45 protein-coding genes and 1 pseudogene (1 of these 46 running past the window's edge) are annotated in these 57,671 nt (G+C 50.5%); 16 read left to right on the plus strand and 30 right to left on the minus strand.

Annotation, left to right across the window (positions count from 1 at the left end):
* The 4 genes and pseudogenes from AAF564_00740 to AAF564_00755 form a co-directional block, all read right to left on the minus strand.
* Positions 1 to 201: hypothetical protein (locus AAF564_00740; GenBank protein MEM8484036.1), on the minus strand; the 201-nt coding region annotated here is incomplete at its 3' end.
* Positions 202 to 478: 277 nt separating this feature from the next.
* The gene (locus AAF564_00745) at positions 479 to 1,480 is read right to left on the minus strand and encodes a transaldolase (protein MEM8484037.1); all 1,002 of its coding nucleotides are present in this window, start codon (positions 1,478 to 1,480) and stop codon (positions 479 to 481) included.
* Between the two features lie 12 nt (positions 1,481 to 1,492).
* Positions 1,493 to 3,130: pseudogene (gene pgi, locus AAF564_00750) on the minus strand (glucose-6-phosphate isomerase).
* Positions 3,131 to 3,511: 381 nt separating this feature from the next.
* Positions 3,512 to 4,051: a hypothetical protein gene (locus tag AAF564_00755; protein MEM8484038.1), complete on the minus strand. Its 540-nt coding sequence runs from the start codon at positions 4,049 to 4,051 to the stop codon at positions 3,512 to 3,514.
* Positions 4,052 to 4,125: 74 nt separating this feature from the next.
* Here AAF564_00755 and AAF564_00760 point away from each other — a divergent pair, with 74 nt between their 5' ends.
* Complete coding sequence (locus AAF564_00760; protein MEM8484039.1) at positions 4,126 to 4,527, plus strand: hypothetical protein; 402 nt, start codon at positions 4,126 to 4,128, stop codon at positions 4,525 to 4,527.
* A 59-nt stretch (positions 4,528 to 4,586) separates the two neighbouring features.
* Here AAF564_00760 and AAF564_00765 read toward each other — a convergent pair whose 3' ends face one another.
* Both AAF564_00765 and AAF564_00770 read right to left on the minus strand, forming a co-directional pair.
* On the minus strand, positions 4,587 to 4,808 hold the full coding sequence (locus AAF564_00765; GenBank protein ID MEM8484040.1) for a hypothetical protein: 222 nt from the start codon (positions 4,806 to 4,808) through the stop codon (positions 4,587 to 4,589).
* 64 nt (positions 4,809 to 4,872) lie between these two features.
* Positions 4,873 to 7,524 (minus strand): M14 family metallopeptidase, encoded by a 2,652-nt coding sequence (locus AAF564_00770; protein ID MEM8484041.1) that lies wholly within the window; start codon positions 7,522 to 7,524, stop codon positions 4,873 to 4,875.
* Between the two features lie 269 nt (positions 7,525 to 7,793).
* On the opposite strand from AAF564_00770, the gene AAF564_00775 reads away from it, so the two are divergent.
* Positions 7,794 to 8,735 carry a CsgG/HfaB family protein gene (locus AAF564_00775; protein ID MEM8484042.1) on the plus strand — a complete coding sequence of 314 codons (942 nt, stop codon included), beginning with the start codon at positions 7,794 to 7,796 and terminating at the stop codon, positions 8,733 to 8,735.
* Positions 8,736 to 8,753: 18 nt separating this feature from the next.
* Here AAF564_00775 and AAF564_00780 read toward each other — a convergent pair whose 3' ends face one another.
* The 3 genes from AAF564_00780 to AAF564_00790 form a co-directional block, all read right to left on the minus strand.
* Positions 8,754 to 9,341 (minus strand): hypothetical protein, encoded by a 588-nt coding sequence (locus AAF564_00780; protein MEM8484043.1) that lies wholly within the window; start codon positions 9,339 to 9,341, stop codon positions 8,754 to 8,756.
* A gap of 92 nt (positions 9,342 to 9,433) precedes the next feature.
* On the minus strand, positions 9,434 to 10,162 hold the full coding sequence (locus AAF564_00785) for a hypothetical protein (protein ID MEM8484044.1): 729 nt from the start codon (positions 10,160 to 10,162) through the stop codon (positions 9,434 to 9,436).
* Positions 10,163 to 10,428: 266 nt separating this feature from the next.
* A complete protein-coding gene (locus AAF564_00790) occupies positions 10,429 to 13,131 on the minus strand; it encodes a T9SS type A sorting domain-containing protein (protein MEM8484045.1) in 2,703 nt (900 codons plus the stop codon).
* Between the two features lie 610 nt (positions 13,132 to 13,741).
* On the opposite strand from AAF564_00790, the gene AAF564_00795 reads away from it, so the two are divergent.
* From AAF564_00795 to AAF564_00805, 3 genes are all read left to right on the plus strand, one after another.
* Entirely contained in the window at positions 13,742 to 14,482 is a 741-nt protein-coding gene (locus tag AAF564_00795; protein MEM8484046.1) for a hypothetical protein, read from the plus strand.
* An 825-nt stretch (positions 14,483 to 15,307) separates the two neighbouring features.
* Positions 15,308 to 16,018 (plus strand): hypothetical protein, encoded by a 711-nt coding sequence (locus AAF564_00800; GenBank protein ID MEM8484047.1) that lies wholly within the window; start codon positions 15,308 to 15,310, stop codon positions 16,016 to 16,018.
* 176 nt (positions 16,019 to 16,194) lie between these two features.
* Entirely contained in the window at positions 16,195 to 17,031 is an 837-nt protein-coding gene (locus AAF564_00805) for a neutral zinc metallopeptidase (protein ID MEM8484048.1), read from the plus strand.
* A gap of 125 nt (positions 17,032 to 17,156) precedes the next feature.
* Here AAF564_00805 and AAF564_00810 read toward each other — a convergent pair whose 3' ends face one another.
* From AAF564_00810 to AAF564_00820, 3 genes are read right to left on the minus strand one after another with little or no spacing between them, the layout of a single operon-like run.
* A complete protein-coding gene (locus AAF564_00810; protein ID MEM8484049.1) occupies positions 17,157 to 18,230 on the minus strand; it encodes a hypothetical protein in 1,074 nt (357 codons plus the stop codon).
* 31 nt (positions 18,231 to 18,261) lie between these two features.
* Complete coding sequence (locus AAF564_00815; protein ID MEM8484050.1) at positions 18,262 to 18,915, minus strand: DNA-3-methyladenine glycosylase 2 family protein; 654 nt, start codon at positions 18,913 to 18,915, stop codon at positions 18,262 to 18,264.
* Positions 18,905 to 19,345, minus strand: coding sequence for a hypothetical protein (locus AAF564_00820; GenBank protein ID MEM8484051.1), 441 nt, complete (start codon positions 19,343 to 19,345; stop codon positions 18,905 to 18,907). The genes AAF564_00815 and AAF564_00820 overlap by 11 nt, the downstream gene beginning before the upstream one ends.
* A gap of 138 nt (positions 19,346 to 19,483) precedes the next feature.
* On the opposite strand from AAF564_00820, the gene AAF564_00825 reads away from it, so the two are divergent.
* The 3 genes from AAF564_00825 (at position 19,484) to AAF564_00835 (ending at position 20,976) form a co-directional block, all read left to right on the plus strand.
* Positions 19,484 to 19,837, plus strand: a complete 354-nt coding sequence (locus AAF564_00825; GenBank protein ID MEM8484052.1) for a hypothetical protein — start codon at positions 19,484 to 19,486, stop codon at positions 19,835 to 19,837.
* Between the two features lie 76 nt (positions 19,838 to 19,913).
* Positions 19,914 to 20,570, plus strand: coding sequence for a hypothetical protein (locus AAF564_00830; protein ID MEM8484053.1), 657 nt, complete (start codon positions 19,914 to 19,916; stop codon positions 20,568 to 20,570).
* A 154-nt stretch (positions 20,571 to 20,724) separates the two neighbouring features.
* Positions 20,725 to 20,976, plus strand: a complete 252-nt coding sequence (locus AAF564_00835; protein MEM8484054.1) for a hypothetical protein — start codon at positions 20,725 to 20,727, stop codon at positions 20,974 to 20,976.
* Positions 20,977 to 20,999: 23 nt separating this feature from the next.
* Here AAF564_00835 and AAF564_00840 read toward each other — a convergent pair whose 3' ends face one another.
* Positions 21,000 to 21,863, minus strand: coding sequence for a hypothetical protein (locus tag AAF564_00840; protein ID MEM8484055.1), 864 nt, complete (start codon positions 21,861 to 21,863; stop codon positions 21,000 to 21,002).
* Between the two features lie 379 nt (positions 21,864 to 22,242).
* Here AAF564_00840 and AAF564_00845 point away from each other — a divergent pair, with 379 nt between their 5' ends.
* The gene (locus AAF564_00845; protein ID MEM8484056.1) at positions 22,243 to 24,198 is read left to right on the plus strand and encodes a T9SS type A sorting domain-containing protein; all 1,956 of its coding nucleotides are present in this window, start codon (positions 22,243 to 22,245) and stop codon (positions 24,196 to 24,198) included.
* Here the strand turns inward: AAF564_00845 and AAF564_00850 are convergent.
* A complete protein-coding gene (locus AAF564_00850; GenBank protein MEM8484057.1) occupies positions 24,195 to 25,439 on the minus strand; it encodes an acetylxylan esterase in 1,245 nt (414 codons plus the stop codon). The genes AAF564_00845 and AAF564_00850 overlap by 4 nt on opposite strands.
* 302 nt (positions 25,440 to 25,741) lie before the next feature.
* Between AAF564_00850 and AAF564_00855 the strand changes: the two genes are divergently transcribed.
* Positions 25,742 to 26,521: a T9SS type A sorting domain-containing protein gene (locus AAF564_00855; GenBank protein ID MEM8484058.1), complete on the plus strand. Its 780-nt coding sequence runs from the start codon at positions 25,742 to 25,744 to the stop codon at positions 26,519 to 26,521.
* A gap of 2 nt (positions 26,522 to 26,523) precedes the next feature.
* Positions 26,524 to 26,955, plus strand: a complete 432-nt coding sequence (locus AAF564_00860) for a hypothetical protein (GenBank protein MEM8484059.1) — start codon at positions 26,524 to 26,526, stop codon at positions 26,953 to 26,955.
* 511 nt (positions 26,956 to 27,466) lie between these two features.
* On the opposite strand, the gene AAF564_00865 is transcribed toward AAF564_00860, so the two are convergent.
* Positions 27,467 to 28,759: a dicarboxylate/amino acid:cation symporter gene (locus AAF564_00865; protein MEM8484060.1), complete on the minus strand. Its 1,293-nt coding sequence runs from the start codon at positions 28,757 to 28,759 to the stop codon at positions 27,467 to 27,469.
* Positions 28,760 to 28,967: 208 nt separating this feature from the next.
* Here AAF564_00865 and AAF564_00870 point away from each other — a divergent pair, with 208 nt between their 5' ends.
* Both AAF564_00870 and AAF564_00875 read left to right on the plus strand, forming a co-directional pair.
* Complete coding sequence (locus AAF564_00870) at positions 28,968 to 29,432, plus strand: thioredoxin family protein (GenBank protein ID MEM8484061.1); 465 nt, start codon at positions 28,968 to 28,970, stop codon at positions 29,430 to 29,432.
* A gap of 55 nt (positions 29,433 to 29,487) precedes the next feature.
* Positions 29,488 to 31,791: a TonB-dependent receptor gene (locus AAF564_00875; protein ID MEM8484062.1), complete on the plus strand. Its 2,304-nt coding sequence runs from the start codon at positions 29,488 to 29,490 to the stop codon at positions 31,789 to 31,791.
* 24 nt (positions 31,792 to 31,815) lie between these two features.
* Here the strand turns inward: AAF564_00875 and AAF564_00880 are convergent, their stop codons facing one another.
* The gene (locus AAF564_00880) at positions 31,816 to 32,316 is read right to left on the minus strand and encodes a 2TM domain-containing protein (protein ID MEM8484063.1); all 501 of its coding nucleotides are present in this window, start codon (positions 32,314 to 32,316) and stop codon (positions 31,816 to 31,818) included.
* A gap of 130 nt (positions 32,317 to 32,446) precedes the next feature.
* A complete protein-coding gene (locus AAF564_00885; GenBank protein MEM8484064.1) occupies positions 32,447 to 33,217 on the minus strand; it encodes a DUF92 domain-containing protein in 771 nt (256 codons plus the stop codon).
* A gap of 267 nt (positions 33,218 to 33,484) precedes the next feature.
* Here AAF564_00885 and AAF564_00890 point away from each other — a divergent pair, with 267 nt between their 5' ends.
* The gene (locus AAF564_00890; protein MEM8484065.1) at positions 33,485 to 34,732 is read left to right on the plus strand and encodes an Ig-like domain-containing protein; all 1,248 of its coding nucleotides are present in this window, start codon (positions 33,485 to 33,487) and stop codon (positions 34,730 to 34,732) included.
* A gap of 83 nt (positions 34,733 to 34,815) precedes the next feature.
* Here the strand turns inward: AAF564_00890 and AAF564_00895 are convergent, their stop codons facing one another.
* Positions 34,816 to 35,139 carry a MotA/TolQ/ExbB proton channel family protein gene (locus tag AAF564_00895; protein MEM8484066.1) on the minus strand — a complete coding sequence of 108 codons (324 nt, stop codon included), beginning with the start codon at positions 35,137 to 35,139 and terminating at the stop codon, positions 34,816 to 34,818.
* 315 nt (positions 35,140 to 35,454) lie between these two features.
* Between AAF564_00895 and AAF564_00900 the strand changes: the two genes are divergently transcribed.
* Together AAF564_00900 and AAF564_00905 are read left to right on the plus strand one after the other, a co-directional pair.
* Positions 35,455 to 36,576, plus strand: a complete 1,122-nt coding sequence (locus AAF564_00900; GenBank protein ID MEM8484067.1) for a histidine kinase — start codon at positions 35,455 to 35,457, stop codon at positions 36,574 to 36,576.
* On the plus strand, positions 36,569 to 37,279 hold the full coding sequence (locus AAF564_00905; protein MEM8484068.1) for a LytTR family DNA-binding domain-containing protein: 711 nt from the start codon (positions 36,569 to 36,571) through the stop codon (positions 37,277 to 37,279). The genes AAF564_00900 and AAF564_00905 overlap by 8 nt, the downstream gene beginning before the upstream one ends.
* 271 nt (positions 37,280 to 37,550) lie before the next feature.
* Here the strand turns inward: AAF564_00905 and AAF564_00910 are convergent, their stop codons facing one another.
* The 12 genes from AAF564_00910 to AAF564_00965 form a co-directional block, all read right to left on the minus strand.
* A complete protein-coding gene (locus tag AAF564_00910; GenBank protein MEM8484069.1) occupies positions 37,551 to 38,579 on the minus strand; it encodes a DUF5683 domain-containing protein in 1,029 nt (342 codons plus the stop codon).
* Positions 38,580 to 38,616: 37 nt separating this feature from the next.
* Positions 38,617 to 39,261, minus strand: a complete 645-nt coding sequence (locus tag AAF564_00915) for a TlpA disulfide reductase family protein (protein ID MEM8484070.1) — start codon at positions 39,259 to 39,261, stop codon at positions 38,617 to 38,619.
* A gap of 87 nt (positions 39,262 to 39,348) precedes the next feature.
* Positions 39,349 to 42,690, minus strand: a complete 3,342-nt coding sequence (locus tag AAF564_00920) for a hypothetical protein (GenBank protein MEM8484071.1) — start codon at positions 42,688 to 42,690, stop codon at positions 39,349 to 39,351.
* 45 nt (positions 42,691 to 42,735) lie between these two features.
* A complete protein-coding gene (locus tag AAF564_00925) occupies positions 42,736 to 45,975 on the minus strand; it encodes a hypothetical protein (GenBank protein MEM8484072.1) in 3,240 nt (1,079 codons plus the stop codon).
* 55 nt (positions 45,976 to 46,030) lie between these two features.
* Positions 46,031 to 47,203 carry a type IX secretion system outer membrane channel protein PorV gene (porV, locus tag AAF564_00930; protein MEM8484073.1) on the minus strand — a complete coding sequence of 391 codons (1,173 nt, stop codon included), beginning with the start codon at positions 47,201 to 47,203 and terminating at the stop codon, positions 46,031 to 46,033.
* A 143-nt stretch (positions 47,204 to 47,346) separates the two neighbouring features.
* Entirely contained in the window at positions 47,347 to 51,387 is a 4,041-nt protein-coding gene (gene porU / locus AAF564_00935) for a type IX secretion system sortase PorU (GenBank protein MEM8484074.1), read from the minus strand.
* Between the two features lie 436 nt (positions 51,388 to 51,823).
* The gene (locus tag AAF564_00940) at positions 51,824 to 52,528 is read right to left on the minus strand and encodes a hypothetical protein (protein MEM8484075.1); all 705 of its coding nucleotides are present in this window, start codon (positions 52,526 to 52,528) and stop codon (positions 51,824 to 51,826) included.
* A gap of 230 nt (positions 52,529 to 52,758) precedes the next feature.
* Positions 52,759 to 53,613 (minus strand): MBL fold metallo-hydrolase, encoded by an 855-nt coding sequence (locus tag AAF564_00945; GenBank protein MEM8484076.1) that lies wholly within the window; start codon positions 53,611 to 53,613, stop codon positions 52,759 to 52,761.
* Positions 53,614 to 53,631: 18 nt separating this feature from the next.
* Positions 53,632 to 54,282 (minus strand): LON peptidase substrate-binding domain-containing protein, encoded by a 651-nt coding sequence (locus AAF564_00950; GenBank protein MEM8484077.1) that lies wholly within the window; start codon positions 54,280 to 54,282, stop codon positions 53,632 to 53,634.
* A 30-nt stretch (positions 54,283 to 54,312) separates the two neighbouring features.
* On the minus strand, positions 54,313 to 56,091 hold the full coding sequence (locus AAF564_00955) for a sodium:solute symporter family protein (GenBank protein ID MEM8484078.1): 1,779 nt from the start codon (positions 56,089 to 56,091) through the stop codon (positions 54,313 to 54,315).
* Positions 56,092 to 56,175: 84 nt separating this feature from the next.
* The gene (nadA, locus tag AAF564_00960) at positions 56,176 to 57,168 is read right to left on the minus strand and encodes a quinolinate synthase NadA (protein ID MEM8484079.1); all 993 of its coding nucleotides are present in this window, start codon (positions 57,166 to 57,168) and stop codon (positions 56,176 to 56,178) included.
* 115 nt (positions 57,169 to 57,283) lie between these two features.
* Positions 57,284 to 57,671, minus strand: partial view of an ABC transporter ATP-binding protein gene (locus AAF564_00965; GenBank protein MEM8484080.1) — the 3' portion only. 296 nt of this gene lie beyond the right edge of the window; the window shows 388 of its 684 coding nt (coding positions 297-684); the start codon falls outside the window, past its right edge; its stop codon occupies positions 57,284 to 57,286.

Below are 57,671 nucleotides of genomic sequence, written 5' to 3' on the forward strand. Positions count from 1 at the left end.
CAGAAAAATAGTTGTTAGCAAAGATTGATTCATTTTCAGCAATTTAGCGCGCGGATGTCCACCAAATGCGTGGTGATGTGCGGTGGGTGCTTTTATCGAAGCGTTTTCCTTAATAAAATTCAGGCGGACTTGTGCGAAAGGAGATAAAAGCGCGCCTTTATTTGGTGGTGCCCTTTTCTTTGGTTCGTTTCTTTTGGGCAAGCAAAAGAAATGAACATACGCGGTTTTTAATGCAAGGCTGCCGCTTGGAATTTATTATTGCGTATGACCTTTAGCACGATCAAAAAGCCCCAAAGAGTACCCATCAATTAAACGTTTATTTTAAGAGATCTCTCAGCCCATTGGATAAATAATTTTTTCTGAACACCCCTGGTTCGGTGTTCGTTATTCACAAGCACTCGAAATTCGACAAACAAAAAAGGCCGGCGCCCACCTCGCGGTAGTGCCGGCCTTAAAAGATAACCAAGGCAATACAGACTTATGCGCCTACAGTCTCGCCGCCGAGGGCCAATTCTCCAAGCCGCGCTTCGAGTTGGTCTTCGAGGGACTCGAGTGCTTTTGAGAAGCCGTCGATGCCTTCCTGCAGCTTGTCTGATGCCATCCGGTTGGCGGCGTGCATTTCGTCGAATACTTCTTTGGTGACGTTGATCTGCTCGAGATCGAGCGATTTCGGCCCTTCTGGCTCAAGTTTGCGCTCAAGCTGTCCTTCTGTCTCTTTCAATTCAGCAAGAAACTTCGGAGAGATGGTCAGCAAATCGCAGCCGGCCAATTCGAGGATTTCGCCGAGGTTGCGGAAGCTTGCACCCATCACTTCAGTTTTATAGCCAAACTTTTTGAAGTACTGGTAGATTTCTGTTACAGAAAGCACACCCGGGTCTTCAGCAGCCGGGTAACCGTCGCGGCCCGTGTCTTTTTTGTACCAGTCGAGGATACGACCAACAAACGGGGAAATAAGCGTGATGCCGGCTTCGGCACAGGCAATGGCCTGATGCAAACCAAACAGCAGGGTCAGGTTGCAATGGATGCCTTCTTTTTCCAGCACTTCTGCAGCGCGAATTCCTTCCCAGGTAGAAGCAATTTTGATCAGGATGCGATCACGGGAAATGCCGGCTTCTTCGTAGAAACCGATGATTTCGCGGGCTTTGGCAATGGTGCCTTCCATGTCAAAAGAAAGACGGGCATCTACTTCGGTAGAAACGCGGCCATCAATTACTTCGAGGATGTGCTTGCCAAATTCAACAGCCAGACGATCCACGGCGCGGGCTACCACTTTTTTGGTATCACCACCCACTTCGTCATGCGACTGGCGTAGCGCTTCGTCGATCAATTCAGCATACTCTTCCATCTGGGCCGCCTTTGCGATCAGGGAAGGGTTGGTTGTTGCATCTTGCGGACGGAAGGTCTTGATCGAATTAATATCGCCGGTATCAGCCACGACAACGGTCATGCTGGCCAGCTGGTCATAAAGTGAGCTGCTCATGGATGTATGTTGCTTTCTTTTATTTTTATAGTGATTGATCAACGCATTAGTTGAACCGTCATGACTTGCTACCAAATCGCCGGCTTCAAGTTCGCCGAGAATGGTTTTTGCAAGCTGCTTGCCAAGTTCAACACCCCACTGGTCAAAGCTGTTGATATTCCAGATGATGCCCTGCACAAAGATTTTGTGTTCGTAGCAGGCAATCAGCCGGCCAAGGGCACGTGGTGTAATGCGGTCCAGTAAAATCGAGGTAGTCGGACGGTTGCCTTCAAAGGTGCGGTGAGACACCAGGTCTGTCCGGTCTCCTTTGCCCATCGCTTCCAATTCGGCCTTAACCGCTTCGGGCGACTTGCCGAGCATGAGCGCTTCCGTCTGCGCAAAGAAGTTTGCCATCAGGATATCGTGGTGCCGGCCAGTCGGGTTATTGCTATGGACCGGCGCAATGAAGTCGCACGGTATCAAGCGCGTCCCCTGGTGGATGAGCTGGTAAAAGGCATGTTGCCCGTTGGTGCCTGGCTCCCCCCAGATAATGGGCCCTGTTGTATAGTCGCGGATTGCCTCTCCTTCACGGTTGACCCACTTCCCGTTGCTTTCCATATCTCCCTGCTGGAAATAAGCGGCAAAGCGGTGCAGGTACTGATCGTAAGGCAAGATAGCGTGTGTATCCGCGTCGAAAAAGTTGTGGTACCAGATGCCGATCAGGGCCATCCATACCGGAATGTTGTCTTCAAACGCTGCTGTCCGGAAGTGCTCGTCAGCTTCGTGCGCGCCGGCTAGCAATTCTTCAAACGCATCCGGGCCAATTACAATTGCGATCGAGAGCCCAATGGCAGACCAGAGGGAGTACCGCCCCCCTACCCAATCCCAAAACTCAAACATGTTGTTGACATCGATGCCAAACCGTGCCACTTCGGTGGCATTGGTTGACAAAGCCACGAAGTGTGATGCAACAGCTGCATCATCTTTCAACGCATCCAGCAACCAGCTTCTTGCGGTTGTTGCGTTGGTAATGGTCTCCTGGGTCGTGAACTTTTTTGAAGCTACGAGAAACAGCGTAGTCTCCGGATCAAGGGTACGCAATGTTTCTGCAACGTGGGTACCGTCGATGTTAGATACATAGTGAACACTGAGTCCTTCCTGCCACCAGGGCTTCAAGGCTTCCGTTACCATGACAGGACCCAGGTCTGAACCGCCTATACCAATATTTACGATATTGGTAAACCGCTTGCCTGTATACCCGGTACGTGCTCCGGAGCGGATACCTTCTGCAAATGCACGCATTTTGCCGAGGACTGCGTTTACACCGGGCATTACGTCTTCGCCATCAACATGGATGGGCCGGTTACTGCGGTTGCGCAGGGCTACGTGCAACACGGGGCGGTCCTCGGTAAAGTTGATCCGCTCTCCGCTAAACATTTTGTCGATGAATGCCGGCAGTTTCGCGTGATTAGCCAGGTCAAACAACAACGCCATTGTTTTATCGGTAATACGGTGCTTCGAAAAATCGAATAACGTATTGCCAAATGATTTGCTAAACGCATCAAACCGATTTGCTTCAGCCTCAAACAGGTCTTTGATGGCAACATCCTCCAAGGAGGCACGGTGCTGCTGCAGCGCCTTCCAGGCACCAGAGTTTGTCAGTTCACTCATAAATTGAAAAGGTAGAGATTTGGGGTGACCAGGAGTTTTTTATAGCTGTCCCGGCGATCGATTCGTGTCTTGGCCCCAGCACGAAAACAGCGGCAGAGAGCCTGACCCCTGCTGTAGAGCCAGTGTTGTGCCGCTTTGAAGCTTAAGCAGGCTTTAAAATAAGGAATAGTAGAACGGGGTTTGTTACTTTTCTATTGAAAGATCGCGGGAACTGCCCAAAACTAAGTGACACCATCATCCTGCGCTGTTACAGCAACGCTTTCGCTGGCTCTGTGGCCAGCCACCATACGTAAACAGGCAAAGCCTCAACGTGGTTTTGCATGCTGACTTTAAGGTAATTTTTTCCGGGAAACCGTTCCTTTTACCAGGATAAGCCTCTACTTAATCAGCGTCTGCATCACACCCTTCGCGTCGTTGTGTATCCGCAAGGGCAATTATTTTCCAGCCGTCGAGGCTCCTGAAAAACTGAAACGTATCTTCGCCGCAATGGTCAAGGGTATCATTAAAATAGAAGTTATAACTGATCCAAACGGTAGCGAGGTTATCGTGGACACGAATACTGGGATCCCAGTAGGTTTCCAGCATGGCGGTGTCCTGCTGTCCAACGATGAAGGTCGTAAAATCTTCGATCGGTATTGAACGCATGAGCGGGTCGCCGTTTGCCATAGATGAAGTCAGCACGACGCGCATGTCACGATCCACCACAGAAAGCATGGCTGTGGAATCTTTCGCAGCAAGGCCATCAAAAAACACTTCAATGGCTGCCATAATCGCAGTAGAGTCGGACTCAGCGGCTTCCGGGGGTACGGTGTCCTGTTGCTGAGCCATTGCTGGCGCAACGTCAAGGAACCAGAGCGCCAACACGAAGAGGAGCTGTCGGCGAATACATACAAATAACGCTAATCCTTGTGGGTACTTCATTTTTTATAGATTGGCTAAACTTGCTACGTACTATTCTCGTAGATTAAAACACCTTTACACTTACTCATTCCCCCATGTTGCGATCCTGCCTGACTATTATTGTGCTTGTCGTATTGGCCGGCGTTGTATACAACCTCTATCGAACATCACAAGAACCGGAAGTACCCGTACTCGAAGGAGAATTTAGTCCGCAGTTCAAAAAAGCCGTACTAAATTCACTGGAAGACTATGTACAGGACACCCCAGAAATCGACCGCCTGGTGCTAGACGGCTCCATCCTCGATATACACTACCGCAACAGGGTTGGTAAAAATCAATACCGACTCGATGCCTCCATCATAGCAGAGAACTTCTCGAAAACCAAACTCCAGCTCCTCAACAATGGCAATGTGTTGGTCCGTTGCATTTACGACAGCTTGATTCAGGTCGAAGCAACAGCCGAAAATGGCAGGGTGACCAACATCAACGAGCTATAACCCTGGTGATCAATACGGCTCAACAGTTGATTATGCTACAGGACTTTACGAGGCGACTGTTAGCCGTGGTATTCTTTTTTCAGAATGATTTCTGTTTTCGAATCGAAGCCTACATCGCCTGTAGCTACTACCTCCCAGCCTACGCGTCCCATATCGTTTAGGATTTTTGGGAGATTGGGTCCCAGCGATGTTTTCAGGTCACTGGACCGGTACCAAACGACGCCCGACGATACCGTCGGATCAGACTTTCCTATCAGGATTTCGTATTCAAATTTTTTCATCGGGCTACTAGCTGTGTTCAACTAACTCCTCTTTATATTCAAGTTAAGTGCAGGCAACTCGCGTTTAGAGCGACGGGACCAACATCACGGCATTTTGCATCAGGCGCGCCGTTCCAACCCAGAACATGCGGTACTGCGTATTGTCGAGTAGCATAACCACTTTCCCACGCCCCTGTGGTGCGACAATTGCAAATGCCTTGCCGGCCAGTTCCTCCCGGTTTTTAACAGACATATAGCCCGAAGCAAGAACCGAGTCTGATTTGGTATGGTAATACCCGACCACCTGCGCTTTTGTTGTTGGTTCAAAGCCCTGGTTGCCAAACTTCAGGCTAAACAGGGTCCGCGGCATGCCGTAAGCCAGAGGATGTGTTGTATCGAGATAACTGCGCAACGCGGAGCCCGGGATGTTATCCAGGTCACGTAAGTCTTTCCTGGCTTCCAAACCTACATACGGATCTTCGAGCGAGCCAGCTTCAAAGGCAGGTTTATCATCTTCTTCTTTCTTCTTCTCTTTCTTATACAGTGATACGTCAGCCATGCCGGCGCCCGACTTACTCAAAAATATTGCGCTGTTCTCCGTGCCAACGAGCGTACCGCCGGCTTTCACCCACCCACGGAGCGCAGCAACGGTAGAGCTATCCATTTGGCTGGATAAGTTGCCTCGCGCCCCTGGCAAGATCAACACGTCGTACTTTTTAAGTTCAAGGGAAGCCAACTGCGATAACCGGATACGGTTGATGGGCAGATTTGTCCACTCTTCAAACAAAAACCAGAGCTGACCGGCCGTATAGCTGTTAAACGGCGTATCCATCACCAGGCCCACGGTAGGATTTTTCACCGGCAAGCTTTCACGAGAAGCCGGGTTGATACTGCCTTCGGTCCAGCCGGAGTCATAGCCATAAATAGACACGCCGGCTTCACGGGCAATGCGCTGCATGTCTGCAGCCATACTCGAAAGTTTCGTACGATTTCTGCCGACCAGTACAACCAGGCTGCCGCGCCCGAACTTCTGCTCACCAATTTCCATCGGTTTTTTGATACTCCGCACGGCATAGCCCGCCTTCCAGAGTCCGGCCAACGCAGTGGGTGCGTTACGCTGTGCCCAATCGATGATATACGCATAGCCGGCACCTGCATTTTCCACCATGCCGGTAGTTTGCGGTACAGTTGTGATAGGCGAAGCATTTACCTGCACACCGCGCACGCTTGTTACCCAACCGGCTTTCAGGTTATAAGCAATAGGAGCCGACCACGTGGCCATGTCGTACATGATAGAGTCCTCAATAGCCATCTGCTTTTGCAGCAAGGTATTGACAAAGAGGTGACGGGGCTGGTCTGTGTCAACAACAAAAGTGCCGGCCTCAAACGTTCGCCGGGTTGGTTGTTGTGACCAGTAATCATACACAGCCGGCGCGGTAAACTGTTCGTCTACACGAGATACTTCTACACCATGCTCCAATAAAATGTGCACCAAATCACGTGCATAACTGTTTTTATCGTCTTCAATGAAGTAGCGTTTCTCAGGCCGCTTGTTGGACTTCGACGGATTCATAGCATCCTGAAAATAGCGCATCAACGCTGCTTTGTTGTCGAGCGAAGTCTCCATGCCGGCGACCGACGTGAGGTAGTGATCGTATACCCGCTGGCGTAATGTAAGTATGTAATCATCGTTCACTTTAACAGCGCGGCCACCCCGGCTGTGTCCCCCCTGCTCCCGCAACATCCCAATGCCACCCATGAGGGAGGGGTAGGAAGAACCATATCCCGGGTAGTAAAAATCAAAAGCCTCGTTGGTGAAATACGAAATGCCTTCTTTGTCGAAAGCGGTTGCATCCCCTCTGCCAAATTTGGCCTCCCAATCGAAATGTGCCGGCGGCAGATTCAGGTTTCGCGGCGTTGTACCCGGATGGGTGAAGTAGTTGTTGTTAAAACCCTGCTCATGGTAGTCGATATGGACCTGCGGCAACCATTCCTGGTAGGCCTTTATTCTGCCTTGCGACTCTGGGTGAATGAGCCACACCCAATCACGGTTGAGGTCAAACCAGTAATGGTTGGTGCGGCCTCCGGGCCAGGGCTCATTGTGCTCCAGATCGTCTGCACTTGTGTTGAGGTGTTTGCTGTGCATAGACTTATACCAGTATACGTACCGGTCGCGCCCATCTGGATTGAGGCAAGGGTCGATGATGACAACCAGATCATCCAGCATTTGCTGCGTTTTTGCGTCTGTACCAGCTGCAAGCCGATAGGCAATCTGCATGGCCGTTTCCGTGGAGGAAGGCTCATTGCCATGCACGTTGTAGCTCATCCAGTGGATCAGCGGTTGGTTTTCCATCAGTTGAGATGCTTCGCCGTTGGCTAGCTGCTGGTTGGCTGCTTTTATCTCATCAATTTTTGCATGGTTCTCAGCAGATGTAATCACAGCATAGACCAGCTTCCGCCCTTCATAGCTGCGTCCGTATTCGTGGAGCGTCACGTTACCAGAAGCGGCAGCGAGGGCTTCAAAATAGTCGAGTGCGTGCGCGTGTAACGTGAAATAGTCTCCCAGTTTATACCCGAGAAAAGAGGCAGGAGAAGGAATTGCATCCTTGTAGGTAATCTCGGGACTGAAAGTAAAACGTGCCTCGCCGGCATCCTGTGCAATGCTGTTTTGGACAATGCCGTTTTGGGCAACGATCAAACTGCACAAACTGATTAAAATCACTCGAATGACTTTCATGGAAGGACTATAGGTATGTGGCGCAACTGAGAAAATGATAGACCAGCATGCACAAACTGCAGCAACGACGGACGAAGCAGTTCAATCTGCATGCGCGATCGCTCAAATTTACACAACCCGGTTCCAATTTCAACATTGGGCATTAGTTTTTCGGCAGTCAGCCAGCATACACCAATGGTCTACCTGCGAATAGGCCGAAATAGTGTACAATTGTATTACACAACTTGTATCTTTCAGCATATTACTTATTCATCCCAAGTCCTGATATCATGTACCGTTTGAATACATTTGCCCGCTCAGTTTTTGTTGCGGGTTTTGCGCTCTTCATGCTCGTCGCCGGCTTTGCCCAACAAGCCCAGGCCCAAGAGTTGAAAAAAAGGTTGGCTGTCCTCACTTTCGAAGATAAAACAAGCCAGGCCTATGCTTATGGCTTTATGGGAAAAGACGCCGGTGATGCTTTCTCCGAAATGCTTACCACGGCACTCGTAAAATCTGGCAACTACATCGTCATTGAACGCAATGAGTTGCAGCAACTGCTTCAAGAGCAAGGGCTTGGTGTATCCGGGATTGTAACGCAGGAATCTGCTGCTCAAATGGGCAAGGTGCTGGGTGCAGAGCTCGTTATTATCGGTGCTGTTTCGGAATTTGGAAACTCCAAAGGTACGACCGGCGGCAGCACAAGACGGATTGGCGTCGGCATCGACAATTCAAAAGCGACGGTTGCCGTAGACGTACGGATTGTTGACCCAAGCACCAGTGAAATCATTGCAGCGGAAAACATCCGGAAAAGCAAAAGCAAAAAAGGCTTGAGCGTACGGGTAAAAGACATCAAAGTAGGGAGCCGCAATGAGTTTGATGAATCGATTGTGGGCAAAGCTGCGCGTGAGGCAGTGGACGGCGTTGTAGATCTGCTTGTTGATAACGCAGACAAAGTACGCTGGCAGGCCAAAGTGGTTACGATGAACGGTGGGCAGGTATTTATCAATGCCGGCTCGAAAAACGGCGTCAAAAAAGGCATGCAGTTCAAGGTATTCCGTGCCGGTGAAGCGCTTATTGATCCTGACACGGGCCTGAACCTTGGCTCTGTTGAGTCTACCGTTGGCGTAATTGAAGTGAATGACAATGAACTTGGCGAAGGCAAAGCAGCCCGCTGTACAGTCATTGAAGGCAGCGGTTTTGAACGCGGCGACATTGTGCGTGTCGACGGCTAGCCACCTGCTTACCTTACGTTATTCAACCCTCACAGCCGGATCTTCCCCCAGCGCTGTGAGGGTTTTTTCGTAGGCTTGCAGGAGCATTCGTTCATTTTCAACAAATACAAAAGAGATCCACTGCAATACGGCAAGTTGTGCGTCTTCTTTGTCGGCGCCATAGTTATTAATGCTGAAAGAGGATGACATCATATTTTCAGTCAGCTTATTGTAGGCTTCCTGAAAGGTGTACACTTCAGCAAGTGCAGTAGCCTGTTTGTATTCCATGTGAATCATGGCCCCCGTTTCTGATGCGGTTCGCCAGGCTGTGCCACGCAAGATGATTGGTAAAAAGGTCAGTGAATCTGTTGACATCTGCGCCACGTCGCCCCCCTGCCGGCTGTAGTTCCGCACCCGTTCGTGGGAGGGCAACATTTGTTCGATCAGGTGCTTGTTGCGGTTTATTTCATCGACCATACCTGCTAACGCAGTAGCTGCCAGCGCCTTGTTTTTTCTTACCTCACGCCACTCACTAACGCCAAATGCCAGAAACACAGCAAGGAAAATGGAGAGCACCTCAAAAACAATCAGGCGGAAAGACGAAGATGAAGCAGTTGTAGTTTTCAAAACATGCAACCAAAAGAGACGGGTTTCGGCAATATCCTGCGACGGATGCGATCAGAATATACTGGTAAGCATGTTATTTAGCGAGTTGCAAATCAGCCTTCGCGGCTGAGTACCCTGGCCATATCATCAAGGACGCCGGCAGCCCGGGGATGGGCACTGCTCAAGAGCAATTCCAGGGTTGAGTGCAATCCACCATATACCGAGATTTTAGCCTCCGGATCTGCGCCGGCATCCAACAGGTATTGCAAGACGCTTGCTGCGTTGGCCGGCACCACCTGGCGCCACGTTTCTACCCCGTTGGCAGCCATATAGATGAGCAAGGTTGCGCCGTGTCCAAATTGAGAGCGCTGGGTGGCCAGCGCGGGTTTTGCCCGTATCAGCTCGTCCAGTTTCTTAAGGTTGCCACTAAGCGCTGCATCTACAGCGGCTTCAAATTGCGCATCGAGTTTTGTATTCCCGTTTGCTTCTGCGGCACGCCACGATTCGAATCCGTGTTCTCGCGCTACGGCAAGGCGCATATGGTGGATGGTAAGATCTTGCCGAAAAATGCCCGCAGCATCAAGACCAATACATTCGGGCAACCAGTTGCTGAGTTGCACACATACGGCTTCATCTTTCAGTTTAAAATGTGAAAGCAGCACCCTGGCCTGGTGTTCGAGCACACCGATCACACGCAAATTTCCGGGGTATACGGATAGCAAAGCAGCGTGAAGCGCTACGGTCTCCTTGATCACTTGATGGCAATAAACATCCGGCACCCCGGCTGCATCCTGCTCAATAGCTTTCAGTGCCGGCGTACCCCTACTTTTGCTAACAGCCATTACATACTCTCAGCTTTGCTGTGTTGCGGGGATTGTATGATGACGTCATTTTGCAAGCTTATTGTCCACATGCTCCAGGAAGAACTTGCAATTGCAAGCGAAGTTTTCTGCGCCGCCATCTTTGTACATACTGCCAGAAATAACATTTGTCTGAAACAGCCGCATAAAAGATAGCGACGTACTAAACAGCGTTCAAAACAAAAGCGTACAAAAAGGCCTCATAGGGTATTTCACCTACGAGGCCTCCCGGGTTAATTTCTGCTTGTTTAACGGCGATACCAGTCAAACTGCATAAAAAACTCGTGCAAGGCGTCTGCTACCTTTTTCGCTCCATTTGCAGATGGATGCTGATTGACGCCGCCATCCTGGAAGTCTGAAAGGTCCCAGAAAATGCCACTGGCATTTGGCGTAGTACCGTTCGCCCAGATGTAAGGGCCCCAACCAATCCACGGCGGAGCGTTCGAGATCTGTCCTTGCTGGAACTGCTCTATGACCGTATTTGTCGCGAAACCGCCTTCGTATGAGATAGGCTCGCCACGTGCAGCCTGCTTGTTATCACTCACGTAGCCTCCCCAAATGCGGCTGGAGTTGAAGACTGCCTGCACGGAAGGGAATTCAGCGTGAATCCGCTGCATCAAGCTACCGATGTTGTTCACCAGGTCATAATAGTCAGCATTCGGATCCGGCAACGTCAGCCCATGCTCGGTGAACTGGTCAGCGTTTTTGGCCCAAATAACTTTCACCTGATCGAGTGAATGCTTGTTGGTCACTTTGTCTTTACACTTGGACCATAAGTCGTTGTTGGTTTCGATCCAACGCTCAATGGCGCTGCCCCCTACCGCACAGTTGACCAGTTCGATCTGATCTGCCATGTCCGGATGGTTTTCATACAACTCGATAAAGCGGTTGTACTCCTGGAAACCATTGCTCATGGAAATTGCGACGATCACAATTTTGCCATTTGTGGCCGTTACTGTTGGCGTGCCATTGTCTACCAATCCGCCATGGAGGCCATAGTAAGAATCAGACGGACTCATCAGGTCAAGGGCAATCATTTCATTACTTGAACCACCTTCGCCCGTGGTAAAGCTGAACACAGCTGACCAATCGCTAGAACCGCCGGCATCGTTTGCGCGCACGCGCCAGAAATGCTCGGTGTTTGCAACAAGCCCCGTCACCACTTCAGACGTGCCGGCAACTTCTCCCTTTTCATGTACAATTACAGAGAAGTCGCTCACCGTGGTAACTTGCAACGTATAGTTCGAAGCACCCGCTACCGCGTCCCAGCTAAAGCCGGATGAAGAGGGCGAAATACCGGTTGCACCGTCAGATGGCGCCAGCAATGTTGGCGGCGTAAGCGAGGAAGTCTCGCCGGCCGTTGTAAAGCTGTAAGGAATGGACCATTCGCTAAGTCCACCCGGGCCACTTGCCTGGATACGCCAGAAATAAGTCTGGTTGCCTGCCAACTCGAATACAGCCGCTGCATTGGTACTGATGCCGCCAGACTCCTGTGCAATCAACGAGAAATCTGATACAGTGGACAACTGCATGTTGTAGGTAGACGCGCCGGCTGCATTCTGCCATGAAAGCAGAAGGTTCGACGTTACCTGATCAACTGCACCATCCATTGGCGCAGAAAGTACGGGTGTATCGGGAATTGACCCAACTTGCTCGGTTGAGAACGAGTAGGCATTTGACCAATCGCCTGTGCCCCCTTCCCCATTGGCTTGCACGCGCCAGAAATAGGTGGTGCCGCCGGCCAGATCAGGTGTTGTAGTCGTGGTTGCCGGTAATGCTGCAGCATCCAGAATCAGCCCTGTGAAGTCGCTACTGGTTGCAACCTGCACATTGTAGTTCAATGCATTCGAGGCTGTAGACCAGACAAGCTGCGCTGTTGGTAGCACAACGTTGTTTGTACCGTTGGCCGGACTTTCAGGGGCCGGTATGCCCGGTAGTGGCACACCGTTATCAACGGTTGTAAAACGATAGGCCAGCGACCATTCACTGGTGCCATCTGCACCGGTTGAGCGGACGCGCCAGAAATAGGTTGTCGCTGGATCGAGGCCGGTAATGGAAGCAGTTGTGCCGCTGAGGTTTTCCTGCTGGAAATCTACACTTGTAAATTCAGAGCTTTGAGAAACCTGCACGGCGTAATAGTCCGCAAGATCGTCACCCAGCCATGCAACAGATACGCCGGCTTCGAGGATGCCTACAGCGCCGTTGGCCGGCGAAAGCAAAAGGGGCGCAGAAGGCACGCCTGGCAACAGCTGCTCCATCTGTAGCGTTATTTCGGTGCCATTAGAGATATCCTGCGTTGTACGAGCGGACAGGTAGCCCTGACGCACCGCATCAAACGTGACTATCATATCCTGTGGTTGTGATGCGCTCGCACGCACCTCAGGGAATTCCGGTACAATTTCATAGCCGGCATCAAGGGTTGCATGCACACCACCGCCGGTGCTGCCAATAGCCTTGACAACTTTACCAGAAACCACACCGCCTGCTGACTGGATGCGGTACACATAGAGTCCGGGTACAAGCCCGCCCATATCTACATTGAACCGATGGTAGCCGGCTGTGACCTGTGCGTCGAAGGCAGAAAGAACTTCCCGTCCTGTAATATCATAAAGAGAAAGTGTCACCTGCTGGCTCAAGTCAGCAGAGAACGGAATTGAGACGGCCTGCTGAACTGGGTTAGGATAAGGCGCGGCAACCTGGAATCCGCGCGTTGGCAATTCGTCTTCAGTGCTGGTAGAAGTCGGCGGTTCAATTTGGATGTACACACACCCGTCAGATGAGGTCGTACCAGCGACGGGCTGCTGATCAGCAATCTGGGCGACAATGGTTGTGCCCTGCAACGGTATGTTGCCACTGGCGTCGCGGGTACAAACGCGTGCCTGAACGGTGTCTTGTGCTAAGAGGGGTTGGCTGGTAAAGCAGAGTGTGAGCAGCAGAAAGCTGCTAAACATATATCGCGTGTTCATAGAACGGAAGAAAGTGCAGAAAAACGAGGAGGGGGCGACAAATCGCCTCCCAGACCTGCGAACATGAGCGGTCTGGCGATCCATAATCTGAATGAGATGGGTTATTGATACTGGGGAATGGGAGGCATTTGGTCCGTTTACAAGAAGTATGCCATGCAGCATGAATTGCGTTGAAATAAGCAAGCGGATGCATGAACATAAAAAACAGCAGAGCGGGCCAGATTCAAGTCTCATTTTTGGAACGAGGCCGGCCGCAGGTATGCAACTCCTTAAAATTGCAGTTTCACAACCGGGCCACCTGAATTGGTTGTCCTTATACTATACACCTGCCCCTCCATCAACCCCTATCCTGACTGATTTTCACCTGAAAAGGCTGCAAAAATGCCTTAAAACAGCCGGCGCATACCAGCTGTTTTGTAGTCAAATTCCTCTACAGTGCTTTGTGCTTTATAAACGCGAGCAACGCGCCACACCCCATAGATATACCCAACAATAAGCCTTTGATTATTTCAACAGACCTCAATCCCCCACTTCCGCTACAGCGGGCCAGACACCTCCTGGAGCGTCACTTCTACAATCAAACATATCGAGATCCATGAACCGAACAGTTGATTTCTATTTCACCCAGCGCCTGATCGACCTGATGATCAAGGTAGCAGGTGTTGTACTCACCTCTGTAGCAACGTACCAGGTCGCAAATAGCACGTTTGCGCACATTGAAGGCCCCTGGCAGGTTGCAGTAACCCTGGGTGCGCTTCTTTTGGTGGAAGGCGCTTTTGTGCTGACCTGGTTCGCGCTGGATACACAGCGTAACGCCCCGATGGCGATGAAAGTATCCTGGTCGATTACCCTTGTTACCATTTATGTTGCCCTCCTTGTGATTGGCATCATCAACGGCGAAGGCAGCGCCGGCTGGGCTTTTCGCCTTGTGCTCGGCATCATGATTGGCAAAAGCGTCTACGAAGCTGGCGTATATGAAGTACTCAAAAACAGCCGTAAATCAGATAAGGACATTATGAACGCCTACAGCGTTCGCAAACTTAAACTCAAAGTAGAACGACAAAAAGCGATTCATGCAATGATTGACGCCAACACGGAAGCAGCATACCGCCGCGAGTTAAATGACCAGGTAGACCGCGCCCGACTAGAAGCTGAACATGAAGCAGCGCTATTGAATGTAGAAATTCACCGTACAAACCTGTTGCAGCGCATCCGCGCAAAAGACAGCCTTGCCCGAGGCCAGCTCCTGGCTAGTCTTGCCCGTAACGAAGAAGGCCAATCACAGGCCCAGGCGCTCAGAGAAATGACACGCATGCAAATAGAAATGCGAAACTAGACTGAATCTGGAAAGAACGTGCAATACAGCGTCTACGTACAACCTCAGATGTAAAGGCCCTGTTTTGCACGTCATTCCCCCACACTCCAAACGCCTCACTCATGCGCATTAAAGCTTGCGTTTAATGCCGAGTGCTGAATGTCGATTGACGATTGATGTGCCACAGCAGTATTCAACAGAAACACGGAAACACAAAGAACCGCAGATCACCTCCTCACTCCAAAAACTCCTCACTCCAAAAACTCCTCACTCCAAACTCCTCACTCCAAACTCCATAAAATAAACAAACGCGCACTGCTCAAAACTTTACTGACTCCTTTGCCCCCCGATAAAAGATGTCAGTATTGTCTTACGCTGTGCGCGTCTGTCATTTTCGGTTTCAAGATACTGCAGGCATCAGCCGGTACATAGCGCTTCTCGCCAATAAAAATTCCTGCAGGTGCGCCGATTCGAGTGCGCCGGCCCAAATCCCACCTTACAGGCAGTTTTGAGTCTAATTTCCACCAGAAAAAAATCGGATGTGCCTGTCTACTTTTACAACAACTCAAAAAAATATGTATGCATGTCTTGACCGCACATATATCACACATTATATTATGTCTATCATATGAGCAGATAGAATCGTTCCAACTCTTTCACAGGTCTCGCGCATACTGCCTGCTCTACGTTCGTTAATACCTTTGCACCGCTGCGTCAGAAAATCAGCATACCTGTTCTGGTTGGTCACACAGACGACTTCTACCCGAACCGTGGTTTTCTTAAATATCGTTTTCCGCTAATGCTGTGCGCGGTCCCCAATTGATCACCCTTTGACAGGAGCAACCCATGAAGGAAACCGTCTTGCATCGTCGTATAGTTCTGCCGGCTGACCAGTTGAAACAGGAAATGGCGGCACAACACCATGCAAAGACGGACACCCATGCCTATTTCATTGTACTGGGTATGCGCGCCGGCGATTTGGGCTACCGCCAGGTGATCCATGAAGTCTCCAAGCTCGGTGAAGTGGCCCATTTTAATGACGGGTTGCTCTACCTGACCACCACCCTATCCATCGACGAGGTGTTCAAGCGCGTCAACAAGAGCATTGTTGACCCCGGTATTCCCAGCGACGTTGGCCTCCTGATACTCGACCCGAGCCAGGAGCAAGCCAAATGGTACCTGAATCGCGACATATCGCAAGTCCTCGTTGAAAACTGGCACAACAAATCCAACCTGTTTGTCTGCCATGACAATGGCGCAAACAAAGACCTCGTCTATAACATCAATGCACTGGGTGAAGCGATTCCGCTTAGCGAACATATCTGGTACGTGAGCACTTCGTACCAACCGCGTGAGGCCTACCAGATTTTAACGGCGGATAATCACGCAGACGAACGCGTCACCGTTTTTGATGCTTCGGGACGTGCATGCTCATGGCAGTCAGACAGTAATCGCATTACCATTCAGCTCGAACACGAAACGCCTGACCTCCCACAGCGCGCCACCATTCACCAGCCCAAAAGCTGGCAAGCCTCTATGCTCGCTTCATTTCTATAATAAATTGCAGTGAGTTGTGTAGCCGATGGTAGAATTTGCCCTTCTGATTCCAGATATTGTTAATCTGCGCCTGCACCCACCCATCTGACCTTGTTCGGAATTGGCAGGAGGCAGCTAAAATCTCGGACCCACCCCATCTGGAAGTTCACAGTAATATCTGTATAGAGGTAAATTTAATGCGCTGGAAATCAGGCCGACGCAGCAGCAACGTAGAAGACCGACGCGGTGGCCGTGCCCCTATGGGCCGCGGCGTCAAAATTGGTGGCGGTGCAGCCATCATTGCGTTGCTACTCACCTTACTACTCGGACAGGATCCTACTGGCATTCTGCAACAAATGAGCGAGCCGCAAACGCAGTCTGTGCCTAACCAGGCCAATGCTGCGCAAGACGAAGCAGCAGACTTCGTTTCAGTTGTCCTGGCTGATACCGAAGACACCTGGAAAGGATTGTTTGCAGCAGCCGGCTCTCGCTATATCAATCCAAAACTTGTTCTTTTTTCTGATGCCGTGAATTCCGCCTGTGGCTATAACACAGCGGCTACCGGTCCTTTTTACTGCCCCGGTGATCAGAAAATTTACCTCGACCTGAGCTTTCTCCGAGAGCTCCAACGGTTTGGCGCCCATGGAGATTTTGCCGTTGCTTATGTAATTGCACACGAAGTAGGGCATCACATCCAGCGCATTGTAGGTACCGAGCAACAGGTTCGACAAACACAACGCCGTGTCAGCAAGCAGCAGTCAAACCAACTCTCGGTAGCCATGGAATTGCAGGCGGATTGCTATGCCGGCGTGTGGGCCCATCATGCGCACAAACAACGCCAGATCCTTGAGCAGGGAGACGTCGAAGAAGGCCTGAACGCTGCAGCATCTGTCGGTGACGACCGGATGCAACGCATGGCTGGGCAACGTATTCAGCCGGAAGCTTTCACCCACGGCTCCTCCGAACAACGGGCACGCTGGTTCAGACGTGGGCTCGAAACGGGAGATACTAACCAATGTGACACGTTTTCCTAGCGAGGCTAACGGATTCAGGAATTAAAAAAGCCGACTCCCCTTAAGGGGGTCGGCTTTTTTATAAATCAACAGCTATCCTGCTGGGAATGCGCAAGCGCAACTTGCTTCATCGGCAGGATAAATCACTACCCCTCAGCGTTGAAGTAGCTGGGGGCGTCAACTTTCTTATACTTCGAAGGGACCGTAAATCTGCTCGGATCATCCCCAACAGTTTTGATCATCAGGTAAACAGTTTCCGTTTCAGTGAGAATCGACTGTTTTGTGATTTCTTCTGACTGATCAGGCTGCTCCTCTTCGCCGCCCAGGTTTAGGCCCTGGTTTTTGAGTGCATTTTTAGCCAGCCGGCCAAGTCCACCCCGCCGTTTCTTTTTCTTGGCTTCCTTCTGGTTAAAAATAGCATCCAGATCAAGCTCCTGATCTTCCGGCCCAAGCACAATGTAGGTCACTGTTTTGAGTGGTGCTCCTTCGAGCTTTTCCATCTCTTCAGCCAATTGCTCCATGGCCGGCCCCATGCGTCCGTCGCTCATAAACGCCTGCTGCATGCCTGCCATCCGGCCCATATTTGCGCCGCTAAACGCCTGACCAACAGACGCTGTGTAGTTTTTGCCAAATGCCTCAACAACGTCATATCCAGGAACGTCTTTGCTAATCCACATTTCCGAAACGGTGTAAAATTTCCCGGCAGCTGTCTCCGTATTCCCGGCGTCATTTGTTGTTTCTGCGGTATATGTCAACTCCATGATCATAAGCTTTTTGCTTGTGCTGAAGCCGGCAACATCACCACCATTACCCTGATCCTCGACCTTAACGCTGAACTCCATGGCTGCTGGATCATAACCAGCCTCCCCCATCTCCTGCTCAGCGTCTGCGGAAGCTGTAGAAAACATGTTTGCCATTTCGTCAAAACCCATTTCGAAATAGGTTTTTTTCTTATGGTCCATCGTTTTAAAATTGCCATCCACCGCGCTTAATATCGTAGAAGTGCGTTTGCCTTCTTTAGTAAGCATATACTTGTCATTGACGTATACCTCGCTTACTTGTGGCTTATTGCCAATCATGTTGCCCATTGCGCCGAGCATATGCATTTTCATGCGCGTTTCAGTTTTATAGTGCACCGTCTGCGAAAAGGCGGTGCCGGCAAAAGACAACATGCAAAAAACCAGCAAGCACGTTGTTTTTGTATTGATCCAGTTGTTCATAACCTAGGAGTGAGTAATTGGAATGTTGCTTTTAACTGTTCGTGACGGCACGGCGGGTCATGTGAATCAGGTAGTGATTCCATAAAATGCAGGCCGCCACCGAGCGCCATGGTTGCCACGCGCTGGCAATCGTTGCCAGGTCATCAGCTGTTGCAGTGACAGGTAGCTGTTTGACTTGTCGGATGGATTTGACCAATGCCAGATCGCCACCTGGCCAGACATCAAGCCGCCCCAGTGCCATCAAAAGGTATATGTCTGCTGTCCAGCGACCTATCCCCTTTAATTGCGTAAGATTTGCACGAATTGCGTCATCATGTTGCAAAGAAAGCGTTTCAAGAGACAATGTACCACGAAGCAATGACTCTGACAACCCACGGACATAACGCGTTTTTTGCCGGCTAAAGCCTATCTCTTTTAAGGCATCATCACTGAGGTCGAGAAAAGCTGTCGGGGAAAAATCAGATAACGCTGCCTGCAACCGATCGAAGGCAGCCTGTGCTGACGCCAGCGACACTTGCTGTTCCAGTATAATGTGTACCAACGTAGCAAACCCGGGCTTGCGGCGCCACATCGGAGGTGTACCATCGCGGGCCACCAGCCTGGCCAGGTCTGCATCTCGTTTTACCAGCGTCTCTACACCAGTCTGAAAATCAGCATCATTTCGAGCAGTAGGGTCACTCAGCATCACCAGACAACCGTCCTAGTTTCAATTCAGAAAGGTCTGCCTGTACCACGGACACCAGCATCTTCGCGTTGTTACGCTCGCTGCGCCCCACCTGAAGCACCAGCTTTTCGTCGCGCGCACCATGTACTTTTTCGAAAGCTGTAAGGCTGTTGGCAAATGCCGTAATTTTGCAAGAAAACAGGTTCGATTTGACTGTCAATTCGCGCAACAGCTGCAGCTCAAATACGTGCCGAATGATTTCGGATGTTTTCGCCGAATGCGAGTCTGCCCCTACCACAACTTGTACTCCCGGATTGCTGTTCAATTTGTACTCCAGCCCCAGTTTCTGATTGCTGTAGGTAAGCAACCCACGTATTTGATAGACGCCATTTGTAAAATCCTGCATATTGGGCGACATGACAAACGATACAGAATCTGCAAATCCTAACATAAAAAACTGCCTCTATTACAAACGCGCGTGCTATATTCAACAATCACCAGACCAACCAGTTGCCTCTATCATAAAAGAACGCAGATTAACGCAGTGACGTCAGAAGATAAACAAACATTTCCAGATGGACCGACTGGTATGGACATTCATCCTTATTTGAAACGCTGGACAGACCTGGAATCGTTGTACTGCAAACACATTGACGAGGACCAATGGCAGTTTACCTTTGCGAACGGAGCACAGATCACATGCGATGTTGTTTCATTCCATGGCACAGGCACCATTGAAGACCTTATCAAAGAACGCGTAACCCGGCGTAAAGGCTGGGCTATTACCCTGACGTTTGACCGAGACGAAGAAACGTTCTCTGCCCACCTCGACACGCCACAACAATACGGTATTACCGGACAGACCTCGCTCAATCCCAGCATAGCACTGCTTAGTGCCTACCTACGGGCGTTGCAATTCCCTCCCGGCACTTCGCAGAAATAGCCGACTTAAGTTTGAGGGCGTGTGGGCGTTACCCTAAGCTCCACTCTCCAGATCTCCCCACAACCTTCTGGTTTGTATGCCCATTGTATCGTTGCTAAAAGAATGGTCAGACATTGAACCTGACCGATGCAGCCATGTAGGCGATATGTTTGCCATTCGCGGCTGGACGCTAACCCAGGAAACTGACATTGCCGACCGACTGGTCAATGCAGAAATACAGTGTGCCGTTCAGGAATCGATTGAGGCACATGGCTGGCATTGGGTTGTTGGCCGTATTGCCATTGAAAAAGGAGTATACTACAAAGGACGAATTTCCATTCAACCACTCGCTGAGCAAACAGAGCAGCAAGCGCCAGTCGAGCAACCAAATCCTGAAAAACCGTTAGCGCAAGCCGCATCACCCAGGCTTAACACCTATCTTTCTACCCATTCACCAACCCATGTGCTGCTGCAAGCTTATGTTGATGCACTCAAGGTAATGCAAACTGCAAAGCCTGGTGATGAAGAGGCCATTCACGGCGAAATAATAAAAAAGCCCTCCGCTACAGAACCAGAACCGGCAGAAGACGGAGCTATCCCGATATCTGTATCAGCAACCCCAGAAACTGAGGCCGTCAATGCTGAGGATGGCACTACCAGTGAGGCAGTGCAGCAAATAGATCAAAGCACAGCTGAGGTTGACGAAGAGGAAGAAGAGATTGCAGAAGGAGAATTGGTGACAGCTTCATCCTGAAGCAGTCTCGCCGGCGCAATAAAGCAGTTCTAAAATCACCGCATAAGTTACATTATCCTATTGTTACCCAAACATTTTTTTACTACAATGAATGCATCACTTGCGTGTGATTCACTTCGGTTGGCTGCTCCCCTTCAAGCAAAACGGATACTCAATGGAAAGTCAAAAAACTGGGGTCTGGAGCATTTGGGTAAAAGATCAAGGCGGTGACTTACATGTAGTTGGACTTGTGTGCGAAGAAAAAGTGGTGATGGACTACATGGAATTTCTGGAATGCGCCCCCGAATGTGACCGGGTATATTGGAGCGCGGATGTTGAGCAAGTCGAAAATAGTGTACAGGGTGAACGGGAAGAACTCCGCCTCTATGTCGTCACCAAATTTACTGGTCCCATCTACATGAACTGACGCCGGGTAGTGTCTTTTATCCTCTAAAATTCCCGTACCCGAAGTTCTGCTTCATACTTGGCGCCCAGGTTTGTATTGGAAAACAACAACGCGTTGCTGTTAAATACAAAATCCCTGTTGCTAAACACATCTGTAAGATATGGCGGTCTGTAGTGTGGATACCGTAAAGCACGCGATGGCTCCCGACGCATAAAAATCATCGTATTCACGCCTACAACTTCGTCTGTATCTACACCAGAGAATACGATATTTTCAAGCGCCTGACCGGTGGTTAGCGGCTTCGCTATAGGCCCCACAGATTCTTGCATGGCCTGGTGGAGTTCATCGATAAATGCCGTTGTCTCGAGATCTGGCTCTTTTCGCCCTTCTACAGCACGCGCTACCGCATTATTCAATGCTTCTCTGACTTCCTCAATCCTGTTTCTAATAATCGCCCACGGCGTACGATCAGACTCAAGGGCAATAACCACTACGCCTACAACTTCGGAATTGGAAACATCATCAAAACGCAGAGATCCCATGCCTACCGGGATGTTGCGTTGTTGTCCGGCTTTCAAGTGGCCGGCCCACTCATCATCTTCAAATGTATTGACCGTAATCTCTGTGGTGCCAGAGGTGCCAAACGTACTCTGAAACCCAAACATGATGATATACGGCTCATCCCCGTCACTGATAGGCACGCCCAGCAAAGAACGGTCTTCCTGTGCATCCAGAACTTTCAATCGCGTTAAAGCAATCTCCCAGCTTTTGCTTGCACCGCCTACTAGCCGCGGGGTGAAATTGCCAGAAGTCAAGCCACCACTACAACCTTGAAACAGACACACCACAACTGCTAACATCAGGATGGATGCGTTTTTTCTAACTGGGATCATCTTCTTTTCAGCCATAAGTTTGGGAGGCTCCGCACGGCAAAAAGGGATATACGGAACGCATTCCTGCAGGGTACAGGCCGTAAACTTAATAAATATAACATTTAATGCACAATCGTGCCCACCCAATTTCACGCATTATTAGGTGTTTTGAAACATACTCAATGCCTTAAATAACGTGATTTTGCTAAAGGGGAGAACACAGGCAGGCTAATCGTCCTGTAGCTGAGGCAGGTAGTAAGATGATGAAGTGCTTTGAAAATGCGTTTTCGATCAACTTGCAAGCAGATCTTTTCGACCTGAATTTAGTCATAGAGACAACACCAGGGGTAAAAGATATACAGCTTACCCATCACGGGTGTGTTATTAATAACAGGTTGGCTTTACGCGTCGCAGCATGATCTTGCGCTACACAACATGTTTGTTGTTCATTTTCCTTTGCCTGGGCACCTTTTCGGTATCTGCACAGGATACTGGATATCAAGGCTGCCAGGAAATTGATCAGCTTGTTGAAGACGAGTGCATCGCACTGGAACGCTTGTTTGAAAATGCAGGTGGACTGGACTGGTTCAACCGCACCGGTTGGCTCAGAGCAAATCAACCGTGCTCCTGGTTTGGCGTAACTTGCAATTCCAAAGAGTGGCCCCTCAACGTTATCAAAATCGAGTTGGTCGACAACAACGTAAGCGGCGGCTTGCCTGGCGAGTTGGGTAACTTGCATGAACTGCAGGAGCTAATCATTGAAAACACCTCGCAGCGCGGTGGATTCGAAAAACTCGGCAACATCCTCCCCTCTACGCTTGCTACGGCAAAAAACCTGCGGGTTATTCGCCTCGGGCAAAATGCTATTCGTGGTGGTATTCCCAATACATACGGCCGTCTCCAGAATCTCGAAGTATTTGATCTACACGACAACCTGCTCGACGGCTTCCTGCCTGATTCTTTGGGCCGCATTGCATCCCTGACAACCATTAACCTGAGCACCAATGATCTGAAAGGCAACATTCCGCCGGCCTGGTCAGCATTGCCCAATCTTGAGTCGATCGACCTGTCTAATAACCGGCTAAACGGCACCATTCCGGAAATGCTTGGTGATCTCCAAACACTTCGCAGCCTCCGTCTGAACAACAATGCCTTTACCGGCAACATCCCGCGAGCTATCGCCGATTTGCCCGAACTAAATTGGCTTTTTGTATCAGACAATCAACTGGAAGGCCCCCTGCTGCCGGCTATTGGTCAACTTAAAAACCAATTATCTGCCTGCTCGCTGGAAAATAATAGTCCAAACTTTTGCGTCCCTGACCGTGAGGCCTATACCACAGATGCTTCAGGTCTTTTTTGTGGGGTGCCGGTATCCTCATCCTGTACCATTTGTGATACAAATACGTCTATCGATGGGGCAACGTGCGAAGGCCTGGAGTCATTTTATTTTGACACGCGCGGCTATGCATGGGAAAACAACGCCGGGTGGCTTGTCCACGATTCGCCCTGTGATTGGTTTGGTATTGGATGTGAGAATGACAACATAACAGAACTTACCCTCCCGAATAACAACCTCGATGGTAATATCCCTGTAGAACTCGGGCAGTTATCCAGCCTTGTTGCGCTTGATCTTTCACAAAATGAGCTGCACGGTACGTTACCTTTTTCTGTGGCGGCGCTGGCACCCAATATGCAAACTTGCTCACTTTCTGATAATACGGTCGATTTGTGTGTGCCAGAAAACGAACAATACCGCGCGATAGGCCTCGACCCGATTTGTCAGATTCCATTGACAACCAGTTGCACCCCGCTGCCGGCAAAAATAAGCGACGTTCAGGCCAAAATCGAAGGTAACCTTGTTATCGTTTCCTGGGTAGCCACGTCGGTTAACCCTGCATCAGATTTTTATGTTGAGAAAAAGGCAGGCAATGACTTTGTCCAAATAGGTGGCACCAACGGAGCAGCCATTCTGCAAAGCCCTTCCCCTTATGAGTTGCCGCTGGACGCAGGGCCGGCTGGTGTTCATGTTTACCGTGTTCGCGAAGACCTGCCAGACGGCACTGCGAATTATAGCGAAACCATCGAAATATGGACGGGCGTAACCGCTGGATTCCTGGTGGGCGCGCCCTACCCTAATCCAGCTAAAAGCACAGCCTACCTTGATTTGCTCGTGGAAGCTGGCGATGAGGTTCACGTTGAATTGTACAATGCCCTGGGCCAACGCATCAAAACCATTTTTTCAGGTACCCTCGCCCCCAACACCCCACATCTCCTCGAAGTAGAAAAAGCCCAGTTAGCCGGCGGCCTATATTTCATCCAAGTCAGAGGCAGCGCGTTCTCAAAAGTACAAACGCTCGTATTCAGGCCTTAACCTGCCTCCTTGGGTTGTGGACGCACGGGTTGAAAGAAGGTGTCTGCAAAATCCATAAACACGCGCCAATCGTCATCACCTACTCCGTGCCCGCCGGGGCGGATATGATAGCCTAATTCAGCGCCAACGAGGTTATTATTGCCGGGCATTTCTTCCTCAATGAGCCCGGCTTTACCATACAGGCTATAAACAGGTCCAGCAGCTTTCAAGGCAAGAAATTCTCCTTCAGGATCCGCCCATGCGTCTTCTTCCGCACTCGCTACTAGAACAGGTCTTGGTGCCATAAGCGCAATGAGTAGATGTTGATCGAATGGGAGCTGGTCTTCATTTTCGTTGAATGCCCGGAATGCTACATTAAACCAGTGAGGGAAGCGGTCGTTGATGGCCTTGACGGTCTCACCTACGCGCCGGCGGCTAAGGGCTGCCCCACCACAACCCGACTGATTTGAGACGACAAGCGCGATGCGCGGGTCTATTGCGCCGGCCCACAAAGCGGCCTTGCCATTCCGGGAATGGCCCATAACCGCAATGCGATTGGGATCGATGTCCGGGTCCGTTTGCAAATAATCTACCGCACGGTGGATTCCGTACGCCCAGGCGCTAAGGGCACCCCAGCTGTTCTCGTCTCTTGTTTCTCCACTGGCTAAAGGGAATGCCGCATGGGCGCCGTCTGAAAAATCATCGTGGTCCGGATCGAGGTCGCCATGGTAAAATGTGGCAAGCGCATACCCACGGGCCACTGCCTGCCGGAAGCTCCACCGTGATGCGCTCGTGCCACGGGAGGCCTCAGTTGCACGATGATCCACAACCCCCTCTCCTCGAGCCGGCTGCCACTGATCCAGTATAGCTACATCTGTGTCGGCAACTACAGCATGATTGCCATGAAAGTTCGGACCGAGAAAAACCGGTACTTTGCCCGTCACCAGCTTGGGCACAACCAGTAACAGCCGCATGGAGAGGGCGTCACTGCCAACATTAATGGTTACTTGCTTTTTGATGGCCGTATCGTCCATGTAATGTTCATCAACAGCATCTACCACAAACGTTACCTGCTCCGCAGCCGGTACAGCACCATACATGTAATGCGCAAACAACGCCTGCACCTCAGGCCGGCGATCCGCTTCCCAGTCAGCCACCGACGCAACCTGCTCGCCGGCACTTGTGATCAACGGATGTGGCAGTTCGCTTTGCACAGGCAAGGCCGTAGCATCAGGTAATACATTGTTGTCCTGTTTTTCCATTTTGCAACTTGCCGTGATGAGTAAGACAAGCAAAAGTATGTTATTTGTATGCTTTATGAACATGACACTGCCGGGTGGTAAAGGGCGCGTAGGATAACAAGAAGATTAAATTCTCCTCAAATAAGCAAAATGTCTGGTCTATCACAAGATCTTGGCGCAGGGCCATCCATCAAATTGTGACATTCTGTGCTTTATATAGAGATTAGTGGTCCACTCTTTGAAGCATCACAGATCATACAAAATCACCAACGGTTCAGCCCACATCAGGAGTCACATATTCTAATCTTAGCACGTCCATCTTCATGTTGAATTTCAAAAAACAACGATTCTGCACCCTGTTTTGCCTGCTGTTTGCAAGTATGTTTACAGGCACGGCGTATAGTCAAACCATCAGTGTAGCGCTGCCCGATACATTTGTCACCGAAACTGATGCGGTTATGGTACCGGTCACAGTGAGTGACGTATCAACGCTTGGTATCATTTCCTTTGACATGACCATTGCCTTCGACCCTGAGATCATCCAGATAAACAATATCGCAAAACTTGATGGCATAGCCGCAGGGTTTTTCTATTCAAATAACCTTGGCCTGGATGGTAAAGTGGCCATTGCAGCTGCCGGCGTAGATACCCTGACGGGTGCTGGTCCGCTGTTTTATTTAGAAGCCGGTTTTCTGAAAGATGGATCCAGTGAAATGAGTTTCGATAAAGTAAACTTTGAAGTTGATTCTTTAGAAGTTGAAGCACAAAATGGCCGCCTGCGCAATATCAGCCCGGCAAGTGTAGAAGACCCTGTTGCAGTATCAGGCGCTACGCTATTATCTCACATGTATCCAAATCCATTTTTTGCTTCGACTACGTTAACTATGGATCTTCCGGAGACAGCTCTGGTATCTGTTGAAGTATACAATCTAGCAGGTCAACGACAAGATTATTATCCGCCTCGCCCCCTGGCGGCTGGCGCCAACCAACTTTTCAACATAGACGCTTCATCGATGCCTGCCGGCTCCTACTTCTACCGGATAACCGCCCAGAGCCAGGGCACTACACGTTACGGTGGTGGCATGATGACCATAATCCATTAAATATGTTTTTAGAAAAATCCGGAGAATCATCAGAATCCCCAGTTGAATTGGAAATCAGCGAAAAAGACGAAACGTATGGCCGGCCGCTCGCGCAGATTCTTAGTGATCTGAGGCGTCCTATTCCCGGTCACATCGTCCACACCCGGCAACAAGCCGGCCGGCGCGTCAAATATCTCACAATGCAGGATACCATTGCCATTCTGGATCAGTATGCACCTGGCTGGGAAGGTACAATTACCAACATTTACAGCTCCCGCGATCGCATCTATATTGCTTACCGTATCACCATCCACGCAAAAGAAGGCAAGTTTGCCAGAGAAGCGACTGGCAGCAGCACACTGGAGCCCAATGCCCAGGGCGATCCAAGTACGATGGCGGAATCAGCTGCTATTCGCAATGCTGCGGCCAAATTTGGACTAGCACTTTACCTTTAAAGAGTGAGGAGATAGGAGTATTGAGTGAGGAGTTTCTGGTTAACCTCGCAAGGCCGGCGATCTTAGCGTTGAGCATAACTTCAGATTGTTGCGTCACAAGACTCAGCTATATACCAAACGCCAAACTCTCCTCACTCCAAACTCTTCCCTCACTCTACCATTAATCCACCGGCTGCCTTATCTTTAAGCGCCCCTCAGCTCCGCGCCAGCTCCACACTGGTGATTCCTGGTACCCCAAGGCCTCATTTTTTAATTGTAAAGAGGTCACTATGAAGTGCTGCGCCGAATGCGGAAGCAATGAAGTGGTTTTTGTTCTTATTAAAAAAGACCGGCGCTATCTGAACGTGCAATGGATGTGCATTGAGCATATGTTGCAGCTGATTCAACGCATGAACAAGATATTTCCCGCCACGGACTATGAGGCCAAAATCCGTAAAGCATAAAATATAAAACGGGAGCTGCAACATGCATTGCAGCTCCCGTTTTATATTTTGCTCGAAAGGAAACCAGGCTACGCTTCAACAGGCACCTTTAACTGGCCCTCACTTGCGGCAACGATTGTTGCAACGGTCACGTCCCCTGTTACGTTTGTTACCGTTCGGCACATATCCAGGATACGGTCTACACCCAAAATCAACGCAATACCAGCATTGGGCACACCAACCGCCTCCAGTATGATGACCAGCATAATGATGCCGGCGCCCGGTACAGCTGCCGTTCCTATTGAAGCCAGCAGTGCCGTAAATACAATGGTAAGTTGGGCGGTAAGCGAAAGGTCCATGCCTACGGTCTGCGCAATAAACACCGCAGCAATGGCCTGGTAGAGTCCTGTACCGTCCATGTTGATGGTTGCCCCAAGCGGTAGCACAAAAGACGATACTTCTTCAGAAACCCCGATGTTTTTTTCGGCTGTCTCCATCGTTACTGGCAGCGTTGCGCCACTGGACGATGTAGAGAAGGCAACCAGCTGCGCTGGCGCTATGCCCCGGAAGAAGGTTTTAAGGCTTACAGGCGTAAAGATCTTCAGCAGCGTAGGGTATGTAACACAGGTGTGAATAATCAAGCCGAGCAGCACTGCGATACAGTAATAGCCAAGCGCTGTAAGTAACTCGATTACTGCGCCGCCACTGGCAATCGACGTGATCGTGCCGGCAAGGAGCGCAAACACCCCAACTGGCGCTGTATACATAATCAGATCAACCAGCTTAATGATCAGCTCATTGAGGCTGTCAAAAATATCCAGCAACGGTTTGGCTTTTGCACGCTCCAGCAAAATCAGGCCAATCCCAGCAAAAATGGCGAAGAACACGATCTGCAACATGTTGCGGTTGCTGGATGCCGCTGAGAAAAAGTTGGCCGGCACGATGTCCACCAGAATCTGCAAAGGCCCACGCTCTTTGGCCTGATCAGCTTGTTGCTGACGAGACGCCGCATCAGCGCTGTAGGTCTCTTGCAACTGGTCCCGCACGTCAGGCGGTACCGTGCTGCCGGGCTCCATAACATTAACCAGCACCAGGCCAATGACCAACGCGATAAAAGTTGTAGCCAGGTAAATCCCTATTGTCTTCCCGCCAATGCGAGAAAGTTTTTGCAGGTTAGAGAGCGACGCAACCCCGGTAATCAGGGATGCAAGCACCAGTGGTACTGCAATCAACTGTAGCAGGCGCAGAAAAATGGTACCAAATGGGGCAATGTAGTCGTTTGTAAATTCAATCCAGCCGGCTGAGGCGGCAATAATGCCATAAACAAGGCCCAGCAGCAATCCGATGATAATCTGCCAGTGCAACTTCTTATACCAGGGCATAAAACTTCTTCCTTATTCCGTTCAGTGATTTAGCGGAATCATCTTACTGCTTTTTTGTGACTTAGGCAAAGAAGTGTTACCAACCCCAAACAGCACCTCCAGGAAATCTTCTTCTTTTCATGGTCTGCATACGCAGCCCCCTCCCCCCCTCACCGGGAACAGCCTTTGCAAAACATAGTTTTAGTCAAGTCTAATAATTATTTTAGCCATGAAAATAACACTGCTCATTTTGATGCTGGGCTTGTTGGCCTCCGTGCCTGCTCAAAACGACTGGCATTCACTTTCCGAGGCACTCCCGCTGGCAGCGAAGCAACAGCAACCTGTGCTTGTTTACGTAAGCGCGCCCTGGTGTGGCCCTTGCCTCACGATGGAAGCCGAGGTTTTCCCCAAGGCGGCGCCCTTGCTTGCTCGCTTTGTCAAAGCCAGGTTGCGCTATGACGACAACGACAGCAGGATTCAACTGGGGCATCGGGTGTTAACACCATTTGAATGGACGCAGCATCTTGGCATTGAAGCAACCCCGGGGTTTGTCGTGCTCGATCATGCCGGCAATGTGCTCACGCAACACACGGGGTATCTCGATTCAAAATCTTTCAATTTACTCCTCGCCTTCATCGCTACTGACGCTTACAAACATGCCTCATTTGAAGTCTATGTTAGCAAGCATGGATAAACTTTCGCTCCATCCCATATGCAACCGCCTATTTCAACGTTCTATGGCAGTTTACATGAATAATCGCACCGCCTTGTTTCCAGTCCGCGCCTTGTTGCTCGCAGCCTGTTTGCTGGTTGCCTTTACGCAAATAACAACCGCCCAGCCAGCGCAGACCCAGAGCTCAATCGAAGGTATAATCCGTGCATCGGATGGCATGCCGGTCCCTTTTGCCAACATCACGGTGAAAGGCACTGCCGAGGGCACAGCTGCAGACATTAACGGGCACTACACGCTTACACTGAATCTCGCAGCGAATGCCAAAAACCGTACGGTAACGCTTGTTGCTGCAGCCATTGGATTCCAGTCTTCAGCAACCACCCTTACTGTTAACACCACATCCACTTACACATTAGATTTCAACCTGGATGAAGGTTTGCTGGAATTAGATGGTATTGTTGTTTCTGGCAATCTGGTCGAGACGCATGTCAAAGACACCCCCGTCAAAGTAGATGTGATTTCAGCCCGTTACCTGGAGAAAATTCCATCAGCAAACATTATGGAGGCACTCGAAAATGTAAACGGCCTCTCTCAGCAAATTGATTGCGGTGTGTGCGGCACCAATAACATTCGTATCAATGGTATGGACGGGCCCTACACGGCCGTGCTCATTGACGGCATGCCCATCATGAGTAGCCTTGCAACGGTGTACGGGTTAAATGGCATCAGTCCAGCCCTTATCCAGCAAATTGAAGTTGTCAAAGGTCCCATGTCTACCCTCTATGGGTCAGAAGCCATGGGGGGTGTCATCAATATCATTACCAAACAAGCACAGACAGCACCCGGCCTTACCCTGAACGCCTTTGGGACAAGCGACGGCGAATACGCCATGGATATCGGTGTTGTACCAACCCGCGGCAAACTGTCTACGCTCGTTTCAAGCACCCTCTTTTACAATGACAGGTTTGTAGATAAGAATGGCGACAACTTCTCTGACCTCACACTAAACAAACGCGCCTCTTTATTTGGAAAAGCGTTGCTGACTGATGAGGAGGGGTTCAAAAGGCTTGCCGTCTCTGCCCGCTACTATTTCGAAGACCGTATGGGCGGGACGCATGACTTCATTAGTCAATTCACGCCCGCGTTGCGTGGTTCTGACCAACTCTACGGCGAAACGATCAAAACATCGCGTGTTGAATTGCTGGGTAGTTACTACTTCCCTTTCACAGCCCCACTCAGGCTTGACATAGCATTCAACACCCATGCGCAGGAGAGCTTTTACGGCGACCAGCAATACGACGCGCGACAGCTTGTAGCGTATGCCCAGGCGGTTTTACCGCTGTATTTAAATCCGGCCAACACGCTCACATTGGGCGCCGCCATGCGGTTACAGCAGTACGATGACAACACCGGGGCCACAGGTGTGTTTGCAGGAGATATGCTCATCCAAAACCAGGTAGATACCCGGCAAACGCCAGGCATTTTTGCACAACACGAACTCCTGCCGACGCAAAACATGCGACTGCTAACCGGCTTGCGGCTGGACTATCAGGAAAGCCACGGCATTATTCCGTCTCCCCGCGTAAGTCTTAAAGTTAATCCGGCTGACAACACAACACTGCGTTTCAATGCCGGCACCGGCTTTCGCATTGTAAACCTCTTCACGGAAGACCACGCAGCCTACGCTGGTGCCCGCGCTACCGTGCTATTGGAGAAAATTAAACCCGAACGCTCGGTAAACGGCACCATCAGTGCGCAACAAATTGTGCCCATCCCAGCAGGGCCGCTCACTGTCGACCTGGATGTCTTCTACTCTTATTTCACAAACAAAATCACACCTGACTATGCGACACCAGGTGTGATCCGCTATGAAAATCTGGATGGCAGCGCCACAACGCGTGGCATCTCGCTGTCGCTGAATCAGAATTTTATTGGTTCAGGACTGCGTTACACGCTCGGTGGGACCTTGCTGGATGTGTTTACAAAAGAAATGGGCGAGAAACAGGCATTGGAATTTGCGCCGGCATTTGAAGGCGTCGCAAGCATTACGTACGACGTGGCGCTTGTCAACCTGACGATAGATTACACGGCCAACCTGAAAGGTCCCATGCACCTGCCAGTGTTTGCAAGCCCCTTTGAGCGTCCTGATACTTCTCCTGCGTTCAGCGTGCACAACCTGCAGGTCACGCGTGAATTCAACACCGGGGCTGGCGACATCGTGCAAGTATATGCAGCTGTCGAGAACCTGTTTGATTACACGCAGCCAGCACCATTAATAGATCCTGGCAATCCGTTTGGTCCTAACTTTGACACCTCCTACGTATACGGCCCCATTCACGGCCGGCACTTTGGCCTTGGCGTGCGGCTGATGGCGCGCTAAAACCCAACAAGTACTTGCTCGATGTTAGCGCAATTGCTTGCTCATTTTTGCAATCTGGAGCGCAGACATACTTTCAGGTTCGTCCTGCTCCTCCAGTTCTTCCCACTTCTGGCTGGTCACAATGGCTTCCAGGTTTTCGAGCCGGCGCTGTAATTTTTTGATTTTCTCGTCTTTTGCGCTGGTAATATTGATGAGCTTGCGCTTTTCGACGGGTGCAATTTCTATTTCAGATAGCTGTTCAGGCAGCTCTTCCCCATACATAAACTCGTGAAGCATCGCCTCTTCCCATTTGCGCTCAACTGAACCTTTTCTGCCAAAAACACGCTTCCAGTGAACAAACAACACGCTTCCCCAGGAGAGAAAAGGTAGAAGGAACAAAGGACCGTCGGGCCCCTGGGTCACATTCAGCATAAAAAAGGCCATGTTGAATGTAAAAAAGGCTGCCGCATGAAAACCAAATTTCTTGACGTCATTGATGCGGTCTTTAACGGAGGCGAGGAGGCCTTTTGCTTCGCGGCGTGTCATAGGAGTTGTGTTTTTCATCCAAAATAAAAACGATACCCAAAGGGTACGGGACTATTTAGACAAAAGTTGTTCTATCCCCGCAGAAAAGTGTTGCATGAGCCTGTCTCATGCCGGCGATCTTCAATGCCAGCTATCGAAAATACCAGCAAACCATTGCTGCAACAGCCCCGGCAAGCGTACAACAGCAGTTAACCATGTTGTTGTCCATCCACCGCAGCCCGCTAATAAGATGGGTACGCTCGTCAGGGTACTCACTTACTTCACCCGTCTGCTGATTTTGATAGCGAGCCTGCACCGCTGCCCCAAGCAAGCTATCTGCAAGGCTACCAGCAATACCTGCAAGGGCAATACACAAGAAGAGATGTAAGTCAATCCCTGATCCACTGTACCACGCAATACCACCAATCAGGCCGGCGCCGATGGCCCCCCCAAGCGTGCCCTGCCAACTCATTCCGCCAGAAGTACCGCGGGACACAACCCGGCCCGTTAGAATTGAACGTGTAACGCCATTGCCCAGCCGCCCCAACTCGGTCCCCCAGGTATCTGCTGTAGCCGCAGCTAAGGCGCCGGCAAATCCTACATAGCATAAAAGGGCATTTGTATTAAATGCGCTCAGTAGCAACAGCCCCCATGCTACGCCGCCATTGCTCAGCACCTGCCAAGCATCCCGAACATCCTCCCCTCTTTCTGCATCTTGCGAAGTTATTTTATTGATTTTGGAAAGGATACTTGAAGTTGCGAAAAAAAACAGGACCGGTGCAATCCAGGCAGCCCCCCCCAATACCAGCAGAGAAAAGCCAAAGAATGCGGCCGTTGCAGCGCCGGCAAATGACAACCATTTCAGTCGATACGTTGCCAGCAGGAAGCCGGCACAAATCGCGAAATACAAAAAAAACTTCATTTATCCTTCATCATTCTTATATTCTGCCATTCGCAACCCAAAACCACCTGTTCATAACAACATCAATTAGCAAAGCAACCCAGCGACAAATTGCGGACATCAGCCGGCACGACCTGCAATATCTCCACACTCTCTCTGTCTTTTAGAGAGGATATTAACAGAGATATCTCTTTTTTTCAGGTTTAATGTTACGCAATTCTCTTTAGCTGCAAATTCCCGCGTGTGAATTTCAGTTTCTCCCGGATTTACCCTAATGTACCGAATAACATGAATCGTAAAGCGATAAGTTCAGGCGTTTTTCTACTGGTTCTCCTTTTATCCTCTTCCCTTTCATCAAATCAATTACTCTGGGCCCAAGACGCCCCAAGTGCTGGAGATGACGCATACAACGTTCGAGAAGACAGTTCACTGAGTGTCACAGCTCCCGGCCTCTACTTCAACGACAACCTGCCAACCGACTCCCTTTTCCTGATCCTCGTTGACCCGCCTGCAAACGGTGAAGTCACGATCGCGCAAGATGGGTCGTTTTCTTACGTCCCTGATCTTGGGTTTGATGGTACGGATTCGTTTTCCTATATGCTCAAAACGCTGCCAAAACAAGAGTTGGCAGTTGACTCAACACGGTCCAGCCTGAACTTCGACATGGAAGTATCGCTTCCTATCGGTACGGACGACGATAATATTACCGTTAGTATCGGTGGCATGACATCTATGTTCTTGCAACCAGACAACGAACCGTTTGAGCAAGCACAATTGTATGAAATGGACCTGGTTGTCACGGACTCGATAGACTTGGCTTTCAGGTTTGGAGGCCTCATTACGCTCGGCCGGCTCTTTGTGGATGCAACACCCGGTGCATTTAATCTGAACCTGTCGGAGCGCGGCGCCCCGTCAGGTGTAACCGACGGCTTGTTTACCCAGGAAGCCAACAAAATCAGTGTGATTGGCACAGTAAATCTAGAAGGCACAGGGCTCATCGCTGGAGAAATCCCGGATGACCCGCAGGACTTCGACACCGAAACGGAAACGGATATTACCATACAGACTGCAGTAGCAGACACCTTATTGACTGCAGAACTTCCAGTATCGCTGGAAGAGGAATTTGACTTGAGTGGCACAGAAGTACTCCTCAAGGTAGATGGTACATTGTTCGCCTCAGGCAAACTAAAGCCTTCGCTAGAATCAAACGTAGCCACGGTGTCCATTACCGTAGAGCCACTCATCCGCGCGGATGTGGATAGAGAGTTGCCCTTCCAGTACGCCCTCTCTCAGAATTTCCCGAACCCATTCAATCCAGTCACCACCATTGAATACAGCATCCCTACAGCAGAGCAGGTTACCTTACGGGTATTCAATATGCTCGGACGCGAAGTTGCAACGCTTGTTGAAGGCATACAGGCGCCAGGCATTCACGAAGTGCAATTCAATGCCGGCAACCTGCCAAGCGGCATGTACGTCTACCGCCTTGAAGCCAGTGGTTTTAATGAAACCAAAAAGCTGGTACTGCTAAAATAAACCCACGCTTCATAGCCTATAAAAAATCCCTTTCCGGTACGCCGGCAAGGGATTTTTTATTTCGATACCTGCAGGGTACCTCTTCAGCCAGCCCCTACGTCAGCATGCTGCGCGTTGTCCATTTTGTTTTTCAGGATCATCCAACCAACAAATGACACGATCATAATGATCAGGCCATAAACTGGTGCAATCATCGAAACCCGCAATCCTCCAACAAGCATGGCCGGGCTTACACCCCCCATCGCTTCGATCGCCTGAAAAGCTGACATCAACCCCAATGCTTGAGACAAAATGCCAAGGAAAAAGGCCAGAATGCCAAGTTGTACAATCAGATTGATCCGAACCTGGTTTTGTGCTGCGATACTTTTCCCGGCACTACCAAAAAGATCAATGCCCTTTTTAATCATCAGGATAAGAATCGTTATTCCCAATACCGTCAACGGTATCATAAACATACCGCCTGCACTAAAATACCCGCCCATTCCAGACCTCAAGTTTTGTTATCGCAATGCCTTCAATTTAACCCTGCCGGCCACTGTTTCAGTTTACAAAACAGAGATATGAGTACCAACCAACTGCTGGTTATTGCACAGACCAGCCCTATGCTGCATTTCGTCGACTAAACTCGGTAGAATCCTGCTACACGCGTATATGTAACCATCAGCAAGGCCAAACTCCGCATTTTTGACGTATCTTGTCATTCCAGTTTTCTGTTTCAAATCATGCAAACATCCAGGCCCATCAGTCAGCCAGATCCCCTGCAATGGATCTCTAGCCTGCTTCTGTACAAAGCACGCCCGCTTGGGCACGTGGCCTTCTGGCTTGGTGTACTATTCTTCTATACCCTCTATTTTGGTGGCCGACAAGATGGGTATGAGCAAAATCTGGTCTTTATTGGCCTCTTGTTGCCCATCACTATTGCAACAACCTATTTCCTGCTTTACTGGCTGATTCCACGCTACCTCTTCACCCAACGGTACGGGCTTTTTATTCTATACCTGTGTTACTCGCTACTCTTTTCGCTGTACCTGGAACTGCTGCTGGTCCTGCTGCTCTACATCAATGTGTCTGGTTACCAGACAATGTTTGTAAAACCTGGCCTGGTCGACCTGCTCGATGTACTGGTTGGGATGTACCTCGTCGTTGCGCTGGCAGTGGCGATCAACCTGCTTAAACGGTGGTCTTCCGCGCAGGCACAAAATGCTGCGCTGGAGAAAGCCAAAATGGAAACAGAACTCAAACTAAAAGAAGCAGAACTGCAGCTGTTGAAATCACAAATACACCCACATTTCCTGTTTAATACCCTCAACAACTTGTACGCGCTTGCGCTTGAGAAATCACCACATGTGCCAGATGTGATACTCAGGATTTCTCAACAACTCGACTACATTCTCCATAAAAGCAACCAGGCCGAGGTTAGTCTGGATGAAGAACTTGGTCAGTTGCAAAACTACATCTCCCTTGAAGCCCTGCGCCACGACCCAGAGCGGGTATCCGTCTCTTTCGAGACCACAGGTAATACACAGCATTTATCAATTGCCCCTCTCCTGCTGATCCCTTTTGTAGAGAATAGTTTTAAACATGGCATTGATGGTTCAGCAGCGAAAGCCTGGATTAAAATTCAGACTGAAGTTGCGGATGATAAGCTTCATTTCTCGGTATCCAACAGCATGCTCCACCCCAAAGCACAACTTACTCTGAAAAGGCCTCCTATTGCTTCTGGCATTGGACTTCGCAATGTCCGCCGGCGCCTTACGCTGCATTACCCAAACCGGCACACCCTCGACATCAGCCATACTGACGCAATGTATTCTGTTAACCTCACCCTGCTGCTCCATGCCTAAAACGCGCTGCATGATTGTTGATGATGAGCCGCTCGCCGTCCGTGTGATTGCGTTGCATCTCGAGCAAGTACACGACATGGAGGTGGTAGCAACTTGCACGCGGGCACTTGATGCCTATGCCCAGTTGCAAGACACGGCAATTGATCTGCTTTTTCTTGACATCCATATGCCAACGCTAAGTGGCATCGACCTCATCAAATCGCTTGAGCAGCCCCCAAGGGTGATCTTCACAACGGCGCATCGCGACTACGCACTCGAAGGCTTTGAACTAGATGTTGTTGACTACCTGCTGAAGCCTGTTGCACTTCCGCGCCTGTTGCGGGCACTCGACAAGTACCGCCGGCTGGTATTGCCAGCAGACGCCCACCCTGCGCATGAGCAGCCGGCTTCGCATCACATTATCATCCGTGCAAACAGACAAACCGTACGGCTGGACATCAACGATATTGTGTACATCGAAAGCCTGAGCGATTACGTTCAGATCTTCACCGACAGTGAAGTCATTATAACTAAAGAGAGGATTAGCCACCTCGAAGAGAAGCTTGAGAAACGCGGATTCCTACGCATCCATCGCTCTTTTCTGGTGGCAGAACGCAAGGTCCGCGCTTACAAAACAGAAACACTGACTATCGGGGACAAAACGCTGCCCATTAGCCGCACCTATAGAATGCGCGTAAAGAAGGTGCTGGATGCACTACGTTGAGGGTTAGCGAGGCGATCGCGAATCAAGTTCGGGAGACGGCTTTGGCTCCGGTTGTTGATTTTACGCTGCGCCTGGTGCTATGAGATCCCGAATCAAGTTCGGGATACGGCTTTGGCTCTGTTTGTTGATTTTACGCTGCGCTAAGCCCCATGAGATCCCGAATCACGTTCGGGCTCTGTTTGTTGATTTTACGCTGCGCTAAGCCCCATGAGATCCCGAATCACGTTCGGGATACGGCTTTGGCTCTGTTTGTTGATTTTTTTGACAAAGCCTAATTCAACTTAATGCGTAAAGAGGCCATTGCACGTGGCTCGCCGCTGCCGTTGCTTCCGATTTCTAGGGAAGGGACAACACGGTCGTTGTGCAGCTTTGCTGATACGGCTGCTTCGATGGCAGAGATAAAGTGGGTTGCTATGAGTAGCGTAGTCACGCGGGAAGCACGGCGCAGTACATCGTTAGCGTGTGCATGATCAGTAGCATACTGGAAGAAGCGCGGCGAGACGTTGGGTCGGCTATCATCGGGGCCGGTCATCGATGGGTCAATAGCAGCTGTGTATTCGCCGTTCTCAGAACGCCAAGCCGGATAATCTTCCCAGCCTGGTGCAAACTGATAATACTTGCCAACGAGTTCATAATACTGCTGCTCACTAAAATCAGGCAGCGTATGCGAGAAAGCAGCAAGGGTCTCCAGGTGAAACATCTCGCGTTCTAGCGACTGGATCTGCGAGAAGAAATCCAAAACAACAGCCCATTCCATATCATTCCAGGCATCAGGATTTCGAAAATCAATCTGATTGGGCACCCCAACTGCCGGCGAAACAACCGTAGCATTAAAGTTCGTTTGCAGATAACTGCTGTAATCGTTCAGCCAGTTTGCGTATTTAGCCGGATCCCAAAAGGCATGGGCATACTGCTGGTAATCACCCTCAAGATTTGTCCCCTGGTTATTCCATACAATTGCTCCGGTAATAACCGCAGCTTCGATGGCAAACGCTGCAATGGCTTTGCCCCACTGCTTATTGTAAGCCTGCCCCAGTCCGGGTATTAATGCAGACATACCAAAAGCTGCGCCTACGCTTCGCTTTTTCGGTGCTTTCTCAGGAAAAACACCTTGCGCAGGTGCAAACTGCAGCGGTTGCTCATAGAGCAGAGCAGCTTTCAGGCTACCTTGCGTATGGGCGTGCGCCTTCTTCGGTTTTTTATCGTCATCATCCTCGACGGGTGATGCGTTGGCTGAGCATATGCCAAAACCCAGCAATAACAAGGCAAGCAAAAAAGAGGTTTGCTGTGCAACTTTCATGATGCGCAACCCTAGATCTATTTACAAATATGGGGCATTAAAGATACGGGGCGATGGAGGCCTTGAAGAACTCATAATTTCTGGCACCCAGAATGAACTCACGGATGGTGCCATCGCGGTCGATTACGTAGGACTCAGGCCGGCCTTCCATCATTTTGACATACGGCAGCGGAAGCGCCATCCCGTCATCGATGTAGCCGCTTTCTGTATCCAGCGGTATAAATTCGTTGAACGCGACCAGTTCTTCCCGACTTTCATCAGAAATGGTAATCACCCGCAGGCCTTGCTCGCGGTAATCCGCATAAAGGCGGTTGAGATCAGGCATTTCATCGAGGCATGGCGGACACCAGGTTGCCCAGAAATTGAGCAGCACTACTTCCCCTTTGTAATCGTCCAAAGATTTCGATTCCTCAGAGCCGAGCAAGGTAAAAGAGAACGCCGGCGCATCCCTGCCAACCGATGATTTCTGATCAGAAAACGGACCATGTACGGTGTCGCCGATGGTAAAACCCATCACCAGTAACATGCCAGAGAACACAATCAACAGTGCAGACAGGCCAACGCCAATCAACTCAGTCGGCGTCCGGGTATTCGGTTTTTTATTCCGGATTATCATGTAGATAAACCCCAGACCCACAAGCATCATCACAATGGCAGATGAAATCAGCGTATTCAGGTCCATGTCTGTACTATATCTGTTTAATTAACCCTTACAGTGTTACGCCTAAAATAGGCTCCTGGTTTTATGACAAGGCAAGAAGTTGAACTACTAAAGGTCAAATCCAAATAATACACCAAAATGCCACTGCAATGACTGGCCATAGCGCACAGTATTTTCGCCAGTAGGTGTCAAAAACCCTTCATCCAGTTGGAAATCAAAGGCATCAAGGCCATACGTAGCACTCACGAATAGCGCCGTAGGCAGCAAGTAGAACGAACCCATGCCCAGGCGTAGTTCTGCGCCAACATCCTGACGCAGCGCGCCCATGTCACCCAGTCCGCCGTTCCAGGCAGCAGAGAAATCTGTGTATACCCTGCCATAGAGTTTGTCAAAATAGGCAAACATAAACTGCTTGTTGATCCGTGGAATCAGTGGCAGGGTATAGCTTGCCTGTAACCAAAGGGTCTCGTTGCCTCCTAGCGCATAAAACGGGTACCCGCGGGCGCCAACCAGGCCGCCAACGTAATCGTTGAAAAAGTCATCAACGGTCTTGCCTAAAATTGTAGATCCACGGGCACGCAAACCCAGGCCGTGCGGTGCGTTCATTATCTGGCCGGGCAATACCATGCTAAACTTGGTATCAAGCGACAGCCGGTGCACCCGGTGCCGTTCGTAGATCGGCTCCAGTATCCCGTCTTCCAGATCAAACCTGTCGAGAAGCCGGCCTATTTCTCGCTCAAACCGCGCCTCCACCCGTAATCCATTGGGAATCACATTGCTGTGCCTATGGGGCGCAAACCATTCGAGGTAGCCCGCAAATTGGAAGGTGCTGCCGATGTAATACTTTGAAGTGAAGTCATCGACAAACCCGTCAAATTCCTTGGAGAAGAAGCGCTCCGTGGTCACGCTGTACGGACTGTACCGATAGCCGGCCTCCAGCATTGCAAAACGCGTAATTTTACTCCGCGCAGTTACACTCGCTTCCCACAGGTTGTACGACAAGTTAGCAAGGGTCGTATCCGGCAAACAGGCTGTACAGGGGAATTCTTCAATCGAGAGCCCTTTGTCTACATTCCGGCGAATATTGAACACCTCAAGCGAAATCTGCGGCGACCAGCGTTTCGGCAATAATCCCAGTCCCTTGCTGTAATCGAACTGAAAGAATACATCACGCTCAAGCTTTAGCAGACGAGAAGGCGAGAAGAAATCACCCACAGATGAGGCATCACGGGAAGTCAACCCTACCATCACGCCACCAAAAATACTCAACCCTTCGAGGATCTCCCGTGAAGACGCCAGGACGCCAACTTTGGTGTTGCGCAGCAACGTCTCGAGCCGGCCACGGTCTGCAAGGCGGACGTCGAGGCTCTGCTGCCGGCGCGACACATACTGGTCAAGCCGTAACACCGGGTAAATACTCCACGAGGTGAACTGGTTTTTGTACGGCGTTATCTCAAACGATTCTGAAGCGGGTGCCTCACCCTGTATCTCAGTAACCGACGGCCCTTTCAGATCGGTATCATTAAATGCATTCAGTTGTAACGCTTCTGGTGCCGCTGTGAAGGCCGTAGCATCTTTGAGGATAGCAGCAGGCGGTGTGTACGCCATGGTCGCAGCGGAAGGTGTTGCTGCCGGCAGTTCGTCGAAGTAGCCAATTTTGTAGCCGTCGTAGTCGTAGTGTGCGTATACCAGCCGGTTATTGCGCACGTCTGGCATAAATGCGCCGCCGAGCACGTTTGTTACCTGCTCCGGCGCTGCATCAGCGTCCAGATCAAGCTTGTAGATATTGAAGATTCCTGTTTTGTCAGACGAGAAATACAGGGTACCGGCTTCGTCAAATGCCGGGCTCCGCTCATCATGCTTTGTTCTCAGTACACCTTCAGCTACACCTCTTCCATCTGCCGCAATACGATAGATGTCGCGGCCAACCGAGTGCTGCAAGCCATAATACAAGACGTCCCCGCCTGGGTGCCAGACCGGATCGGTTACTTGCGTGCCATCATTGTAAGTGGTGAGCTGCCGGATGCTATCAGAACTGGCATCAAGGACAAACAAATTTGTTGAGCCGTCAAGCTGACCAACAAAGGCAATTTTATCGCCGGCCGGGTTATAGACGGGCGCGGTTGCGCGTTGCCGCGTGGTCAGGCGTTTTGACTTTTTGGTCTCCAGGTCAATTTCATACAGATCAGCATACAAATAGCCTTCTGCTGTGTCTTTCCGCCTTACATAGGTCATTTTCTGCCCACCCGGATGCCATGTATACGCACGTCCCACGCCCGATTTCACCTTGTGCCCAAAGGCGCAGGTATGGGTTAGCAGCGGTGCAGCTTCAACATCCTTCAGATCCAGTGAAGTCAGCTTTCCTGATTCAAGGTCCTTGATGTATAAACTGAGCAGGTTGAAGTCTTTGCCTTTATTGGAGACGTAGGCTACCCGATCTCCCGTTGGCGAAAAATGCGGATAAAAATTGCTAAAGCCGGCTGGTTCAAGCATATCGCCTTCAACCAGGTTCTGGCGCAAATCGTGGGTACTTTCTGTATAGGCATGCCGCATTTCCTGCACCCAATCCTGATACACCTGTCCGCCCGGGACACCCGTAGCATCCTTGATGGCGCGCTCCACATTCCAGTTTTCCCATTTACCCAGCGCAGCACTGACTTCCATGAGTGTTTCTTCGCCAAAGCGTTTGGCGAGGTAGTGGGTAAAGGCAAATCCCTGGTTATACACCGTCTCGCGCAGCAGGCTGTTGTGTGAGTAAAATCCGCCCATATCTTCGAGCGAAAGCTGCTCGCCTTCAAGCATGCGCGTGCGCAAGAGCATGTCGCGGTGGCTATCCCAGCTGTCATAATTCAGCCACTCGCGCTGGTATTGCGCGGTACCTTCGGCCAGCCATGCGGGGTTGTTCAGGGTTGTAATGGGATAGGTTACAATGACGTTGGGATACCCATACAGCACGTCGGGCCGGCGCACGTTTTCATAATCCAGCAACTGGAAATAGATAAAAGGTAACCGGCGATTGGCCTTCATCGACTTTTGCACCTGAACGATGTGCGTAAACTCGTGCGTGATTACATTGCGCAACCAGTTGTGATCACCACGCAACGGTGCATCGAGGCTGGGAGACCAGATTTCTATTTTATTGTCGAAGAAGTAGGCCGCACCGTTGGAATAGTCTTCGTAATCCTTCAGAATGATCGCAACTTTGGTGTCCGGCTCAAGATCATAAAGTGAAGTTATAGGTCCGTACACATCCTCCGCAATGCGCGCTACAACCTGTGCCGTACGGCCACTGCCCTGCCCCTGCTCATCAGCATGGAAAATGATATTGAAGTGCTCGGTCTCGATGTTGTACCACTTCAATTCCGGCCGCGCGTAGTCATAGAAAGACAACGGAATCTGTGCTGACGCCTGTCTGGCCGGCAGGTAGCCCGAGAACGAGAGCCCGAGCACGATGAAGCAAAGCGATATGTAGAGTTTATTTTTCAGCGTCTTCCCTTAACGTATAATCGCAAGTTTGATCAACCGGGTTTCTTGAGCCCCATCAGCAGCCAGGGCTTCGAGGCGAGCATAGTACAGGCCGCTGCCGGCATCCGTCTGCCAGCGGATATCTGTGGCTGTCCCACCGACAACTTCTTCCACCACCAGTTTGTCGATGAGGCCGCCAGCAGAATCGATGATGGTAATGGTTACCTGTACATCCTGTGATGGAGAAAGCCGGAAATGTGTTTCACCGTTTCGAATTGGGTTAGGCCAATTGTAGTTTTCATTTTCTACAAAGATTCCGCTCGGTCTAGGCCCTGATGTAGACTCAAAAACTTCTTCTGCGTCTACAAAATTGGTTCTATAAAGATTGTGCGCCTGCTCTCCCCACCAAATATCTATCAGGTTTTCCAGCACCCAGGCTTTGACACTGCCTTCCCGGTCTATAGCATAGAGCGTGTTGCCACGAATAAGCGGTGTAGCAATAATATCAGCGCCTACCGCTAGTGGAAATCCTGGGATTTGTTGCGTTGCATCTTCTTCGTCCAGGCTATAGCCGTAGATATATCCATCACGCGCAGCTACTAGAATTTCCCAATTTGAAGAGCCGCCTGTTAAGTTGGCTACAATAGGTTGGGTTGACGCCTCAGCCGGTATGACAATCGGGAATCCCTCAAATAGTCCACCACCGGCATGGAAAGCGAGCAGGTTTGGCCCAGAGGTAAGCAGTACCTCAAGTAGTCCGTCGCGATTGACATCTAGCAAAATGGGCAGTGCACTTGCTTGATAGGTAGCTCCGGACGGCGCAAACTGCTGCAAGTCTATTACACTTGTATTACCATCTGCGCGTAAGAATACCACCTTCTCCCCGACAACATCGGTAAACGCACCAACTAGTCCGGATTCGTCTTCCCCCATGACCAGTTGCCCTACATTACCGGCATTTGCCGGATCATAGCGCCAGGAAACACCACAGGCATCACAGGTAACGCCTCCTTCATGCAATCGGACAACATCGCCGCGCTTGTTCAACGCAATCGCAATATCATCTGTACTGGGTAGTAGCGTAGATGCAAACGATGCGTCTGGATCAAGGTCAATCGAAACAAGTGACGAAGCGCCATTAGGATTGCCAAGCAACGCATATAGCCGGTTCTCGCGGTTATCATAGATCAACTGATTCCGCGTTGAGCGCACCCGTAAGTCGGGTAACACAATCTCGCGCTCTGCTCCGTTTTCGAGAAGCACCAAACGGGCCGTCTGGGCATCACCAGAGGCACCAAGTACAGCCAGACGATTCCCCGGCAACAAAACCGGGCTGTCTACGACGGCGCGCTGGATAAGCAAGGGATCAGCAACACCTTGGGATAGCACCGCAACTTCATTCACCCTGCTCTGCACAACAATGCCATCTGACACATCTGCAAATGCCGTGAGATAAGCATCTGATGACATCGTAGGATCCTCAATGACAGGAAAACCGTCCAGCGGGGTCACATTCGGGTTAGCCGGCCGGCCATACGTAAACGACATCGACGGCCCAGGCGGGGTAAAGCCATTCAACTCGACGAAGCTTGCCCCACCCGCGTTTGTATTGCTATTCGGATAGGTATCCTCACCAAACCGGTTGGTATACAAGCGAATTTCTTCGCCGGCACCGTTGATCACAACAACCGGATTATCCTGGTAAAAGAAATCAAATGGGGTACCAAGAAAGGCCTGGGGCCCAAAAATGTTGTCAGAAGGAAAGCCAATGTCTTGCGCGCCATCTGCTTCTTCAAGGTCAATTGCGCGTAAGTTCACGTCGTTGTTGACCTGGTTTAAAGGCAGGCGCTCCGCAAGCAGCCGCTCATCGATATGCCAGATCAGAATGCCGCCTTCGAGCCGGTTGCCATCAACATCCAGCCCGCCCGGCATGGCCCAGTCGTAGTCATCTACATCAACAACTACCCCGCCAACAAATGCGTCAATTGATGTAGAATTAAAGTCTTCTTGCCCCATTTCTACCGTCTGGGTGACCAGCGCGCCATCCTGGTAGATGGTCATGGTCAGTTCGTCGTTGGCAACATCGCGGTTGCGGTTTTCGACGAGGAAATATTCTGATGCCGAGATAGGCACACGCGCCATTTCGTTGGGCGTATTGAGGCCGGCTGCATTTAGCGTAATGGTCTGGGCATCAGCGCCTTCTACAACAACAGGATCAGCCCAGCCAAGGTACAACTTGGTCCAGGCACTGGGTTCAGGAGGAAACAGGCCGTTGAAGGCAAAAAGTCCTAGCGGATCCATGAGGCCAAACGGCCCGATAGCGCTCTCCCCTGTTGTGGTGTCAAACAGGTCCGGGACTTCCAGGAAGTTGAAAAAGCTGGAGGCCAGCAATCCGTTGATTGAAAACTCAACCAGAAATGGAATGTCCTGGATAAAATCAAAGCCTAACCGCGACTCTGTACGCGGCATCAGGATGGTGTGGTTGACCGGAAAGTTGTTGAACGAGATTGCATTCCCCGGCAATAGTCGCTGCAGCGAAGGCTCGTTGAAGTAAATGGTTGGGAGGTCCTGCGGGGTTTTGTCGAGGCTGGTGCCTACCAGTTCAATGTCGCGGCCCACGCCGGCGTGAAACAGTACAAAGGCTGTAGTCGCCGGGTTAAACTGCGACATATCAAATGAAGACTGCGCATCCGCAAGGCCCCATGCTTCGTCTACTAGCGAAGCCAGTTTGCTTAGCTCAGCATCTGAACTCGCTTCCAGGCCGGTTGGGCTATACGCAGCCATTTCCTGCGAAACCACTACCACTTCGGGAATGAGGTGTGTATTGACAGTGGTTTGCCCGTCGGACACGCGGGCCACGTAATTGGACAAAAAATCGAGATGGGCTTCGAAGTAGCCGGCGTCGTGCGGGAGCGGGTCAACAATGCTCCGCAGCGTATCAAAAAGGGCGCCTGAGAATTGCCCTGTACCGGTTGTAAAGCGAGAGGTGTCTGCCTGAAATGCTACGCGGAGGGCAACGACGTCGTATTGTGGTGCAGCGGGGCTTTGCAAGAGACCACCGGCAACGGCATCAAGGGGCAAAGCCGGCAAATCACGGTTCACCGCTGCGCGTGCATTCAAGTAAGAGGAAGACAGGTTCAGTTGCCGATTCCCTGGTGCTTCATTTGCTTTCTGCTGTGCAAAAAGCGAAGCAGGCACCCATAAAATGAGTGCCAGCAAAAGTAAGAGAGATCGTTCCAGAACACCGTCAATACGCTTCGCTTTAACCACAGCCTCTGTATTCTTTAAATGACCTATATGACCTGGAACGATCTCTAACCCTTACTTACCGATTCAGATTCAACAGCAGAGAGAAACGCATGGTGTTGGCCAGCGGCGAATCTTCTTCAACAGCGTAGATATACGAGAAGTCTACCCCGATGATGTTGTAACGGATACCAGCACCCAGCGTGAGGAATTTCCGGTTACCGTTGTATGGGTTCTCGTAGAAGTAACCCGTACGCAGCGCAAACAGGTTGTTGTACCAGTACTCAAGGCCGGCGCCGATGGTCAGCTGGTCGATCACGCCAAGCGTTTCGAGTTCAGCGTCTTCATCCTGAAACGCGTTTGTACGCACTTCAATAGGTGACCAGGAAGAGAAAATGGCTTTGTAGAACGGATCCGCAACGTTGTTTTCATCAACTTTGATGAGGTCTTTGTTGAAGTCGTTTACAAGCGTCAACTTGTTAAATTCGTCGAACTCAACCGTGAACGCATAACCAAAGCGGAGGTTGGTTGGAATCGGGTCAGCCTGCTCACTATCTGAGTACTGTACTTTAGGTCCCATGTTGGCAAGGTTGAAGCCGGCAGAGAACTGACCCTGCGAGCTACCCAGCGGGAATGGACGTGTACGGTAGAGGGCTGCGAGGTCAAACGCCCCAACAACACCTGCTTTTGTTTCCTGCCCTTCTACCTGGGTGCCAGGTGCGAGGTTGGAATAGATGAAGCGAACGCTTGTACCAATTGAGAACGTTTCTGACAGCTTCACACCGTAAGACAGACCAACCGCGAGGTCATAAGACCGGAACGTACCTGTTGGGTTGTTCTGGCCGTCACGTCCTTCGTGTTCGCCGAGGAACAGGTAGGTAACATGTGCACCAAACGTTCCCCAGCCTGGGAAATGTTTTTTGGCCATGAAGTATTCGTAGAACAAGCCGGCGTTAAATTCAGGCAGCCAGTTGGAGTGCGTAAGGCCCAGTTCGGTACCTTCCTGGAATGCAAGACCTGCAGGATTCCAGAAGTTGGCGCTAGCATTGTCGGCCAGGGCTACACCCGCATTACCCATACCGGCAGAGCGGCTATCGGGCTCAATCTTCAGGAAAACAACAGCTGCGCCACCCACCTGAGCCTGCGCAGGAGAAGCAAATCCTAAAACCCCGAGGACCGCGACCAGGCATGCAGTAACTGCATTGCGGCGCTTGACATAGGAGGCCAGACGGATAACAAAATCAGAAGTCATGATTGTAGAAAGATTATAATGAGTAAGCATTGCTGTGAGCTGCAAGCCATGTTTAAAACTGCATGACGCGGCGCACAATATCGTTTATTTCAACATCCGAGGATGCGAAGTACTGGTAGAGGTTGTCCCTCAAATTGAGGCCATTACCTAATAATGGCCAGTTTTTCAATTTTCTCGGATACCTGTCGTTCGCCATCCTGGCGCTCAACCTCTACCCGAAGTTTGTATAGATATACCCCTGTTGCAAGGCGGTCTTCGTCTTCGTCTCTGCCATTCCACGGTAGCTGAATTACACCGCCGATCAGGGGTTCGTCCGTTTCGATAGAACGGATGAGCCGGCCGCTCAGCGTGTAGATCCGGATCTGGATTGAAGCACTGGTGCCAATTGGCTGATTGTGCTCAAACACAAATTTGGTATCTCCCGCAGTTGGGTTGGGATAGTTGTAAACGTTCTTCAACACCAGGTCTTCATCCGCAGCCACAAAATAATCCAGTGTGGCGGATGAGGAGTTGTTGAGGACATCCCAGGCACGTAATGACAAAGAATTAGAACCTAGTTGTTGCTGCGACAAATCCCACTCTACGACACCGTTCTGGAATGAGTTGGTCTCGCTTCTGAAGCCGCTGCTAATGTCGATGGCATTTTGTTCATCTTCATTAACAACAAGCAGCATTTCGTGACCAACACCAGCACCTACGGTGTTGATTCCGCTCTCGTCAAACAGCTTAACAATAAGTTTAGGTTCAGGAGACGTGAGTCCACCTGAAACAAAGGTGGTATCGTTCAGGAATAGCGTTATCTGTGGTCCATCGTTGTCATTAGGAGGGTTGGCCGACGTGCCACCCACCAGGAAGTTTTCGTTATACCCCAGTGCATGGGAATTATCACCGAAGGCATATACTGAAAGTCGTCCCGCTTGATTGCTGTACGAAATATCTTTTGGCACAACGAACGTTGCATTAAACGCACCACTGTTTGCCTGCACCTGTCCGCGCCATATTAAATCTTGTCTTACTGTGTAATATGGTGTAGCAAGATGCTGCTGGTTGTCAATCGGAACGCGTCTTTCAGCGTCAAATACTGTTAAATCTACTACGCCGTTAAAACTATCATCAATCGTGCCATTCAACGTTTGAACTTCACCTTTGATGTTAATTTTATCAAGCGCCCTTACCTGTGCCTGTTCTCCATCTACAGCAACATCATTAATTTCTGTCACCGCAACGTTACGACCGGGCAGCCCCAGGCGCATTGTTGGATCGCCAAGCAGGTTGAATTTTCTGTTGTTACCCTGCAGCCCTACACGGGTATTTTTGGTAAGCAACAGCACATCACCCAGCCGGCGCGGACGACCTTCATCATCCGCTTCAAACATGTCACGGGCCAATTGGCGGTTCAAGCCAACATTAAGGCTGTTAATGTCTGAAGATGTATAAACAAGCCGCACGGTTGTTAGCAGTGCAACGGCACCACCATTCGGGTTCAGCAGCAATTCTTCAGCACCACTCTGGTAGTTGGCAAGGTCCCACCAACCAAAAGAACACGTTGCGGTCACAAATATGGCGAGCCGATCATAGTTGTCGAGCTCCTTTGCGTCTTCAGCGGTGAAAATGCCTTCCTGTGCAAGGCCTTCTTCTCCACCATGTCCGCTATAGTTAACCAGCAGTGTGCCCTCTTCGAGGCTGTTAATAATCTCTTCCCGCGCACCCGGAATTTTGAAGCCGTTTCGAAAAATGCGATCAAATGAAGAAGCGTATATCTTTTTCACGTTCACATCAGCAAACTGGCCTTTGACCAGTTCAGCAACAACATCCGCGTTTTGCAAATGAAGATCTTTATCGTCTGTTGTACCCGACAATCCGGTAGGACCGTCATCAGATATAAACGTATAACGCGAGCGCCACGCGCCATACGTTACAGGATTTTCATAATGTTTGATCTTTTCGAGCAGTACCTGGGCTTCTTCCTCGTTCTGTACGGTGAGCCGGCCCACGCCAATATCCATGCGATCAACAGGCTCTGTCAGCGCGCCCCCAACAGAAGGAATGCCAAAGCCGCGGTACACCCAGGCGCCTTCCTCCTCATCCAATAATCCGAAGTAGTCGTCACTCGTGTAGGTACGATCTGGGGTAAACGAGTCAACCGTCGCGTACGGCGGAATCCAGTTTGAGAGGCCAATGGCATCGCCCCCCAGGTTTCTGAAGTTGAAATGTCCATCTCCGTAAAAGAGGGCATACTTGAGGCGCTGCGCATCTGTCGGGGCCTTGTCATACACAAAGCGCAAATAGTCCCGTACTGCGCGCATATCAACAAGGCCACCGGAAAACTCGTTGTAGATTTCTTCAATCAACGTGACGCGTACATTCAGGCCGCCTGCAGTTCGCATGGCTGCGAGTTCATCCGCATAGGGTTTGAATATGGCCGGCGTCACGATCACGAAATCAGGAAGATCGGTGAGCCCATGCAAGTTCTGCGCAGCAACAGGCGTGATCTGGCTGCCGTCGAGGGTGACAGCTGACTGTTCAGCAAACGCAATCAGTTCACGTGGCGTGGTACCAACTTCAAGCTGAACGCGAAATGCATTGCCTGACCCGGAGACGCCAAGACGGGTAATTTCATCAGGATTTGTGACATCCCACACTTGCGGCGGAGCGCCAAATCCAGCCAGCACAAACTCAAGCCGGCCTGATGCGCCTGCCGGCGTTGCAAACCGTACAATTCCATTTTGCGCAGCCAGCGTTTGCGGATAAAAGGCACGCATCCAATCCAGCGCAACTTCAGGGCTGTTTGGTTGCTGCTCCAGCGTCATAGAAAGATTGAGCCGGCCACCAGATGCCACGGTCTCAGTAAACGTTGTCTCTGCAAGGCGGGCAGAAGGTTCTTCCTGTCCAGCCCGTACCGTACCCGTACGTACCTGTCCCAATTGCGTTTCGCCGTTACTAAATCGTGCAAAGGCAGATGGGTTCGACTTGATGGCCACGCGGCCCTGGTACAAAACATCGCCTCCGGTAAATCCAGCGGGTAGCGAGTCTGTCACAATATCCAGCCGGCCCGTAGGGTCAATCGGACTGCTAACCCATGTGAGGCCACTTCCGTTTTGTTTGCTCCAGTTAAAATCGTCAAAATCAACAAACAGGCGGCCCGTGACTTCGGAAAAAACGGTCGCATCGGGGTAATCAGGAAACGCCGGCGCTTCAACCCGAACGCCCTCTTCAGCGCCTACTTTCAGGAAATAAAAGTTCTGAACAGAAAACGGGTTGACGTAGTGCTCCCAGGCTTCGTCTTCTGCATTGAAGGTCCAGCCAGTTGTTGCGGCACCATAAAACAGTACGACATCTGCATCATCAAACGAACCATCTCCTCCGCCTCGCGAAAATACCGGGTTCTGCAAGAGGTCGGCTGCGCGTTCATCGCCATTTAATTCCGGCACAGGTGCACCGCCGTTACCAAAAATCTGAATACGATCTGGATCAATGGTATCTGGATTGAGGCCAGCCTCGCTGAGGAATGTGCGGTCGATGCGATAGATACCGTCGCGGGTAACGGGAAACTTGATTACACCGTCTTCAGCCAACACACTTTCTGTGACGGCAAGATGTGCGTTGAATACGATAGGGTCTCGGCGACCAGCAGTAAAACCAGTGTTGGTACCGTTATAGCCCGTTGCAACATTGTTGCCCTGCGGGTGCGATACGCGCACAACAAGCCGGCGGTACCGTTTCAAGGTGCCGGCACCGCGGTCATACGTCAACAAACGGAAATTCAGAGAAGCTACAGGCGCTTTACGGAATGTGCCGGGGCTCGATACGTAGACGGGTGTGCCTTCGAGGGCCAGTGCAACAGAATCTGAGGCGACATTGAGCGGCAGTGCAATTTCGTCGTAGTCTGAAGCAAGGACGCTGACCTGCGGGATCGCACGCGTTGGTAACCGCAGCATCTCACTCACATCAAAGGTGCCGGCCACCGCGGCATAAGCGCTTCGGTTAGTCAGGGATACGCTTTGGGAAGAATCCATGGCAGCCTTGAGGGACTGCATCCAGGTCGCCTTAATTTCATAAGTCGTCTGGGTAGCCTGCTCATCGAGCACTACAATGGAGGTCTGCTGCCCGAATGCAATATTCGGTACCATACCTGGCAATACCAGGCCGGCAACCAGAAAAAGAAGAGCTATATACTTCTTCAAGCGCATGATTGAGTCAGAATATCAGACTGACAATGGAGTTCTTTCCTTATACACATAAAACGTGCAGTCAGGAAAATCGTACAGTAGCGAAACGTACTGTGTACTCCTTGCTGTTACGGTTAGATGATGGATATCTCAAAAATGAGACTAAATTTGTTCGTAACAGTCTTGATCGATAGGCAGGTTGCTTGAAGAATTTTAATTAAGCGTACGTAAGCGACAGTTCGCTAGCCATGGTAATACTGATTCAACAAATCAGCAAATTTCCGGCCGTATTACGTGATAGGAGATAAAAACATCTTTCGCTCCTTGCAAGTTCCGTTAATTGCACGAAAGAATGGAATGTTACCATATGATCATATGGCTTGCCCCAATGCCGTACGTGTAAAGCAGCCGCCCGGCCATTTTTGCAGGCCGGCTCACCACAGGTATCGGTTCAAAGCTCTCCTTTTTCAAGATTACCCGCTCTGATTTTTTCTTTCAGGGCTGCAATGGCTTTCAGGTCTTCTTCAAACCTGGCACTCACCGTAGCAATATCAGCGATGGGCTTCATCAAATCCGCCGAGATTTGCATCGAATCTGTTAACATTTGGAGCAACTGAATATTGCCCGACAGAATGGTAAGTGGATTGCTGATGCTGTGGTAAAACACAGAAAGCTCGTTGCCAATTTGGGCAAGCCAACGCTCCTGTTGCTCGTTTTGCAAAGCCAGTTGCAGGCGCTGGGTATCGCTGCTCGGGAAGAGCCGGCTCCGCACCTCGTCAGCCACCCTTTCACCCGTTTGCTCATCGATGGCTACAGGTATCATATTTTCAGTGAGCTCCGCAGGTCCAACAAGGGCCCCAGCCAACATGACCGACGCAAATGCAGGTAGCTCATAACGCTGCGAAAGTTGCTCCAGCGGCCAGTCGGTTACAAGAAATACGTGCGCAGCCTGCACTAGCCGGGCTGGTTCGATATCTACTGACTCAGCACGCTCCGACAGGGAGACACAGGGAATACCAGCAACATGATCACTCAGTTGGGTAACAACCATTTGCGCCAACGCATCATCATTAAATAAAAGGCCAATACATGGGGCATCGGAGTTAGTACCTGACGGCACAACACCACCGGTGCGCACAAGCGAGACATTGTGCATATCGATCAGAATCTATAGAAGTGCAAAAAGGAATACGAGACAGAGATGCAATGGGCTGACACGGTATACAGCGAAAGAGTAGCAAAGCTTTTAACTAACGCACTTCAATAGTGCAGTAATACTGTAACACGATGCCAACAGATCAGCTATGCCAGCCCAGCAGAATCAAGATAGAAAGGTATAAAAAGAGAGGTACACACAGGGGATGTCTCGAAAACCCGAGAGGTAGCTTACAGTTCCGCTAGCGTTCGCGTATCTACCACCTGGACGCCCCTGTCGGTTTGTTTGAGGCTCGCTACAGCTACTTCAGGATCATGCTCAAAAAACAGGTGCCAATTCTTTGCTACAGCTTCAGCCAGGAATGCTTCTTTCTCTTCGATGGTGACCATCGGCTGTAGATCATAAGCCATATTCCAGGCAGATGGAATGTGGGCATGCGTAGGCAACAAATCTGCCGTATACACCAGCGTTGTGGAGCCATCTGCAATTTTCACCAATTGCATCGCTTCCGTGTGCCCATGGGCGACAAACACTTCGATGCCGGGCGCCAGCTGGGTTTTGCCATCAAGAAAATTTAATACGCCGGCATCTTCGAGTGGCTGCAGATTTTCTTTCAGAAATGAATTGCGTTCACGCACGTTCGGATGCTGGGCCCAATCCCAATGTTCGCGCTGTACGTGGTGTCGTGCATTTTTGAAAACAACTTCCAACTTGTCGCCTACCCTGCGGGTGCTGCCACCACAGTGGTCAAAATGCAAATGGGTTATGATGAGGTCTGTTACATCATCCGCGGTATAGCCGAGGGTATTCAGCGAGCGTTCCAGCGAAGCGTATTCCTGGTCTACAGCAAAAATACTGGCAAACTTTTCGTCGTATTTATCACCTAATCCGTTATCGACCAACATGAGCCGGTCTTCTCCTTCGAGGAGCAAACACCGCATGTTGAGGGGAATACGGTTTTTTGCGTCCGCAGGTATTTTGCGTTCCCAAAGGGGTTTGGGCACAATGCCAAACATGGCGCCACCATCGAGTCCAAAACGCCCTGTTTCGACCGTGTGCAGCGTATAGTTTCCAATTTTAGGCATGTCCTGCGTGGGATAGAATTAATCTACAGAAGGTAAGTCTTCAGAGGGAAAATCTTTAAAGTGGCCGTTACTTTGCACTTTCTTGCGCACGTCTTCAAACTCCTCTACCCGTGGGATCAGCATTTCCAGGTGGCCAGCCAGGTAACTGATGCGTTCGTTTTCTGAATTCAGCTCCAGGATTTCCTGTTTCTGATTGGGTTTCAGGCCGGCGTTGTGCGCGATAAAGAACGAAACGCCCGTCAGGTTCTGATACGTCGTAGGGCGCACTTTACGGCCAGCCAGTTCCAGCAAGCGCATGTGCTGGGTGATCACGCGCTCTCGCATGTCGTTTTTCACTGGCTCATCGGGCTCGCGCAAAAAGTCGATAGATGCCGTCATGTAGACCTTGTTTTCAAACACTTCTTCAACACGAAACCGTTGCATGCCGTGTACAATGATATCGAGCCGGCCATCATCATATTTTGTCACCACCTGCTCGATGTGCGCTGTACATCCGATGTTTGCCATTTTGCCTTCGTTGACCAGCAAAATACCAAAAGGTGCTTCATCTTCAAGGCAGTAAGCCACCATCTCCCGGTATCGCTCCTCGAAAATATGCAACGGCAGTTGCTCGCTGGGGTATAGCACCAGTTCCAGCGGAAAAATGGGTATTATCGTGGCTTCAGACATTCATTTTTAAAAATTACGCGGTACGCAGCATCACATCCAGCGGAGCCGGCGCAAAAGCAAACCGCCAGCCAACGCGATCAAGAACATCACGATGGCTACACCTGTTTTCAACAGCAAGGCACCACCTACGCCAAACATAACGCCAAACAGCAACATGGTAGCCCCCAGCACACGCAACAGGTCTTTACCCAGCGCCTGCTCTATTTCAACCTGTGCCCGTTTACTTATATGTTGCCAGCCGGGTCCGGCAGGCCGCACCTTTTCATAAAACTTCAGCAATACCGCATCCTCTTCCGGGCGGGTGGCATACATAACGGTTACCCAGATGACCGTTGTAATGCCCACAATGACAAACAAACGCAAGCCAAAATCGGCGATGGTAAACTCGGGCACCAGCGTAGTAAACAGGCCGATGCTAAAGCCGGCCAACATAGCGGAGAGCTCTGCCCATGCATTGATCCGCCACCAGAACCACCGCAGAATCAGCACTACCCCCGGGCCTGTCCCGATAGCAATCACAAGCCGGAATACCTGGCCCACGCTTTCAGCATAAAGCGCAGCCAATGCCCCAAATGCGGTAATGACCACCGAAGCAAGACGCCCCACGCGTATTAACTCTGCCTGGGTGGCCTCCGGATTGATAAACCGGTTGTACAGGTCATTTACGATGTAAGACGCGCCCCAGTTGATGTTTGTAGATACCGTACTCATAAACGCCGCAAACAACGACGCTACCACCAATCCAAGGAGGCCAACCGGCAAGAAGTCCAGCATCAACATTGGATATCCCAGCTCTTTGTCTTCCAGATCAGGGTAGAGCACAAGCGCGGCCAGCGCAACCAGGATCCATGGCCACGTACGCACCACATAATGCATCACGTTGAAGAGCCATGCTGCTTTAACAGCTTCATCTTCATCTTTTGCAGCAGCGAGGCGCTGGATAAACTCCCCCCCACCGTCGGATCGGCGAAAGGTCCACCATTGCAGGAATACATACGCACCAAACGTCGAGGCAGAGATGCCGGCAAACGTACTCCACCCAATCCCCAACAACGTATCTGCATCAAAGGTCAGCGGCACAAAAGCCAGCACATCAAACGCAGTATTTTCCTGTGCACCAGCGATCAGATTGGTTAATCCGCCTATTTCAGGGCTGGAGACGGCAAAATAGGCGACCAGAATAGCACCAAAGAGGGCGAGAAAGAACTGAAAGAAATCGGTTATCACTACGCCCCACAACCCCGAAAAACTGGTATACAACAACACCAGCGCTGAAACCCCTATAACCGACAACAGCTTGGGGTCCATCCCCAACACGGTATCCCCTTCCAGGATACCCAACCCGTCCCATATCCCTAGGGTGCCCACAACTTTCACCGTAGCCAGCATGATGTAGCCAATTGCTATACAATTGATGGGTACGGCAAATAGAAACGCCTTGAATGCACGCAATATAGATGCGGGGCGTCCGCCATAGCGAAGTTCGATCAACTCAGCGTCTGTGACAATTTCACTGCGGCGCCAGAGCCGGGCAAAAATGTAAATCAGCACGACATGTCCAACACCAAACGCCCACCACTCCCAGTTGCCAGCAATGCCTCGGCTTCCCACTACACCCGCGATATAGAGCGGTGTATCTACCGAAAAAGTGGTTGCAGCCATCGACGTGCCGGCCAACCACCAGGGCAAGGAGCGGCCCGATACAAAGAAATCTTCAACAGAGCGGGATGCGCGACGGGAAAGGTAAACACCAATGACAACTGTGATCAGGAGATAACACAGAACAACAAGCCAGTCAACAAGAGCCATGGGTACCGGGGATTGGATGCTGCGCCGGCCGCACCAGCAGATTACCTCTGCCAGGGCGGCCTGGGCAGTTGAATTACAATACGGCTACTTTATGGCCGCACTCATTTCGAGCATGCGTTCGATAGGCAACAAAGCGCGCTTGCGCAACGCTTCTTCCATTTTGATTTCTGGCTGCTCGTGTTTGAGACAAAGATACAGTTTTTCAAGGGTATTCAAGCGCATATGCGGACATTCGTTGCAACTGCATCCGTTGTCTGGTGGGGCTGCAATAAACGTCTTGTCTGGATTTTGCTTCTGCATCTGGTGCAAAATGCCCACTTCGGTTGCAACGATGAATGTATCCAGTTCACTTTCTGAAGCGTGACGGAGGATATTAGACGTTGAGCCAATAAAGTCAGCATGCCGCAAGACGGCCTCTTCACACTCAGGATGCGCCAGCACTTCTGCTTTCGGGTGCTGTACCTTGAGTTGGACGAGTTTCTGTTCACTGAACACTTCATGCACAATACACACCCCATCCCAAATCACCATGTCTCTACCGGTTTCTTTGGCAAGGTAGCGGCCCAGATTTCTATCCGGCGCAAAAATGATGGGTTGGTCTTCAGGAATCTGGCGGATGATGTGCTCAGCATTGGACGAGGTGACAATGATGTCACTCAACGCCTTAACAGCCGCAGAGCAGTTGATGTAGGAGATTACCGTATGCCCGGGATGCGCCTTAATGAAGGCCTCAAAAGCATCAGGCGGACACGAATCAGCCAGTGAGCAGCCGGCATTCAGGTCTGGCAAAATTACTTTTTTGGATGGATTTACGATAATCGCCGTCTCCGCCATGAAGTGTACGCCGGCAAAAACGATGATATCAGCATCCGTGTTGGCAGCCTGCCGGGCGAGCCCGAGGGAATCACCGATATAATCAGCAATATCCTGGATTTCGGCCTCCTGGTAGTAATGCGCAAGAATGATTGCGTTTTTCTCGCGTTTTAACCGCTCAATTTCTTCGTAGACATCCAGGGTTGGAGCTATGTCTTCTGTAACGTAACCGGCGGTCAGGTCCAGTAGCATGGTATCGTTCATGTGGTACCCCCCATGTTTAAAAGCGCAGGATTAACATCGCGCAATTGTTGCAATAAACAGGTCGGACAGTTTTCTGGTTAGATCTTCTGGGTCTGTTTAGATGTTCTGGATCGGGTCAGGCATATTCTTTCAGCAAGCCCTGCTCGATCGTCAGTACGCGGTCAGCCATTTTTGCAAACGCAGGGTTGTGCGTTACAATGACAAACGATTGTTGGAACGTTCGGCTAAGGCGGATCAATTCGTGGTGCAGGGACTCGGCAGTTTTAACATCCAGGTTACCCGTAGGCTCATCTGCCAATACAAGTCCCGGCTCGTTCATCAACGCACGCGCAACGGCAACGCGTTGCTTTTCTCCACCAGACATTTGTCCTGGACGGTGAGAGACGCGTTCTTTTAAGCCTAGGAGTTCGAGTAAATTTGCCGCGCGGTCTTGAACTTCGTCGAGGGGTTTATTCTGGATAAGGGCCGGCATCGCGACATTTTCAAGCGCAGTAAACTCGGGC

The organism is Bacteroidota bacterium (assembly GCA_039111535.1).
Lineage (GTDB): Bacteria > Bacteroidota > Rhodothermia > Rhodothermales > JAHQVL01 > JBCCIM01.

Bases quoted from the DNA above. Each gene is read 5' to 3' on its own strand.
- AAF564_00795 (MEM8484046.1), top strand. From the start codon at position 13,742: ATGAACCGAACAGTTGATTTCTATTTCACCCAGCGCCTGATCGACCTG.
- AAF564_00800 (MEM8484047.1), top strand. From the start codon at position 15,308: ATGAAGGAAACCGTCTTGCATCGTCGTATAGTTCTGCCGGCTGACCAG.
- AAF564_00945 (MEM8484076.1), bottom strand. From the start codon at position 53,613: ATGCCTAAAATTGGAAACTATACGCTGCACACGGTCGAAACAGGGCGT.
- AAF564_00860 (MEM8484059.1), top strand. From the start codon at position 26,524: ATGTTTTTAGAAAAATCCGGAGAATCATCAGAATCCCCAGTTGAATTG.
- AAF564_00955 (MEM8484078.1), bottom strand. From the start codon at position 56,091: ATGGCTCTTGTTGACTGGCTTGTTGTTCTGTGTTATCTCCTGATCACA.
- AAF564_00855 (MEM8484058.1), top strand. From the start codon at position 25,742: ATGTTGAATTTCAAAAAACAACGATTCTGCACCCTGTTTTGCCTGCTG.
- AAF564_00900 (MEM8484067.1), top strand. From the start codon at position 35,455: ATGCAAACATCCAGGCCCATCAGTCAGCCAGATCCCCTGCAATGGATC.
- AAF564_00850 (MEM8484057.1), bottom strand. From the start codon at position 25,439: ATGGAAAAACAGGACAACAATGTATTACCTGATGCTACGGCCTTGCCT.
- porV (MEM8484073.1), bottom strand. From the start codon at position 47,203: ATGACTTCTGATTTTGTTATCCGTCTGGCCTCCTATGTCAAGCGCCGC.
- AAF564_00775 (MEM8484042.1), top strand. From the start codon at position 7,794: ATGTACCGTTTGAATACATTTGCCCGCTCAGTTTTTGTTGCGGGTTTT.
- AAF564_00865 (MEM8484060.1), bottom strand. From the start codon at position 28,759: ATGCCCTGGTATAAGAAGTTGCACTGGCAGATTATCATCGGATTGCTG.
- AAF564_00910 (MEM8484069.1), bottom strand. From the start codon at position 38,579: ATGAAAGTTGCACAGCAAACCTCTTTTTTGCTTGCCTTGTTATTGCTG.
- AAF564_00880 (MEM8484063.1), bottom strand. From the start codon at position 32,316: ATGACACGCCGCGAAGCAAAAGGCCTCCTCGCCTCCGTTAAAGACCGC.
- AAF564_00815 (MEM8484050.1), bottom strand. From the start codon at position 18,915: ATGCTGAGTGACCCTACTGCTCGAAATGATGCTGATTTTCAGACTGGT.
- AAF564_00805 (MEM8484048.1), top strand. From the start codon at position 16,195: ATGCGCTGGAAATCAGGCCGACGCAGCAGCAACGTAGAAGACCGACGC.
- AAF564_00890 (MEM8484065.1), top strand. From the start codon at position 33,485: ATGAATCGTAAAGCGATAAGTTCAGGCGTTTTTCTACTGGTTCTCCTT.
- AAF564_00760 (MEM8484039.1), top strand. From the start codon at position 4,126: ATGTTGCGATCCTGCCTGACTATTATTGTGCTTGTCGTATTGGCCGGC.
- AAF564_00835 (MEM8484054.1), top strand. From the start codon at position 20,725: ATGGAAAGTCAAAAAACTGGGGTCTGGAGCATTTGGGTAAAAGATCAA.
- AAF564_00895 (MEM8484066.1), bottom strand. From the start codon at position 35,139: ATGATTAAAAAGGGCATTGATCTTTTTGGTAGTGCCGGGAAAAGTATC.
- AAF564_00905 (MEM8484068.1), top strand. From the start codon at position 36,569: ATGCCTAAAACGCGCTGCATGATTGTTGATGATGAGCCGCTCGCCGTC.
- AAF564_00770 (MEM8484041.1), bottom strand. From the start codon at position 7,524: ATGAAAGTCATTCGAGTGATTTTAATCAGTTTGTGCAGTTTGATCGTT.
- AAF564_00755 (MEM8484038.1), bottom strand. From the start codon at position 4,051: ATGAAGTACCCACAAGGATTAGCGTTATTTGTATGTATTCGCCGACAG.
- AAF564_00915 (MEM8484070.1), bottom strand. From the start codon at position 39,261: ATGGACCTGAATACGCTGATTTCATCTGCCATTGTGATGATGCTTGTG.
- AAF564_00820 (MEM8484051.1), bottom strand. From the start codon at position 19,345: ATGTTAGGATTTGCAGATTCTGTATCGTTTGTCATGTCGCCCAATATG.
- AAF564_00830 (MEM8484053.1), top strand. From the start codon at position 19,914: ATGCCCATTGTATCGTTGCTAAAAGAATGGTCAGACATTGAACCTGAC.
- AAF564_00940 (MEM8484075.1), bottom strand. From the start codon at position 52,528: ATGCACAATGTCTCGCTTGTGCGCACCGGTGGTGTTGTGCCGTCAGGT.
- AAF564_00790 (MEM8484045.1), bottom strand. From the start codon at position 13,131: ATGTTTAGCAGCTTTCTGCTGCTCACACTCTGCTTTACCAGCCAACCC.
- AAF564_00845 (MEM8484056.1), top strand. From the start codon at position 22,243: ATGATCTTGCGCTACACAACATGTTTGTTGTTCATTTTCCTTTGCCTG.
- AAF564_00825 (MEM8484052.1), top strand. From the start codon at position 19,484: ATGGACATTCATCCTTATTTGAAACGCTGGACAGACCTGGAATCGTTG.
- AAF564_00885 (MEM8484064.1), bottom strand. From the start codon at position 33,217: ATGAAGTTTTTTTTGTATTTCGCGATTTGTGCCGGCTTCCTGCTGGCA.
- AAF564_00765 (MEM8484040.1), bottom strand. From the start codon at position 4,808: ATGAAAAAATTTGAATACGAAATCCTGATAGGAAAGTCTGATCCGACG.
- AAF564_00840 (MEM8484055.1), bottom strand. From the start codon at position 21,863: ATGGCTGAAAAGAAGATGATCCCAGTTAGAAAAAACGCATCCATCCTG.
- AAF564_00870 (MEM8484061.1), top strand. From the start codon at position 28,968: ATGAAAATAACACTGCTCATTTTGATGCTGGGCTTGTTGGCCTCCGTG.
- AAF564_00785 (MEM8484044.1), bottom strand. From the start codon at position 10,162: ATGGCTGTTAGCAAAAGTAGGGGTACGCCGGCACTGAAAGCTATTGAG.
- AAF564_00950 (MEM8484077.1), bottom strand. From the start codon at position 54,282: ATGTCTGAAGCCACGATAATACCCATTTTTCCGCTGGAACTGGTGCTA.
- AAF564_00875 (MEM8484062.1), top strand. From the start codon at position 29,488: ATGAATAATCGCACCGCCTTGTTTCCAGTCCGCGCCTTGTTGCTCGCA.
- AAF564_00810 (MEM8484049.1), bottom strand. From the start codon at position 18,230: ATGAACAACTGGATCAATACAAAAACAACGTGCTTGCTGGTTTTTTGC.
- AAF564_00745 (MEM8484037.1), bottom strand. From the start codon at position 1,480: ATGAGCAGCTCACTTTATGACCAGCTGGCCAGCATGACCGTTGTCGTG.
- nadA (MEM8484079.1), bottom strand. From the start codon at position 57,168: ATGAACGATACCATGCTACTGGACCTGACCGCCGGTTACGTTACAGAA.